Origin of the sequence: Halobellus sp. EA9 (genome assembly GCF_051195055.1) — an archaeon.
Taxonomy (GTDB): Archaea; Halobacteriota; Halobacteria; order Halobacteriales; family Haloferacaceae; genus Haloquadratum; species Haloquadratum rubicundus.
Genome location: NZ_JBNTJW010000003.1, coordinates 1 through 54298, shown reverse-complemented (window position 1 = coordinate 54298; position 54298 = coordinate 1). Strand labels below are relative to the sequence as shown.

The 54298-nt window shown below is 70.4% G+C and carries 54 protein-coding genes and 1 tRNA gene; 35 read left to right on the top strand and 20 right to left on the bottom strand.

Annotation, left to right across the window (positions count from 1 at the left end):
* Positions 1–4 precede the first annotated feature (4 nt).
* Positions 5–628, top strand: a complete 624-nt coding sequence (locus ACQUQ0_RS05020) for a TetR/AcrR family transcriptional regulator (protein ID WP_435183568.1) — start codon at positions 5–7, stop codon at positions 626–628.
* Between the two features lie 92 nt (positions 629–720).
* Here ACQUQ0_RS05020 and ACQUQ0_RS05015 read toward each other — a convergent pair whose 3' ends face one another.
* Entirely contained in the window at positions 721–1281 is a 561-nt protein-coding gene (locus ACQUQ0_RS05015) for an FAD-dependent oxidoreductase (protein WP_435183567.1), read from the bottom strand.
* A 54-nt stretch (positions 1282–1335) separates the two neighbouring features.
* Entirely contained in the window at positions 1336–2343 is a 1008-nt protein-coding gene (locus ACQUQ0_RS05010; RefSeq protein ID WP_435183566.1) for a BGTF surface domain-containing protein, read from the bottom strand.
* A gap of 186 nt (positions 2344–2529) precedes the next feature.
* On the opposite strand from ACQUQ0_RS05010, the gene ACQUQ0_RS05005 reads away from it, so the two are divergent.
* The 5 genes from ACQUQ0_RS05005 to ACQUQ0_RS04985 all read left to right on the top strand — a co-directional run bounded on the left by ACQUQ0_RS05005 (position 2530) and on the right by ACQUQ0_RS04985 (position 6623).
* A complete protein-coding gene (locus ACQUQ0_RS05005; RefSeq protein ID WP_435183564.1) occupies positions 2530–3912 on the top strand; it encodes a S8 family serine peptidase in 1383 nt (460 codons plus the stop codon).
* 91 nt (positions 3913–4003) lie between these two features.
* The gene (locus ACQUQ0_RS05000; protein WP_435183563.1) at positions 4004–4612 is read left to right on the top strand and encodes an ArsR/SmtB family transcription factor; all 609 of its coding nucleotides are present in this window, start codon (positions 4004–4006) and stop codon (positions 4610–4612) included.
* Positions 4613–4726: 114 nt separating this feature from the next.
* On the top strand, positions 4727–5404 hold the full coding sequence (locus tag ACQUQ0_RS04995) for an SCO family protein (protein WP_435183561.1): 678 nt from the start codon (positions 4727–4729) through the stop codon (positions 5402–5404).
* Positions 5401–5961, top strand: coding sequence for a TlpA family protein disulfide reductase (locus tag ACQUQ0_RS04990; RefSeq protein WP_435183560.1), 561 nt, complete (start codon positions 5401–5403; stop codon positions 5959–5961). Before ACQUQ0_RS04995 ends, ACQUQ0_RS04990 begins: the two co-directional genes overlap by 4 nt.
* 2 nt (positions 5962–5963) lie before the next feature.
* Positions 5964–6623, top strand: coding sequence for a cytochrome C biogenesis protein (locus ACQUQ0_RS04985; protein WP_435183559.1), 660 nt, complete (start codon positions 5964–5966; stop codon positions 6621–6623).
* 2 nt (positions 6624–6625) lie between these two features.
* On the opposite strand, the gene ACQUQ0_RS04980 is transcribed toward ACQUQ0_RS04985, so the two are convergent.
* The 3 genes from ACQUQ0_RS04980 to ACQUQ0_RS04970 all read right to left on the bottom strand — a co-directional run bounded on the left by ACQUQ0_RS04980 (position 6626) and on the right by ACQUQ0_RS04970 (position 8975).
* Positions 6626–7297, bottom strand: a complete 672-nt coding sequence (locus ACQUQ0_RS04980; protein WP_435183558.1) for an MBL fold metallo-hydrolase — start codon at positions 7295–7297, stop codon at positions 6626–6628.
* A 46-nt stretch (positions 7298–7343) separates the two neighbouring features.
* On the bottom strand, positions 7344–8090 hold the full coding sequence (locus ACQUQ0_RS04975) for a pirin family protein (protein WP_435183557.1): 747 nt from the start codon (positions 8088–8090) through the stop codon (positions 7344–7346).
* Positions 8091–8159: 69 nt separating this feature from the next.
* The gene (locus tag ACQUQ0_RS04970) at positions 8160–8975 is read right to left on the bottom strand and encodes a MarR family transcriptional regulator (RefSeq protein WP_435183555.1); all 816 of its coding nucleotides are present in this window, start codon (positions 8973–8975) and stop codon (positions 8160–8162) included.
* Between the two features lie 148 nt (positions 8976–9123).
* Here ACQUQ0_RS04970 and cbiT point away from each other — a divergent pair, with 148 nt between their 5' ends.
* The 10 genes from cbiT to ACQUQ0_RS04920 are packed head-to-tail and all read left to right on the top strand — an operon-like array spanning position 9124 to position 17065.
* Complete coding sequence (cbiT, locus tag ACQUQ0_RS04965; RefSeq protein WP_435183554.1) at positions 9124–9726, top strand: precorrin-6Y C5,15-methyltransferase (decarboxylating) subunit CbiT; 603 nt, start codon at positions 9124–9126, stop codon at positions 9724–9726.
* Complete coding sequence (locus ACQUQ0_RS04960) at positions 9723–10556, top strand: cobalt-factor II C(20)-methyltransferase (protein WP_435183553.1); 834 nt, start codon at positions 9723–9725, stop codon at positions 10554–10556. The genes cbiT and ACQUQ0_RS04960 overlap by 4 nt, the downstream gene beginning before the upstream one ends.
* The gene (locus ACQUQ0_RS04955) at positions 10553–11458 is read left to right on the top strand and encodes a cobalt-precorrin-4/precorrin-4 C(11)-methyltransferase (protein WP_435183552.1); all 906 of its coding nucleotides are present in this window, start codon (positions 10553–10555) and stop codon (positions 11456–11458) included. The genes ACQUQ0_RS04960 and ACQUQ0_RS04955 overlap by 4 nt, the downstream gene beginning before the upstream one ends.
* Before the next feature lie 13 nt (positions 11459–11471).
* Complete coding sequence (cbiG, locus tag ACQUQ0_RS04950; protein ID WP_435183550.1) at positions 11472–12479, top strand: cobalt-precorrin 5A hydrolase; 1008 nt, start codon at positions 11472–11474, stop codon at positions 12477–12479.
* 1 nt (position 12480) lies between these two features.
* Positions 12481–13434, top strand: coding sequence for a precorrin-3B C(17)-methyltransferase (locus tag ACQUQ0_RS04945; protein WP_435183549.1), 954 nt, complete (start codon positions 12481–12483; stop codon positions 13432–13434).
* Positions 13435–13439: 5 nt separating this feature from the next.
* Positions 13440–14474 carry a precorrin-3B C(17)-methyltransferase gene (cobJ, locus tag ACQUQ0_RS04940; protein ID WP_435183548.1) on the top strand — a complete coding sequence of 345 codons (1035 nt, stop codon included), beginning with the start codon at positions 13440–13442 and terminating at the stop codon, positions 14472–14474.
* Positions 14464–14760: a ferredoxin gene (locus ACQUQ0_RS04935; RefSeq protein WP_435183547.1), complete on the top strand. Its 297-nt coding sequence runs from the start codon at positions 14464–14466 to the stop codon at positions 14758–14760. The genes cobJ and ACQUQ0_RS04935 overlap by 11 nt, the downstream gene beginning before the upstream one ends.
* The gene (locus ACQUQ0_RS04930; RefSeq protein ID WP_435183546.1) at positions 14757–15467 is read left to right on the top strand and encodes a cobalamin biosynthesis protein; all 711 of its coding nucleotides are present in this window, start codon (positions 14757–14759) and stop codon (positions 15465–15467) included. Before ACQUQ0_RS04935 ends, ACQUQ0_RS04930 begins: the two co-directional genes overlap by 4 nt.
* Entirely contained in the window at positions 15464–16690 is a 1227-nt protein-coding gene (locus ACQUQ0_RS04925) for a CbiX/SirB N-terminal domain-containing protein (RefSeq protein ID WP_435183545.1), read from the top strand. Before ACQUQ0_RS04930 ends, ACQUQ0_RS04925 begins: the two co-directional genes overlap by 4 nt.
* Before the next feature lie 3 nt (positions 16691–16693).
* The gene (locus ACQUQ0_RS04920; RefSeq protein WP_372389928.1) at positions 16694–17065 is read left to right on the top strand and encodes a DUF3209 family protein; all 372 of its coding nucleotides are present in this window, start codon (positions 16694–16696) and stop codon (positions 17063–17065) included.
* Positions 17066–17112: 47 nt separating this feature from the next.
* On the opposite strand, the gene ACQUQ0_RS04915 is transcribed toward ACQUQ0_RS04920, so the two are convergent.
* From ACQUQ0_RS04915 to ACQUQ0_RS04900, 4 genes are read right to left on the bottom strand one after another with little or no spacing between them, the layout of a single operon-like run.
* Positions 17113–17514 (bottom strand): (2Fe-2S) ferredoxin domain-containing protein, encoded by a 402-nt coding sequence (locus ACQUQ0_RS04915; RefSeq protein WP_435183543.1) that lies wholly within the window; start codon positions 17512–17514, stop codon positions 17113–17115.
* Entirely contained in the window at positions 17514–18275 is a 762-nt protein-coding gene (locus tag ACQUQ0_RS04910; RefSeq protein ID WP_435183541.1) for a CbtA family protein, read from the bottom strand. Before ACQUQ0_RS04910 ends, ACQUQ0_RS04915 begins: the two co-directional genes overlap by 1 nt.
* A 9-nt stretch (positions 18276–18284) precedes the next feature.
* The gene (locus ACQUQ0_RS04905; protein WP_435183540.1) at positions 18285–18473 is read right to left on the bottom strand and encodes a CbtB domain-containing protein; all 189 of its coding nucleotides are present in this window, start codon (positions 18471–18473) and stop codon (positions 18285–18287) included.
* A gap of 58 nt (positions 18474–18531) precedes the next feature.
* Positions 18532–20769, bottom strand: a complete 2238-nt coding sequence (locus tag ACQUQ0_RS04900) for a VWA domain-containing protein (protein WP_435183539.1) — start codon at positions 20767–20769, stop codon at positions 18532–18534.
* A gap of 34 nt (positions 20770–20803) precedes the next feature.
* Here ACQUQ0_RS04900 and cobN point away from each other — a divergent pair, with 34 nt between their 5' ends.
* The 7 genes from cobN to ACQUQ0_RS04865 all read left to right on the top strand — a co-directional run bounded on the left by cobN (position 20804) and on the right by ACQUQ0_RS04865 (position 30057).
* Positions 20804–24712 carry a cobaltochelatase subunit CobN gene (gene cobN / locus ACQUQ0_RS04895; protein WP_435183537.1) on the top strand — a complete coding sequence of 1303 codons (3909 nt, stop codon included), beginning with the start codon at positions 20804–20806 and terminating at the stop codon, positions 24710–24712.
* Positions 24702–25394 carry a precorrin-8X methylmutase gene (locus ACQUQ0_RS04890; protein ID WP_435183536.1) on the top strand — a complete coding sequence of 231 codons (693 nt, stop codon included), beginning with the start codon at positions 24702–24704 and terminating at the stop codon, positions 25392–25394. Before cobN ends, ACQUQ0_RS04890 begins: the two co-directional genes overlap by 11 nt.
* Complete coding sequence (locus ACQUQ0_RS04885) at positions 25391–26167, top strand: cobalt-precorrin-7 (C(5))-methyltransferase (RefSeq protein WP_435183535.1); 777 nt, start codon at positions 25391–25393, stop codon at positions 26165–26167. Before ACQUQ0_RS04890 ends, ACQUQ0_RS04885 begins: the two co-directional genes overlap by 4 nt.
* A 173-nt stretch (positions 26168–26340) precedes the next feature.
* Positions 26341–27123, top strand: a complete 783-nt coding sequence (locus ACQUQ0_RS04880) for a CbiX/SirB N-terminal domain-containing protein (RefSeq protein ID WP_435183534.1) — start codon at positions 26341–26343, stop codon at positions 27121–27123.
* Between the two features lie 37 nt (positions 27124–27160).
* Positions 27161–28462, top strand: a complete 1302-nt coding sequence (locus tag ACQUQ0_RS04875) for a cobyrinic acid a,c-diamide synthase (RefSeq protein WP_435183533.1) — start codon at positions 27161–27163, stop codon at positions 28460–28462.
* 59 nt (positions 28463–28521) lie between these two features.
* A complete protein-coding gene (locus tag ACQUQ0_RS04870) occupies positions 28522–29370 on the top strand; it encodes a VOC family protein (protein ID WP_435183532.1) in 849 nt (282 codons plus the stop codon).
* A 48-nt stretch (positions 29371–29418) separates the two neighbouring features.
* A complete protein-coding gene (locus ACQUQ0_RS04865; RefSeq protein ID WP_435183531.1) occupies positions 29419–30057 on the top strand; it encodes an RNA 2'-phosphotransferase in 639 nt (212 codons plus the stop codon).
* Here ACQUQ0_RS04865 and ACQUQ0_RS04860 read toward each other — a convergent pair whose 3' ends face one another.
* A complete protein-coding gene (locus ACQUQ0_RS04860; protein ID WP_435183530.1) occupies positions 30058–32706 on the bottom strand; it encodes a heavy metal translocating P-type ATPase in 2649 nt (882 codons plus the stop codon).
* A gap of 294 nt (positions 32707–33000) precedes the next feature.
* On the opposite strand from ACQUQ0_RS04860, the gene ACQUQ0_RS04855 reads away from it, so the two are divergent.
* The 4 genes from ACQUQ0_RS04855 to ACQUQ0_RS04840 all read left to right on the top strand — a co-directional run bounded on the left by ACQUQ0_RS04855 (position 33001) and on the right by ACQUQ0_RS04840 (position 36849).
* On the top strand, positions 33001–34371 hold the full coding sequence (locus tag ACQUQ0_RS04855) for an aldehyde dehydrogenase family protein (RefSeq protein WP_435183528.1): 1371 nt from the start codon (positions 33001–33003) through the stop codon (positions 34369–34371).
* A gap of 108 nt (positions 34372–34479) precedes the next feature.
* A complete protein-coding gene (locus ACQUQ0_RS04850) occupies positions 34480–35385 on the top strand; it encodes an alpha/beta fold hydrolase (protein WP_435183526.1) in 906 nt (301 codons plus the stop codon).
* 364 nt (positions 35386–35749) lie between these two features.
* Positions 35750–35923, top strand: a complete 174-nt coding sequence (locus tag ACQUQ0_RS04845; RefSeq protein WP_435183525.1) for a hypothetical protein — start codon at positions 35750–35752, stop codon at positions 35921–35923.
* A gap of 281 nt (positions 35924–36204) precedes the next feature.
* A complete protein-coding gene (locus ACQUQ0_RS04840; protein WP_435183524.1) occupies positions 36205–36849 on the top strand; it encodes a helix-turn-helix domain-containing protein in 645 nt (214 codons plus the stop codon).
* A 30-nt stretch (positions 36850–36879) separates the two neighbouring features.
* Here the strand turns inward: ACQUQ0_RS04840 and ACQUQ0_RS04835 are convergent, their stop codons facing one another.
* Positions 36880–37713: a ZIP family metal transporter gene (locus tag ACQUQ0_RS04835; protein WP_435183828.1), complete on the bottom strand. Its 834-nt coding sequence runs from the start codon at positions 37711–37713 to the stop codon at positions 36880–36882.
* A gap of 119 nt (positions 37714–37832) precedes the next feature.
* Positions 37833–38567, bottom strand: a complete 735-nt coding sequence (locus ACQUQ0_RS04830) for an SDR family oxidoreductase (RefSeq protein ID WP_435183522.1) — start codon at positions 38565–38567, stop codon at positions 37833–37835.
* A gap of 102 nt (positions 38568–38669) precedes the next feature.
* Here ACQUQ0_RS04830 and ACQUQ0_RS04825 point away from each other — a divergent pair, with 102 nt between their 5' ends.
* The 3 genes from ACQUQ0_RS04825 to cruF are packed head-to-tail and all read left to right on the top strand — an operon-like array spanning position 38670 to position 41922.
* Entirely contained in the window at positions 38670–40172 is a 1503-nt protein-coding gene (locus ACQUQ0_RS04825; RefSeq protein WP_435183520.1) for a phytoene desaturase family protein, read from the top strand.
* Positions 40173–40178: 6 nt separating this feature from the next.
* Positions 40179–41027 (top strand): prenyltransferase, encoded by an 849-nt coding sequence (locus ACQUQ0_RS04820; RefSeq protein ID WP_435183519.1) that lies wholly within the window; start codon positions 40179–40181, stop codon positions 41025–41027.
* Positions 41020–41922, top strand: a complete 903-nt coding sequence (gene cruF / locus ACQUQ0_RS04815) for a bisanhydrobacterioruberin hydratase (protein WP_435183518.1) — start codon at positions 41020–41022, stop codon at positions 41920–41922. The genes ACQUQ0_RS04820 and cruF overlap by 8 nt, the downstream gene beginning before the upstream one ends.
* On the opposite strand, the gene ACQUQ0_RS04810 is transcribed toward cruF, so the two are convergent.
* From ACQUQ0_RS04810 to ACQUQ0_RS04800, 3 genes are all read right to left on the bottom strand, one after another.
* Positions 41906–42931, bottom strand: coding sequence for a phytoene/squalene synthase family protein (locus ACQUQ0_RS04810; RefSeq protein ID WP_435183517.1), 1026 nt, complete (start codon positions 42929–42931; stop codon positions 41906–41908). The genes cruF and ACQUQ0_RS04810 overlap by 17 nt on opposite strands.
* Positions 42932–43116: 185 nt before the next feature.
* Positions 43117–43248 carry an HVO_2523 family zinc finger protein gene (locus tag ACQUQ0_RS04805; RefSeq protein WP_372389898.1) on the bottom strand — a complete coding sequence of 44 codons (132 nt, stop codon included), beginning with the start codon at positions 43246–43248 and terminating at the stop codon, positions 43117–43119.
* Positions 43249–43331: 83 nt separating this feature from the next.
* The gene (locus tag ACQUQ0_RS04800) at positions 43332–46487 is read right to left on the bottom strand and encodes an adenosylcobalamin-dependent ribonucleoside-diphosphate reductase (RefSeq protein WP_435183516.1); all 3156 of its coding nucleotides are present in this window, start codon (positions 46485–46487) and stop codon (positions 43332–43334) included.
* A 509-nt stretch (positions 46488–46996) separates the two neighbouring features.
* Between ACQUQ0_RS04800 and ACQUQ0_RS04795 the strand changes: the two genes are divergently transcribed.
* Positions 46997–47221, top strand: coding sequence for a hypothetical protein (locus ACQUQ0_RS04795; RefSeq protein ID WP_372389896.1), 225 nt, complete (start codon positions 46997–46999; stop codon positions 47219–47221).
* Between the two features lie 18 nt (positions 47222–47239).
* Here ACQUQ0_RS04795 and trpG read toward each other — a convergent pair whose 3' ends face one another.
* The 4 genes from trpG to trpD are packed head-to-tail and all read right to left on the bottom strand — an operon-like array spanning position 47240 to position 51430.
* Entirely contained in the window at positions 47240–47932 is a 693-nt protein-coding gene (gene trpG / locus ACQUQ0_RS04790) for an anthranilate synthase component II (protein ID WP_435183514.1), read from the bottom strand.
* Positions 47929–49692, bottom strand: coding sequence for an anthranilate synthase component I (gene trpE / locus ACQUQ0_RS04785; RefSeq protein ID WP_435183512.1), 1764 nt, complete (start codon positions 49690–49692; stop codon positions 47929–47931). Before trpE ends, trpG begins: the two co-directional genes overlap by 4 nt.
* Positions 49689–50405 carry a phosphoribosylanthranilate isomerase gene (locus ACQUQ0_RS04780; protein ID WP_435183511.1) on the bottom strand — a complete coding sequence of 239 codons (717 nt, stop codon included), beginning with the start codon at positions 50403–50405 and terminating at the stop codon, positions 49689–49691. Before ACQUQ0_RS04780 ends, trpE begins: the two co-directional genes overlap by 4 nt.
* A 2-nt stretch (positions 50406–50407) precedes the next feature.
* Positions 50408–51430: an anthranilate phosphoribosyltransferase gene (trpD, locus tag ACQUQ0_RS04775; protein ID WP_435183509.1), complete on the bottom strand. Its 1023-nt coding sequence runs from the start codon at positions 51428–51430 to the stop codon at positions 50408–50410.
* Between the two features lie 251 nt (positions 51431–51681).
* On the opposite strand from trpD, the gene ACQUQ0_RS04770 reads away from it, so the two are divergent.
* A tRNA-Val gene (locus ACQUQ0_RS04770) sits at positions 51682–51756 on the top strand.
* Between the two features lie 186 nt (positions 51757–51942).
* On the opposite strand, the gene ACQUQ0_RS04765 is transcribed toward ACQUQ0_RS04770, so the two are convergent.
* The gene (locus tag ACQUQ0_RS04765) at positions 51943–52152 is read right to left on the bottom strand and encodes a hypothetical protein (RefSeq protein ID WP_435183507.1); all 210 of its coding nucleotides are present in this window, start codon (positions 52150–52152) and stop codon (positions 51943–51945) included.
* 152 nt (positions 52153–52304) lie between these two features.
* Between ACQUQ0_RS04765 and ACQUQ0_RS04760 the strand changes: the two genes are divergently transcribed.
* From ACQUQ0_RS04760 to fer, 3 genes are read left to right on the top strand one after another with little or no spacing between them, the layout of a single operon-like run.
* On the top strand, positions 52305–52748 hold the full coding sequence (locus tag ACQUQ0_RS04760; protein WP_435183505.1) for a hypothetical protein: 444 nt from the start codon (positions 52305–52307) through the stop codon (positions 52746–52748).
* Between the two features lies 1 nt (position 52749).
* On the top strand, positions 52750–53322 hold the full coding sequence (locus ACQUQ0_RS04755; protein ID WP_435183504.1) for a PGF-CTERM sorting domain-containing protein: 573 nt from the start codon (positions 52750–52752) through the stop codon (positions 53320–53322).
* Positions 53323–53361: 39 nt separating this feature from the next.
* Positions 53362–54105, top strand: a complete 744-nt coding sequence (gene fer, locus ACQUQ0_RS04750) for a ferredoxin Fer (protein ID WP_435183502.1) — start codon at positions 53362–53364, stop codon at positions 54103–54105.
* Positions 54106–54298: the final 193 nt, after the last annotated feature.

The following is a 54298-nucleotide window of genomic DNA, read 5'->3' as shown; positions in this document are numbered from 1 at the left end:
GCGTATGAGCGAATCTCGGGGGAACGACTCGACGGGGGACGTCAGCACCACGGACACGCGCGAGCAGATTATGGAGGCCACCTTCCGGGCCGTGAGCGAGCACGGCTACAAGGACCTCCGGATGCGGGACATCGGCGCGGAGATGGACCTCTCCCGGCAGGTGATCCACTACCACTACGACGGCAAGTACGATCTCCTCTCGTCGTTCCTCGAATACGTCATCGAACAGTACGAGGGCAGCGTCGAGGTCGAGCCCGACACCGACCCGAAAACCGAACTCGACGCGCGGATCGACCGGTGCCTCCTGGGGCCGGAGTTCGACGAGTTCTCCCACTGGGACCGGATGAAGGTGTACCACGAGCTGTTCGCCTACGCCCAGAACGACGAGGAACACCGCGAGATCTTCAACGATCACTACGACCACATCCGCGACAGCATCGTCACGGTGGTCGAAGCCGGCATCGAGTCGGGGGCGTTCCGCGACGTCGACGCCGACCTGATGGGCCAGCTCATCACCGACGTGATCCACGCCGCGCGCGAGCGGCGGCTGGCGCTCGGCCACGAAGACGCGCCGGCGGAGGCCCGCCGGGCTATCGACGAGTTCGTCTACGACTCGCTTCTCGCCTGATAGTCATTACTCTCACTGTTTACCGCCGAACGCGACGCCCGGTGACGGCGCTCGGCGGTAAGAGACGAAAGTAACCACTATGAGTCCCCCAGTTACAGTTCGGGGACGTCCGACGGCATATCGAAGTCGTGGTAGTACTCGCCCTTCTCCTTCGAGAGGATGTCGAGGACGGCGGCCGCGCCGTCGCCGGCCGCGATGGCCGCCTGCCACTTCTCGGCGCGGCCCATCGCGCCCGTCGCGTAGACGCCTTCGACGGAGGTCTCCATATCGAGGTTCACGTCGACGACGTCCTCGTCTGTGAAGTCGCAGCCGAGGTCCTCCGCGAGGTCGCGGTTGCCGCCCGTCGCGAGGACGACGTAGTCGGCCACGTACTCGTCGTCGTCGGTGGAGACGACGAACTCCTCATCTGCCTGCTCGACGCCTGTGACCTCGGCATCGCGGAGGGACGCGCCCCGGTCTTCGGCCTGTCCGCGGGCGACGACGAGGAACTCGTCGCCGCTGATGCTCCGGATGCCGGGATAGTTGAACAGGTGTGCTTTGTGCATCCACGACTCGTCGGTGTCGAACACGACGGTGTCGAGGTCGTTCTTCGCGGCGAACAGCGCCGCGCTCAGTCCGGCGGGTCCGCCGCCGACGATTGCTACGTCTACCATACCTCCCCGTTTTCCCGCCGGAGGGAAGTATCTTACCATCCGGTAAAAAGGGACTCACCCGCGTAGCAGCACCGCCGCCAGCGCCGCGCCGCCGACGAGGAAGGCCCCACTGACGAGGCCGCCGAGCGCGAGCGGGCCGAGTCCGTCGCCGTCGGGCGAGGCCACGTCGCTCCCGTCGACCTCCGCGGGCGCGCTCGTCGGTGTCCGCGACGACTGTTCCTGCACGACGAGGCTCCCCACGTCGACCGGATCGTCCCTCTCTGTGCCGGCGTACAGCGAGACGTCGTAGCTCGCGGAATCGAGCATCGCGTCCAGCGACGTCTCCGAGCGCACCGTGACGGCGTCGCCGCCGGAGACGCTGACCGTCTCGCCGCCGCGCCCCGCCAGCGACGTGTCGACGTAGAGGACCGCCTCGCCGTCGCCGTCCTCGTCGCGGACGACGGCTTCGAGCTCGTAGTTGACCTCGGTCTCGTTGCCGACGACGATCACGGCCGCGTTCGCGTCCCCGGCGAACGAGACCGGGATCGCCGCGACCCCGCCGCGGTTCACGAGGAAGATGTTCTCGCCGAACGCGACGGGCGAGTCGGACCCGTCGGTCCGGGTGGGCGTCGCCGTCTGCTCGGGGATCGGCGTCGGCGTCGCGTCGGGGGTGCTGTCGGCGCAGTCGCCCTCGCAGGCGACGATCTCGCCGTCGACGCTCGTCTCGGCCGAGCCGTCCTCAAAGCGCGCGGTGAGGGCGAAGGTGCCGCCCTCCCCGATGTCCGAGAAGTTGAACGCGACCGCCCAGGTGCCGTTGTCGGTCACGACCGCCGACTCGGACTTGAGGAACGCGGGCGAGGTGTCGCCGGTCGAGCGGACCCGCACGAGGATCTCGGTGCCGGTCGGCTCGTCCGCCGTCCCGCGGATCACCTGCGAGGGCCCGCTGGCGACCGTCACTCGGTCGCCCTCGTACTCGATCGTGACGCTGGGATCGGCGGCGACGGGGCTCGCAAAGACGGCGGTCGCGAGGACGCTCGTCAGCACGACCGCGGCCAAAAGCACGCGGGCGGTTCGACTACGCATCTGCCACCTCCCTGCGCCGCCGTCGTCGCTCCGGGCTATCCGTCGCGTCGGATCGCAACTCCGTGGAGGGCATACGGGTCGACAGACGACGCCCCGGGGTTAAGAACGACCGATTGTTTCGAGAGCCGTTTACGCTACTGCCCGGTCCGGGAGATTCAAGCGCCGCCGGCCGGAACCGTCGGCGACGTGACGGACGGACGCGACGACGAGGGGTTCCGAATCAGCCGACGCCGGGCGCTCGCGATCGGCGGCGCGGCGGCGCTCAGCCTCGCGAGCACCCGCCGGCTCCCTCGCTTCGACGCCGCCAGCGACCCGTCGTCCGACGGGGACGGACGAGGCGGGAGCGACGTCGCCGACGAGCCGATCGCACGCGTCCACGATGCGGGCGTCACGGGCGCGGGCGTCGACGTCGCCGTCCTCGATCCGACGGGCTTCGATCCGACGCACGAGGCGCTCGCGGACGCGGTCGCCGACATCCGGCAGTTCGGCCCCGAGCGGGCCGTCGTCGACCGGACGACCCACGGCACCGCGGCCGCCGCCGCCGTGGCGCGGCTCGCGCCCGACACCGCCCTCTCGCTCGCGTCCTTCCGCGAGCAGTCGGCCTTCGTCGACGCGGTCGAGTGGTGTCGCGAGCGCGGGACGGACGTGATTCTGGCGCCGGTCGCGGCCCACGGCGCGGTCGCGAGGCCGGGCACTGACGTCTACCGCGCGGTCCGGCGCGCGATCCGGGCGGGCTGTTCCGTCGTCGCACCCACCGGGAACGCGGCGCTCGGCCACTGGCGCGGCCCGCTCGCGGCGGTCGCCGCCGACGGCGACGCCGACCCGACGCGACTGGCGGTCCGCCCGCTCTCCGCTGACGGCGCCGGTTCGGGCTCCGTCCGCGGCCGGTTCGTCGCCTGGCTCGTCGCGGACGCGGAGGACCGGACTGACCTCACGCTCGCGCTGCTGCGCGCCGTCGACGACGGGGAGCGGTGGAACCTCGTCGCGGTCTCCCAGCCCGCGGCGTCGCGGGCGGGACAGCGCCTCGTCGCCGATCTCGATGCGGGGACGCACGCGCTCGTCGTGCGGTCGGCCGCGGCGGCTCGATCCGCTGGCGGCGGCGCCCGAACGGGGCGGATCGAGGTCACGACGCCGACGCACGCGCTCTCGCCCGCGCGGCCGCTCGGGAGCATCGCCGTCCCCGCGAGCGTCCCGGGGGTCGTCGGCGTCGGCGTCACGGACGGGAACTCGCCGGCCGCCGGCGCCGATTCGCCCACGGCGACGACCGCCGACGCCGTGGCCCCATACAGCGGCCGCGGACCGACCCCGGAGGGCGCGACCGGCGTCGACGTCGTCGCGCCGCCGCGCCCCTGGATCGCGGACGATAGCCCGGGGACGTCGGCCGCGGCCGCCCGCACGGCCGGGGTGGTCGCCCTGCTCCGCGGCGCGGCGCCGTCGCTCTCGCCCGCGGACGTCGTGACGGCGCTCCGCGCGTCCGCCGGCGACGTCGGCCGTCCCGGTACCGACCTCGCCTCGGGGTGGGGTCGGCTCGACGCCGTCGCCGCGGTCCAGCGCGCCCGTTCGCGGTAGCCTCGACGGCTCTCGAAGCCGCTCTCGGAGCGTTCAAACGCGCGTTTGAGCTACGCGGACCTTGATGTGCCCGGTGGCGCTATGGTCGCGTATGTCATCCCCGATCGCCAGGCTGGGGGACCGCACTCGGGCGCCGGACGCGTCCCCGGCGGTCGTCGACGTCGCGGACGACGACGCGGGCGAACTGGTCGACGCGCTGGGCTCGGAGACCGCCCGCGAACTGTACAGCGCATTGCACCGGGAACCCTCGCCGCCCTCGGAGCTGGCCCGCGACCTCGACACGTCGGTCCAGAACGTCCACTACCACCTCTCGAAGCTCCGGTCGGCCGGCGTCGTTGAGTCGGTCGGGACGCGCCTCTCCGAGAAGGGCAACGAGATGACCGTCTACGGGCCCGCGGCCGACCCGATCGTCCTGGTCGGCGACGCCTCGTCGGCCGAGCGGGGGGCGCTCCGGCGCTCGCTCGCGGACTGGGCGACGGGCGTCGCGGTCCTCGCGCTGACAAGCCTCGCGGTCCAGGTCGGCGCCGAGCGCTTCCTCGGCGGACCCGCGGCGTCGCTCTTCGAGCCGGCGAGTCTCGGCGCTGCGCCGTCGCACCCGCTCGTCCGCGGCGCGCTCCTCCTGGCCGAGCCGGGGCTCCTCTTCTTCCTCGGCGGGCTGGCGGTGTTCGTCGCCGCGGCGCTCCTCGACCGGCGGCCGTGAGGCGGTCGCAGCGTTCGGCGCGGCCGCCGAGCATCGGACTGGACGGCGATGCCCAGACTCTGAGAACCGATCCGTCCCCTTATGACCGCGAACGCCCTAGATCATCTGACCAAGATGCGACGACGGACCTTCCTCAGGGGCGCGGCCGGCGGGATCGGCGTTGCCGGCGCGGTCGGCACCGCCGGCTGTCTGGGCCTCGGCGACGCCAACCCCGACGTGGCGCTCCCCGAACCCGATCGCAAGTACACGAGCGACGAACTCCCGTACCCCGCGTGGGGCCAGCGCGTCCCCGACGTGACGCTCCGGGCGCCGGTCGACGGGATCGAGGTGTCGACCCGCGAGGTCGAGACGCCGTCGCTTCTCACCTTCTTCTACAGCCACTGCAACACGGTCTGTCCGGTCCTGATCCAGACGATGCGGAGCGTCCAGACCCACGCGATCGAGGAGGGCTACGCCGACGCGGTGACGTTCCTCCCGACGACGTTCGACCCCCAGCGCGACGACGCCGAGCGCCTCCGGGCCTACGGCGAGCAGATGAACGTCGCGATGGACGCGGGCAACTGGCACTTCCTCCGCCCGGAGTCCACATCGCGGGCCGAATCCGTCGTGGAAGGGGAGTTCGGCGTGACCTTCCAGCGGACGCACCCCGAGGAGATGGAGATGTATATGTTCGCCCACTCGGCCCTCACGTTCCTCGTCAACGCCGACGGCTACGTCGAGCGGGCCTACCGGACGAAACAGCCGAAGGCCGAAGCGATCATCGACGACCTCGCGACCGTCCGAAACAGATGAACCGCCGCCGAGTCCTGACCGCGCTCGCGGGCCTCGGACTCACGGGCGCCAGCGCGCTCGCGCTCACGGACCGGCTCCCCGGACTCGACGGGTCGGACTCGGCGCTTCCGCTCCGCGTCGAGACCATCGACGCCCGCGGCTCGACGGCGGGGCAGGTCCGGGTCCCTGCGCCCGATATGCCTACCGTCGTCGACCTGTTCGCGACCTGGTGTGCGCCCTGCAAGGAACAGATGGACGCGCTCTCGACCGTCCACGGGGAGTACGGCGACCGCGTCGCGTTCGTCTCGGTGACGAACGAGCGGATCGGCGGCACGCTCTCACGTGCCGACGTCCGGGAGTGGTGGCGGACCCACGACGGCGCCTGGACGGTCGGGCTCGATCCCGAATCGGATCTGATGTCCGCCCTCGGCGCCTCGGGCCTCCCGTTCCTGGCCGTCGCCGACGCCTCGGGCGAGATCCGCTGGACGCACGCCGGCGTGGCGTCGACGGCGACGCTCCGGCGGGAGGTCGAGCGCGCGCTCGAATCCGGTTCGGCGTCCGGGACGTCTCGGTCCTAACCGTGCTCTCCCCCGCCTTCTTCGGAACCGCGGCGTTCGCCGTCGGCGCCGGCGTCGCGACGTTCTTCGCGCCGTGTGCGTTTCCGCTGTTGCCGGGCTACGTCGGCTACTACCTCCAGCGGACGGAGAACGCCTCCGGGCTCCTTTCGGGCGTCGTCGCCGCGGCCGGCGCGGTGGCCTCTCTGGGCGTCGTCGCGGGGCTCGCGCTCGCGCTCGGCCGGCGGCTCACCTCGCTCCTGCCGGTCGTCGAGCCGGCGATCGGGCTCGCGCTCGTCGGCTTCGGCCTGCTGGTCCTCTCGGGGTGGACGGCGCCGACGCCGAAGCTTCCGGCGCGGCCCGAGTCGCTCGTCGGGTTCGGCGCCTTCGGCGCGGTGTACGCCGTCGCGGCCGCGGGCTGTGTCGTTCCGCTGTTCCTCGGCGTCGTCGCTCAGGCCTCGGCGCTGCCGGCGGGGCAGGCCGCGCTCGTCCTCGCGGGGTACGCGGTCGCGGTGGCGGCGCCGCTCGTCGGGGTGACGTTGCTGGCGGACGCCGGAGTGACGGCCTGGCGCGACGCGGGCCGCTACGCGGGACGGATGAAACAGGCCGCCGGCGCCCTGCTCGTCGTCGCCGGTCTCGGACAGCTCTACCTCTCAGTCGTCGTGCTGGACGTGCTCGGGCCCTGAAATCACGCCCGGGCGAGCGCCGCGAGCGCCTCCGAGCCGCCGGCCGTGAGCGGCGTCCCGTGGCCCATACACGCCACCTCGAAGGGCGGCGCCCGGGCGGCCAGGTCGTCGATGCTCTCCCGGACCCGCTCGGTGTCGTAGCTCATCGCCCAGCCGGAGGGCTCCAGCGCGCCGTCGGCGCCCGCGACGAGGTCGCCGAGGAGCGCCACGCTGAGGTCCGCGCTCACGTACGCGACGTGGCCCGGCGTGTGGCCGGGCGTGTGGTACGCCTTGAAGGAGCCGATTGTGTCGCCGTCGTCGATCGGCTCGACGTCGAGATTCGGGGCCGAGGTGAAGACGCCGACGAGCCGCTGGAAGGCGCCCTTGTGGTTCGAGATCGGCGGCGAGCGCGCGCCGGTCAGGACCTCGGCGTCGTCGGGGCCGGCGTAGACGGTCGCGTCCAGCTCCGGGGCGAGCGCGCCGAGCGTCCCGATGTGGTCGAGGTCGTAGTGGGTGAGGAGCACCCGCCCGACGTCGCCGGGCTCCATCCCGAGTTCGCCGAGTTCCGCGCGGAGCCGCGACTCGTCCAGGGGCGTCCCCGCGTCCACGAGCGTCGGCACGTCGTCGAAGACGAGGTAGGCGTTGACGCCCCGCAGCGAGAAGTGCCACACGCCCTCGGTCAGTTCCGTCGCCATACCCGCCGTTCGAGCGCGGGGGATATCAAGGCCGGTCTTGTGCTACTCAGAAGACGAACGGACCGCGCTGCTGGATCGGCTCGCCGTGCGGTCGGCCGGCGACGGCGACGACCCTGAGGCCCGAGTCGGTCGCGACCGCGACGTCGCGAGCCTCCGTGACGGGGAGGACGTCGCCCTCGCCGAAGGGCTCGCCCGCGACGGTGCCGTCGCCCTCGACGCCGTACAGGAACCCGGACCAGCCGTCCGGCACCGACCAGGTCCAGGCGTCGTCGACGACGGCGTCGAGGTACTCCATCTCGGTGCGGAGGTCGATCGGGGAGCCGTCGCCGACGACGGTAGTGACCGTCGCGCCCTCGGCCTCGCGGGTCGGGAGCTCGTCCGCGCTCGCTTCGGCGTAGTCGGCGTCGATCTCCTTGTCCTCCCGCGGGAGATTCACCCACAGCTGGAGGCCGTTGCAGGCGGCGCCGTCGGCGGGGAACTCCGAGTGGCGGATGCCGCCGCCGGTCGTGATCCGCATCGCGTCGCCCTCGTAGGCCGTGTGCGAGACGCCCAGGGAGTCCTCGTGGGCCATCCCCCCGTCGAGGAGGTACGAGACGATCTCGAACCCCTTGTGGGGGTGCATCGGAAAGCCCTCGTCGGGGTCGATGTAGAAGCGCTCGAAGAGCACGAACGGGTCCAGGTGGGCGGCGTAGTGGCTCGTCTGGAACGCGCGGGTGGAGGTCACGCCCGTTCCGTGCTGGACGCTCTCGCCGGCGAGGACCGATCGGTCCCCCTGGGCTTCGTCGGTCGGCATACCGCATCGAAGGGCGCAGACGGGCATAAAGCGCGTGCACGCGGCAGCGGCCGCGCCTCGGGCCCGCGGTCACTCCTCGACGATGTCGACGACCTCGTAGCTGACGTTCTGCTCGCGGAGCTTGTCGGTGTGGCTCGACAGCACGTCGGTGGCGGCCACGAGCAGCACGTCCAGGCCCCTGGCGGCGGCTTCCCCGACCGCGGCCGCGCTCCCGAAGCGGATGTCGGGATCGAGGTCGGCGGCGTCGGCGACGGCGACCGCTTCGGTCTCTGCGACCGCGACGAGGTCGTGCTCGTCGGCCAGCGCTCGGATCCGGTCTGTCGGGACGGCGGCGCTGCCGCCGTTCTGGACCTGCGGCACCGCGACGACGGTGACGGTCCCGAGGTCGTAGTCGACGACGCCCTGGACGTTCGTGATCCCGACGTCCCGGCCGGGGTCGGCGTCGGTGACCGCGACCGCCGTCGCAGAGCCCGTGTCGCCGGCCATCGCCCGGAGGACGCCGTCCCGCATCGTCAGCGAGACCGTCTCGCCCTCGCGGATTTCCGTCGTCGCGATCGCGGTCTCGATCTCGACCTGGCCGATCACGTCCTCGGAGACGTGCTCGATGAAGCGGCGCAGTTCGTCGGTCTGGGAGATCAGCCAGTCGACGCCCTCCTTGGTCACCTCGTAGCGGCCCCGGCCGTGTTTGTTGACGTAGCTCTGCTCGACGAGGTCCTGCAGGTAGTCGCTGACGGCCTGGGCCGTGATGCCGATGGCGTCGGCGATCTCCTGCTGATTGACCGCGGGCTGGCGCTCGGCGATCTGGACGAGGATCTGGTATCTGGTCGCGTTCCGCTTGCTCCGCAGAACGCCGAACTCCTCCGCGTCGTCCGCGTTCTCGGCCATCGTTCGTCCTCACGGCCGGGAACTAAAGTACTTTTGCCCTAATTCCGGTTCGATTGCGCGAGCGTCCCGATTCGCGCCGTTATGAACAATCTAGATTTTCCTAAAACAACCAAAATTGTTTTACGGTCCACGGAAGTTGTTTCCGTCGATGGCTCAGGTATCGCTCCCGCACGACGCGAAGGCCGGCCCGACGAAGCCCGAGGTCAGGGCCGTGCTCCTCGCCAAACTCGACCTCGACCCCCCCGACCACTTCGCGGAGGTCGGCTCCTGTACCGGCGCCGTGACCGCCGAAGCGGCCCGCCGGGCCGGCCGCGTGACCGCCTTGGAACGCAAGCCGGACCGGCTCGAAACAACCCGCAAGAACCTCGCGGCCAACGGCATCGACGTCGACGACGCCGGCGCCGCCGACGCCGACGTGACGCTCCGCGCGACCGAGGCGCCCGAGGGGCTCCCCGACGACGCGGACGCCCTCTTCCTCGGCGGCAGCCGGAACTACGAGGCGGTGCTGGACCGCGCCGTCGAGACCGGCGTCGACCGGATCGTGATGAACGTCTCGCGGCTCGAAGTGGCCGGCGCGGCCACGGAGGCGTTCCGCGAGCGCGACCTCCTAGAGGAGGTCGTCCAGTTCCAGGTGAGCCACGGCTACGAGCTTGCCGGCGCGACGAGCTTCGACTCGGAGAATCCGGTGTATATGCTCGTCGGGGGAGTCGACGCGGCACCCGACGCCGCGGCGGACGGAGGCCGCCGATGACGCTCTACGGCGTCGGGCTCGGCCCCGGCGACGCCGACCTGGTGACGATGCGCGGCAAGCGCGTGCTGGAGCGGGCCGACGTCGTCTACTCGCCCGGCCGGCTCTCCAGGAGCGTCGCGACAGAGCACGTCCCCGAGGAGCGAATCGGCGACCTCGACTTCCCGATGACGCGGGACGAGGACGAGCTCCGGCGCGCCTGGAAGGCGGCCGCCGCGGAGATCGCGCCGCGCGCCCGCGACGGCGACGCCGCGTTCGTCACCCTCGGCGATCCGAACGTCTACTCCACGTTCGGCCACCTGCGCCGGACGCTCGCGGCGTTCCACCCCGAGGTCGACCTCGAAGTCGTCCCCGGTGTCAGCGCCGTGACCGCCTTCGCGACCGCGCTCGGCGTGGAAGTCGCCGCCGGCGAGCGCCTCGCGCTCCGGGAGGCCGCCCGCGGCGCGGCGCCGGTCGGCCCGGACCGGCTGATCCTCTTCAAGGTCACCGACGCGCCCGCGACCCACGAGGGTCTCACCGAGGCCGGCTATGACGTCGTCTACGGCCGGCGGCTGTTTATGGAGCAGGGTGAGACGGTCGTCACCGACGACCCGAGCGAGATCGACGACCGCGACTACTACACGCTGGCCTACGCCGAAAAGCGGGGGGCGGGATCGACGCCCGCCACCGCCGCATTCGAGGCGGAGGACGCGTCCAACGCGGCCGAGTCCGACGCGGAGCCGACCGCCAAGACCGACGGCGGATCGGCCGCGAGCGGGCTCGGCGGGACGGAGCGCGCCGAGGGCGAAGCCGGCGGCGACGACCCGCGTACGGAAGACGGGGGGCGCCGATGACCGACACCGGGGCGGCTGACCCCCAGACCGCCATCGACGCCGAGACCGCGGCGGGCGCGCGGGAGCGCGATCCCCGCATCGAGGCCCGGAACGCCGGCGACGTCGGCGAGGGCATCCCCTTCATCGGCGCCGGACCGGGCGATCCCGGCCTCCTGACCGTCACCGGGCGGGAGCTCGTCGAGGACGCGGACCTCGTCGTCCACGCCGGCTCGCTCGTCAACAGCGACCTCCTGGAGGAGTACTGCGCCGACGCGGAGACGGTGTCGAGCATCGGCAAGGACTTGGAGGAGCTGGTCCCGCGGATGCGCGACGCCTACGAGGCGGGGAGGGAGGTCGTGCGCCTCCACAGCGGCGACCCCGCGATCTACGGCGCGGCCGTCGAGCAGATGGACGCGCTGGAACACGAGGGCGTCCCGACCTACATCGTCCCGGGTGTGACCTCGTCGTTCGCGGCCGCGGCCACGCTCCGCACCCAACTGACGCTGAACGGCGTCGCCAACCACGTCGCCTTCACGCGGCCGCAGGGCAAGACCCTCGACCCCGAGGACGACCACATCGCCGAGTTCGTCGAGATGGGCGACGTGACGACTTGCGTTTACCTCGGGACCCACGCCGTCGCGGAGACGATGGACCGCCTCCTCGAGGCCGGCCGCGACCCCGACACGCCCGTGACGGTCGTCTACCACGCGTCCTGGCCGGACGAGGACGTCATCGAAGGGACGATCGGGACGATCGGCGAGCGCGTCGAGGCGGCGGGCTACCGCGCCTCCGCGCTCGTCGTGATCGGCGACGCGGCGCGCAAGGAGGGCTACGAGCGCTCCTACCTCTACGGCGACTGGGCGAACCGCGGCGCAGGCGAGAGCGGGGAACGTGACACGGCCAACGGCGAGGCCGACGACTGAGGCTGATGAGAGTATGAGCACGGACGCGAACACGGACGGCACGGACGAGGCGAACAGCGCGACAGACACCGAGGGCTCGGACGGCCACTGCTCGACGCCCGACTCCGACGGCGAGGTCGCAGAAGAGATCGCGATCGTGAGTTTCGAGCGGAAGCTCGATACCGCCCGCGAGATCGTCGACGGCATCGGCGACGCGTACGAGACCGTCGACGTCATCGAGTACCACGGCGACGTGTTTGCCGAGCACTGGGGCGCGTACGACTGCTTCGTCGGGCTGATGGCCTCGGGCATCGCGATGCGGAAGACCGCGCCCCTGCTGGACGACAAGTGGGACGACCCCGCGATCGTCGTCGTCGACGAGGAGCTGACGTGGGCGATCCCGATCACCGGCGGCCACCACGGCGCCAATCAGGTCGCCCACGACCTCTCGCAACTGGGAGCCGTGCCCGCGATGACGACCGCGAGCGAGGCCGCGGGCAAGCAGGGCGTCGAGAGCAAGGCGAAGGCGCTGGACGCCCACGTGGTCAACGGCGACTCCACGGTCGCGACGAACCTCGCGGTCCTGAACGAGAACCTCGGCCCCGTGGCCCGCCTCGACGGCCCGCGCGCCGTCCTGGTCGACGACGACGTGACCGTCCTCAAGCGCAACGGCGACGCCGGCGTCGTCCTCGGCACCGGCACCGTGGCGGGCGTCGAGGAGGCCCAGGTGCTCGACGCCTGGGAGTCGGCGCTCGGCGACCTGGACCTCGACTTCGACGACGTCGACTTCGTCGCGACCGGAACCCGAAAAGAAGGGGAGGACGGGCTCTACGCGGCCGCACAGGAGATCGGGGCGGGCGTGGTCCTCTTCGAGAAGGAGACGCTCGACGACTTCGAGGGGCCGTCGCCGTCGCGCTCGAAGGAGCTTATCGGCTGGCCCGGCATCGCCGAGGCGTCGGCCATCGCCGGGGGCCGCGACCACGAACTCGCGCGGGAGAAAGAGCGCTTCGACGACGCCGTCACGGTGGCGGTGGGGCGGTAGGATGGCGGGCGCTCCCGATACTTCTGCCGACGCCTCCCGCGACGACGACCGCGGCACGCTCTACGTCGTCGGCATCGGCCCCGGCCTCCCACACGCGATGACCCAGCGCGCGACGGACGTGATCGCGACGGCGGACTGCGTGATCGCCTCGAACCTCTACCAGGAGTTCCTCCGGCGCGACGGGACCTTGCCCCCCGAGGCCGCCGAAGTCGAGGCGGCCGCCGACGGCGGATCGGCCGCGAGCGACGCGGCCTCTTCGGCGGGCGATCAGAGACCCGGCGAGGAGACGGGCACGATCCTCGAACGCCCGGACGGACGCCGGCAGACGCTCGTCCGGTCGACGATGGGCCGGCAGATCGAACTCGCAGGAGAGGCCTTCGAGCGCGTCCGCGCGGGCCAGAACGTCGCCCACGTCTCCGGCGGCGATCCGAACGTCTACGGCAAGAGCGATCTCCTCTTTACGATGGCCGACGCCGAGGGCGCCGACGACGTCCCGATCGAGGTCGTCCCCGGCGTGACGGCGGCGCTCGGCGGCGCGGCGAACCTCGGCGCGCCGCTGTCGAACGACTTCTGTACGGTCTCGCTGTCGGACAAGTGGCGCGGCTGGGACGAGATCGAAGAGAAGCTCCGCGCGGCGGCGATCAGCGGCTTCGTGATCGTCCTCTACAACTGCTGGCGCGACTACGAGCGCGCGATCGAAGTGGTGCGCGAGGAGCGCGCCGACGACGTCCCGGTCGGCATCTTCAACGACGCCGGCCGCGGCGACGCCGGGCGCAACCTCGACGACGAGACGCACACGATCACGACGCTGGGCGAAGCCACGGACCACGACGACGAGGTCGGCGGGATGGGGACGTCCATCCTGATCGGCAACCACGAGACCGCGGTCTGGAAGAACCGAGAACGAAAGTACCTCGTCACCCCGCGCGGCGGGCGTGACGTCGACGACTTCTGACACCGATGAGCACTGACGACACCACCGACACCGATTCGACCGAAGCGGCATCGAACGCGACACAAAAATCGAAATGCGGCGCCTCGGCCCCGGACGCGGAGACCGACGGCGGCGTCGCGAGCGCGGGCGACTCCTCGGGGTGCGGCGCCTCGTCGTCTCCGCCCTCGGCGACGTCCGATTCCGGCTCGTCCGACTCCGGCTGCGGCGCCTCGAAGCGCGAGAAAACTGAAGAGAAGGTCGAGGCGAGCGTCGACGACTTCGACGCCGAGCCGGGCCGCCTCGTCGCCGTCGGCCTCGGCCCCGGCGAGCCCGAGGGGATGACCCAGCGCGCCCGCGGAGCCCTCCTCGACGCCGAGCACGTCGTCGGCTACACGACCTACATCGAGCTCCTGCCCGAGGAGGTCAGAGAGTCGGCCGACGAACTCTACGACACGCCGATGTGCGGCGAAGTTTCGAGAACCGAGGAGGCGATCGACCGCGCGCTCGCCGGCAACGACGTCGCCATCGTCGGCAGCGGCGACCCCAACGTCTACGCGCTGGCGGGGCTCGCGCTCGAAATCCTGGAGTCGAAGGGCGCCACCGCCGATCTGGTCGATTTCGAGGTCGTCCCCGGAGTCCCGGCGGCGCAGTCCTGCGGCGCCCGGTTGGGCGCGCCGCTCGTGAACGACACGGTCAGCATCTCCCTCTCCGATCACCTGACGTCGATGCCGACGATCGAGTCCCGCCTGCACGCGGCCGCCAAGGAGGGCTTCACGATCGCGGTCTACAACCCCTGGAGCCGCAAGCGACGGGAGAACTTCGAGAAGTGCTGTGAGATCTTACTTGAGCACCGCGATCCCGACACGCCCGTCGGCGTCGTCCACGGCGCCGGCCGGGACGACGAGGAAGTCGAGATCGTCGACCTCGGCGACCTCGAAGGGCTGGGCGAGACCGACCTGATCGACATGACGACCACGATCCTCGTCGGCAACGAGGAGACCTACGTCTGGGACGACCGGATGGTGACGCCGCGGGGCTACGAGTCCAAGTATGACTACTAAGTACCGCATCCGGCTCGACCGCGAGGCCTGCGACGGCGTCTTCGCGTGTCTCGTCCGCGACGACCGCTTCGTCGAGGCCGACGATGGGCTGGCGGCGATCGAAGCGGGAGACGGAGCCCCCGCGGACCCGACCGACAGCGACGAACTCGTCGTCGACGCCGACGACGACCGCCTGGGGGACGCGGAGGCGGCCGCCCGTGCGTGTCCGCTCGACGCCATCGAGGTGACGCGGACGGCCGCCGAGACAGAGGAGGCGACGGCGCCGGCCCAGGGAGGCGAACGATGAGCGACGCCGCGACGCCGATGCCCGAGCCCGCGGCGGACCTGCTCGCCGCGACCCCCGAGACGGCGTACTTCTGGGGGCGGGTCGTCGGCGACGGCGACCTCTCGCGGGACTGCGTGACCGTCCGGGCCGCGGACGCGACCGCGGCCGACGCGCTCGCCGCCGTCGCGGGGACCGCGCGGACCGACCGCGACCACCAGGTCGCAGAGCGCGAGTCCGCCCACGACGCCTCGATCGTCCGGTTCGAAGACGAGTACGAACTCACGGTGTTCGGCGCGCCGGCCGAGCGCGCCGCCGCGGCGCTCGGGCTCCCGATCGACGACCAGCCCGGCGGCTACCGGCTCGACGCCTTCGCGGACCACCGGCCGCAGCTGATCCGGGGGATCCTCGAAGCCTGCGGGACCGTCTGCTTCCGGGAGTCGTCGGCGTCGGTCGGCGTCTCGTTCGTCCACGACGACGCGGCGTGCCTGGAGACGGTCCGCTCGCTCCTCGATGCCGCCGAGCCGCACGCCCCCACCGAGGACCTCTCGGAGACCTCCTCGGGCGGGTACTGGTTCGGCCTGGCCGACGCGGCCGACGTCGAGGAGGTCGCCCGCTGGCTCTACGCCGGAAGCGACGCCTCGGGGCTGTACTCGGACTCGCGGCGGGGGAAGCTCCGGCGGAGCGTCGAGCGCGCGACCGGCCGCGAGGTGGGGTCGCTCGCGGAATGACGACGAACGCCTCGGCCGCGTCGGCGGGGCTCGACGACGAGGCCGTGCTCCTGGCCGGCCACGGCTCCCGCCGCGAGAAGTCCAACGACCAGGTGCGGGAGCTCGCCGCCGACCTGGAGGACCGGCTCGGCGTCCCCGTCGACGCGGGCTTTCTCGAACTGGCGAAGCCGTCGCTGTCGGACGCGATCGACGGACTGGCCGCCAGCGTCTCCCGGATCTCGGTCGTCCACCTCTCGCTGTTCGCCGCGAGCCACGTGAAGAACGACGTGCCGCTGGCGGTCGAGCGCGCCCGCGCGGCCCACCCGTCGCTCACGATCCACAACGGCGCGCACCTGGGGATCCACCCCGCGCTCGTCGACCTCCTCGACGACCGCGCGGCCGACGTGGAGGCGACGCTCGGGCTCGACCGCGAGACCGACGACGTCGCGGTCGTGGTCTGCGCCCGCGGCTCCAGCGACCCCGACGCGAACGCCGACGCGCACAAGCTCGCGCGCCTGCTCTACGAGGGCCGGGCGTTCGACCGCGTCGAGACCGCGTTCGTCGGGGTCACGGAGCCGGAGCTGACGGACGCGCTCCACACGCTCGCGAAGGACCGCCCCGACGGCGTCGTCGTGCTCCCGTATATGCTCGGCGACGGCGTACTCACGGGTCGCGTCCGCGAGTGGACCGCCGACTTCGACGCGGAGTACCCGTACGTGGACGCCGCAGCGGGCGACCCGCTGGGGATCGACCCCCGACTCTTGGACGTGCTCGGCGACCGCTGGCAGGAGGCCCGCACGGAGTCGGTGGAGATGTCGTGTGACACCTGCAAGTACAAGGTCGAACTCGACGGCTACGAGGCGGACGTCGGCGGCGCGCGGGCGACGCTGCGGGCGCTGACCCACCAGGCCTCCCACGCCGACCGCGACGACGTCGACGACGACCCGCACGTCCACGACGCGCCGGCCCACCACGTCGCGGTCTGCACGAACCAGACCTGCGCCGCCGACGGCGCGCCGGAGGTCCTCGAACGCCTCCGGCAGGCCGCCCGCGATTCCGACGCCTGCGACGCGCGGATCACGCGCTCGTCGTGCCTGGGTCGCTGCGGCGACGGCCCGATGGTCGCCGTCTACCCCGACGGCGTCTGGTACGGCGGCGTCGACGCCGCGGACGCCGAACGCATCGTCTCGTCCCACCTCGATCGGGACCGCATCGTCTCGGACCTCGTCGATCAGACGCTATAAGCAATGAGCTGCCACGAAATCGAAGCGCTACGACTCGGACTGATGAACGTGCTCGGCACCGCCGACCGCAGCGTGCGCGAGCACGCCGAACAGGAACTGGACGGTCACCTGGAGGGCCCGATCGAGGCCCTGGCGAACGCGGAGACGCTCTCGGAGCTCCAGCGACACCTCGACGCCGCGCTCGTCGACCTGGAGGCCGAGATCGCCGAGAGCGACGCGGACGACCCCGAATACGACTACCTCCGCGGTCGGCTCGTCGCCGTCCGCGACGCCGAACGCGCGCTCTCGCGCCTCACGGATCAGGGCGAGAGCGTCCTCGACGGGCTGGGCGACGCCCACGACGTGCTCCACGAGACGTTCCCGGTCGAGGAGTAAGACGAGAAGCAGACGGCCGCGCTTTTCATAGTGATTACTCTCGTCTCTTACCGCCGAGCGCCGCCATCGGGGGTGACGTTCGGCGGGAAACAGTGAGAGCAATCACTCCCGTCCGCCCCGGCGAGTCCCAACCGCGTCGCGTCGGGACCGAACTCCGAGGCGAGGAGGTCGGGTACGTCCGCCGGCCGGACGTCCGAGTACCAGTGTCCCCGCGGGTGGATCGCGACCGCCGTCCCCTCGGCGCTGCAGAGCCCGAGACAGCTCGTCCGGGCGACCTGGACGCGGGACCAGAAGACGTCGCGGTCGCGGAGCCACTCGGCGACCGCCTCGTAGACCGCCGGCCCGTGGGCGTCCGCACAGGCCGCGTACTCGCTTTCTCGTTCGTGCGTGCAGACCAGCACGTGGTCGGACACGCCGCGCTCGCGGACCTCGGCGGTGCGATCGCGCATCAGTCCGCGAGGGAGTCGACGCCGACGGTTCCGGAACCGCTCCCGGCGCCCGTTCGCCGGAGTCGCGCGTGCGTCCCCGCGAGCAGGAGCCAGAGCAGCGCCTGCCCGAGGACGATCAGCCCCGTGAAGCCCGCGGCCAGCTCGGGCGGCAGCGCGCTCTCGGCGGCCGCAGAGGACGCCCCCGGCGCCAGCACCGCGGGCACCGCGAGGAGCCCGAACGGAAGCAGCGCGCCGGCGACCGCGACGGACCGGCTCCGCTCGGCCCGGAGTCGATCGGAGGCGACGGCCGAGAGCAGGCAGACGGCCGCGCCCAGTACCATCATCCCGGCGTAGAGCAGCGTCCGGGTGTCCGCGGGGAGCGCCTCGGCGACGCCCGGCGGTCGGGGCGGCAGCACCAGCCACGGCGCGCCCGAGACGGTGACGAAGCCCGCGGCCGCCAGGAGGTAGCTCTGCGTCGCGCCCCGGCCCGGGAGGATCGGTTCGAGGAAGTAGAACCCGGCGCCGAAGACGACGCCGCCGAGGAGGATCCCCCAGAGGACGCCCGAGACGACGCTCACGGCGTTCGTCACCGTCGCAGAGACGACGCTCGAATCCTGGCTCGCGTGGGCGTGGCCGTCGAGCGCGTGGTACCCGCCGTGGCCGAATCCCTCGGCGACGCCGACGAGGGGATTGGCGACGAGCGCGAGCAGGACTCCGAAGGCGACGCCCGCGACCGCCCCGGCGAGCACGCCGCGTCTCAGATACTCGGTGAGCGTCTCCATTCTCCGGCCTCAGTGGCAGGTGATGCCCGCGGCGTGGCGGAAGTTGTGCATCGAGTCGTGGAGCATCGGCTCCTGCACGAAGAGGAGCGCGAACCCCAGCGCCGCTGCGAGCGCGAGCCCGACGGCGACCTTCGTGGGAGAGAGTTCGACCTGTGCCTGTTCGATCCGACCGTGAACGGTGTCGTTGGCTGTCGCCATTCTAAACCACAGTTTCAAAAAATCAAGTGAGATTGTAAAACTTCCGGACCGGCGAAACTCAGCTTTCGTCGGCCGCGCCCGCGGCGGCGTCGACCCGCTCGGCCGACAGCGCCGACAGCGGGACGCGCTCGCCGTCCGTCTCCGTCGCGACGAGGTCGGTCAGCCCCCGCTCGCCTCTCTCGCCCTCGCCGGCGTCGACAACGAGGACGCGGGGGTCGCGCTCGGCCAGTCGGCGGGCCGCCGCGCGCGTCTCCTTCACGGGGCTCCCGTCGGCGACGTTGGCGCGGCCGTCGGTGACGACGACGACCACGCCGGCCGCGGGATCGGCCCGGTCGAGCACGTCGCTGGCGGATCGGAGCCCCGCCGGAAGCGGCGTCCGGTCGCCGGTCGGGAGGTCCTTCAGGTGCCGCGCCGCCAGCGTGACGCTGTCGGTCGGCGGGAGAAGCACCTCCGCGTCGTCGCCGGCGAAGGCGACGAAGGCGACCTCGTCGCGCTCCCGGTAGGCGTCCTTCAGGAGCTCCAGCACGGTCCCCTTCGCGGCGCGCATCGCCGGGCGCATCGACGCGCTCGCGTCCACGGCGAAGACCACGAGCGTCGAGGCGTCGGTCTGCCGGACCGACTGCCGGAGGTCCCTGGACTCGACGCTCGTGGCGCCGCGCGCACCGGCCGCGCGGACCGAGGCCGCGGCGTCGACGTCCTCGCTGGACTCCGCTCGCCGCGTCCGAACGCGCGGGCCCTCCGTCGCGTCTTCGGAGCGGGATCGGGCGCGACCGCCGCCCCGACTCCCCTCGACCTCCCCAAGGGCGTCCGGCGCTGTCAGGTCCGGCGCGTCCGCGCTCCCGACCTCGGCTTGCGGCGCCCGCGACGCGCCGGGGAGGAGGGGAGTTCGCTCCTCGGCGTCGCTCTCCCGGTCTCGGTCGCCCGCACCCTCGGACGCCCCGTTTTCCGCTATGTCGTCCGGGGCGGAATCTGCCGCCCGGCCCTCCGCAGACGGCGGTGGATCCCGTTCGGAATCCGGCTCCCGGCGGTCCGGTTCTCCGTCTCCGGACGGTTCGCTCGTTCCGGATGTGTTTCCCCCTCTCTTTCCGGATTCGCTGTCGCCGGCGTCGTCGTCCGGATCAGCGTCCTCGCGGCGCTCGGTCCCGTCGCTCCGATCTCCGGCCGCAGACGACGCCTCGGACTGGGACCCGGATTCGCTCTCGTCGTCGCCGGCCGAGCCGTCCGACTCGTCGCCGCTACCCTCGTTCTCGCCGTCCGGCGAGTCGCCGAACTGCTCGTCGAGCAGGTCGTCCGGATCGGGCGCGTCCTCGAAGGGCCGCGACCGGAGCCGGTGCGGTAGCGCGAGCTCGGCGGCCCGGCGGACGTCCGGTTCGATGACTCTCATCCTCCCGTCCAGCGCCGCGATTGTCCGCGCGGCGCGCGCCGTGGCGATGTCGCCGCGGTGGCCGTCGAGTCCGGCGTCCCGGCACAGTTCTGCGATCTCCCGGGCGAACTCGGTCGGCAGCGTCACGTCGTCGAGGCGGTCGCTCGCCGTCCGGAGGCGGTCCCGCAACGCCGCGACATCTGTCTGTGTATCGTCGTCGCCCCCGCTGTCATCTCTGCCAAGCGCCCGCTCGACGATGGCGACCCGGTCGTCGAGGTCCTCGCAGCCCGTGACCGTCGCGCAGAGCCCGAACCGGTCCCGGAGTTGCGGCCGGAGGTCGCCCTCCTCGGGGTTCATCGTCCCGACGAGCGTGAAGTCGGCGGGGTGGCGCACGCTCACGCCGTCGCGCTCGACGCCATTGACACCGCTGGCGGCCGCGTCGAGGACGACGTCGACGAGGTGGTCGTCGAGGAGGTTCACCTCGTCGACGTAGAGGAACCCCCGATTGGCGCGGGCGAGCAGTCCGGGGTCGAACTCGTGGTCGCCGCCGAGCGCGTCCGCGACCGAGAGCGTGCCGACCACGCGGTCCCGCGTCGCCCCGAGCGGAAGCGTCACCAGCGGAACAGAGCGCGTCGCCGTCGGCGGATCCGTGCGCTCGCGGCAGTCGGCGCACTGGCGGCTCGGATCGTCGGGGGGACACCCGTAGGGACAGTCCGCGACCGCGCGCTGTTCCGGCAGCAGGTCTTTCAGAGCCCGGACCGCCGTGGACTTGGCCGTGCCCTTCTCCCCCCGGATCAGGAGGCCGTCGAGGTCGCCGTTCGCCGCGACCGCGAGCAGCGCCTGCTTGAGGTCCTCCTGGCCGACGATCTCGGGAAACGAGAGCCCCTCCCTCCCCCCGTGCGAAGGATTTTTGCCGCCAGCTAAATCAACCATACTTGAGTTAGAGAAATAGAGGTTTAACAACGTTATGCCACCAGCCGAACCCACAATCGGACTGTATCTCGCGACCGAGAACGAACTCGGCGCCGTCCAGCGCGCCGCCGAACGGACGGACGTCGAGTGGATCGTCCGCTCGGAGAGCGACCTCGACGACGGGACCGACGTCGACGCCTTCCTCGACGAGATCGAAGACGCGACGGCCGCGGTCTTCTGGCTGCACGGCGCCGAGGAGAGTATGCCGGGCTACGACCGCGCGGTGTCGCGTCTCGACGACGCGGGCGTCCCGCTCGTCGTGAAGTCGACGGGCGACGCCTACGCCGTCGAGGACACGTCGGTCCCCGCGTCGGACCGCGAGCGCGTCTACGAGTACCTGGAGCGCGGCGGTACCAGCAATATGGCCAACTGCGGGCGGTTCCTCGTCGACCGGTACGGCGCGGCGGACCGCGACCACGACGATCCGGTGACGCTCCCGACCGAGGGCGTCTATCATCCCGATCACCCCGGCGCGTCCTACGAGGAACTCCGCGCCACCCACGACCCGGACACGCCGACCGTGGCGGTCTGGTTCTACGAGTCCCACTGGACCCACGAGAACACCCGCTACGTCGACGCGCAAGTCAGGGCCATCGAGGCCCAGGGCGCCGACGCGCTCCCGATCTTCTGCAACCCCGCGACCGACACCGACGAGCAGTGGGACGCGGAACGGGTGACCGAGGAGTGGCTCCTCGACGACCCCGGGGAGCCGGTCGTCGACGCCGTCCTCTCGTCGTTTATGTTCTCGCTGTCGATGGACGAGCGCGGCCGCGACGCCGACGACGAGGTGAGCGCCGAGGACGTCTTCCTCGACCGCCTCGGCGTGCCGGTGCTCCAGACCGTGACGACGATGCGCTCGCGGCCCCGCTACGAGTCCAGCGACACCGGCGTGATGGGCTTCGAGCTGGCGCTTTCTGTCGCCCTCCCGGAGTTCGACGGCAACGTCATCACCCACCCGATCAGCGGCAAGGAGCGCACCGACGACGCGGCCGGGATCGGCACCGCGCCCAAGCAGCACTTCCCGATCGACGACCGCGTGGACCACGCCGCGCGCCTCGCGGTCAACTGGGCGCGCCTGCGACACGTCCCGAACGACGAGAAGAACGTCGCCGTCGTCCTGCACAATTACCCGCCGAGCGACGACGGGATCGGGACGGCGTTCGGCCTCGACAGCCCCGAGAGCGCGGTCAATCTCCTGGAGGAACTCGACGCGCGGGGGTACGACCTCGGCGGCGGCGGGAGGGAGGTGTCGTTCCCCGACAGCGGCCAGGCGCTCGTCGAGCGGCTCACGGAACAGCTCACCCTCGACGACCGCTGGGTCGCGCCCGAGGACGTCCGCGACCTGAGCGTCGACGTCGTCTCTCCAGAACGGTATGCCGAGTGGTTCGAATCGACGGACGAGCGCTTCCGGGAACACGTCGTCGACGAGTGGGGCGACCCCCCCGACCGGCCGTTCGCGATCCCCGGCACGGAGTTCGGGAACGTCCTCGTGACGGTCCAGCCCCCGCGCGGATTCGGGATCGATCCCTCGAAGGTCTACCACGACTCCGACCTCCAGCCGCCGCACGACTACGTCGCCTTCTACAAGTGGCTTCGGAACGCCTACGAGGCGGACGCCGTCGTCCACCTCGGCACCCACGGCAGCCTGGAGTGGCTCCCCGGCAAGACCGTCGGCCTCGATGGAGAAAGCGCGCCGGATGGGCTGATCGGCGACCTCCCGAACGTCTACCCCTACATCGTCAACAACCCCGGCGAGGGGACGCAGGCCAAGCGCCGCTCCTACGCGGCGATCGTCGACTACCTCACGCCGGTGATGCGCAACGCCGGCACCTACGACGAGCTCGCGGAACTGGAGGAGCTGGCCGACCAGTACCGCGAGGCCGGGATGGAGGACGCCCGCGCCGACGACGGCGAGCACCTCGAAGCGCTGCTCCGCGAGACGGTGGACGACCTCGACCTCGCGGTCGAACTCGGGATCGCCGGCGAGATCGACGAGAAAGCCGACGTCCGCGGGCCCGACGAGGCCGGCGCGACGCTCGCGGAGGGCGAAACCGCCGGCGACGCGGTCGACGTCGACGAGCTCGTCGAGCGGGTCCACGCGTACCTCACCGACGTGAAGACGACCCAGATCCGGATGGGCCTGCACACGATGGGCGAGCCGCCCGCGGGCGACCGCCTGACCGAGTATCTGGTCGCGCTCACCCGCCTTGAGAACCCCGGCGGGCCGAGCCTGCGGGAGGCCGTCGCGGGCGTCCTCGGCGTCGACTATCAGCGAATGCTGGACGAGCCGGAAGCCTACGACGAGGACCTGGGAATGACGCTGTCGGCGGCAGCGGACGCGGTCTACGAGACGAGCCTGGACCTCGTCGAGGCGCTCGCCGAACACGGCTTCGACCTCCCCGAATCGGAGGCCGAGGCGGGGCCGGACGACGAGGTGAATATGAACCTCCTCGTGGTCGACATCGACCCGCTTGGCGACGCCCGCGCGGCGTCGGGCGCCCACGACGACCTCCGGGCGGCCCTCGCGTTCATCTGCGAGGAGGTGGCCCCGCGCGTCGCCGAGGCCGAGGCCGAGATCCCGCGGACGGCGGAGGCGCTGGCGGGCGAGTACGTCCCGCCCGGCGGGAGCGGCGCGCCCACCCGCGGGGGCGTCGACCTGCTCCCGACGGCTCGGAACTTCTACACGCTCGACCCGCGGAAGGTCCCGGCCAAGAGCGCCTGGCGGGTCGGCCGCGAGGTCGCCGAAGGGACCGCCGAGCGCCACGCCGACGAGCACGGCGAGTACCCCGAGGAGGTCGGCGTCGTCGCCTGGGGCACGCCCACGGTCCGGACGCGCGGCGAGACGATCGCGCAGGTGCTCGCGCTGATGGGCGTCGAGCCCGTCTGGACCGACGCCGGCCGGATCGACGACGTCGAGCCGATCCCGCTCGACGACCTCGGCCGCCCGCGGATCGACGTCACGACGCGCGTCTCGGGGCTCTTCCGCGACGCGTTCCCGCAGGCCGCGGGCGTCATCCACGACGCCGTCGACGCGGTGGTCGACCTCGACGAGCCGCACAAGAGGAATTACGTGAAGAAGCACGTCGAAGAGGAGACCGAGGAACTCGACGCGGCGGGCGTCGAGGACCCCGAGTCCGCGGCGAAACACCGCGTATTCACGACACGCCCCGGCGGGTACGGTGCGGGCACGAACAAGGCGGTCGACGAGGGCAACTGGGACGACCGCTCCGACTTGGCGGAGGTATACGTCCAATGGGGCGGCTACGCCCTCGGCAAGCGCGGCTCGGTCTCGGAGGCGCACGACGCCTTCGAGCGGCGACTCGGCGGCGTGGAAGCCACGGTGAAGATCGAGGACACGGCCGAGCAGGACGAGTTCGACTCCTCGGACTGGTACGCGTTCCACGGGGGCTTCATCACCGCCGTCTCCGAGGTCTCCGGATCGGAGCCCGCCTCCTACGTCGGCGACTCCAGCGACCCCGACAACGTCTCCGTGTACACGAACGAGGAGAAGGTGCGCAAGGCGATGCGCGCCCGCGTGCTCAACCCCGACTGGCTCGACAGTATGGAAGAACACGACTACAAGGGCGCCGGCGACCTCTCCACGACGGTCGACGTCGTGCTCGGCTGGGACGCGACCACCGGCGTCGTGAGCGACGCGCTCTGGGCGGACGTCGCAGAGAAGTACGCCTTCGACGAGGAGAGACGAGCGTGGATGCGCGATGTCAACCCCTGGGCCCTGGAGAGCATCACCGACACCCTCCTGGAGGCGATCGACAGGGGTCTGTGGGATGCCGACGAGACGACGACCGACCGGCTCCGAGATATCAATCTCCGGGTCGACGGCGACCTCGAAGCCCGCGCGAGCGGCGCGGACGCCCCGGAGGTGCCGAGCGATGACGACTGATGGGGAGTTCGAGTCGTACGCCGACCTCGGCGCGACCACCGAGAACGCGATGGAGATCGCCGAGACGAGTATGGACCGCGTCCGGGAGCTCGTCCCGGACGAGACGCTCGCCGACCGGATCAGACAGAAGAGCGTCCACGCCACCGGCGATCCCGAGTTCCAGCACCTCGTGCGCTTCACCGGCGATTCGGACTCCGAGCCCGTCGTCGCCGGCGCGCGCGCCGTTCTGGACGAGCGCCCAATCGTGACCGACATCACGATGGTGGAGGCCGGAATCACGGGCCGCGGCCACGACTGCCCGGTGCGAAAGGCCATCGGCAACGGCGCCGACCTCGCCGAGCGGACCGGAATGACGCGGACGGCCGCGTCGGTGCTGGAACTTGATCGCCAGGGGGTCTACGACGGCGCCGTCGCGGTCGTCGGCAACGCTCCGACCGCCGCGCTCGCGCTCGCGGACTGCATCGAGGACGGGACGCGCCCGGCGGTCGTCGTCGCGACGCCCGTGGGATTCGTGAAGGCCGCAGAGAGCCGCGAGCGCCTCCGCGAGGTCGCGGCCGCACACGACGTCCCGGCGATCACGAGCGTCGGGCGCCGCGGCGGGAGCGGCCTCGCCGCGGGGCTGACGAACGAACTCGTCCACGTCGCCAGCGACGCCCGCGGCGGGGAGATCGACCTCCCGTGAGCGACGACTACGACCTGGGGGGCGGCCCTGATCCGGCGTCCCTGGCGGCCTCCGCGCCCGAAGTCGGTGTCGGCGCCGGAGCCGACGCGGACCGGGAGCCGGTCTTCGCGGTCGGGATCGGGCCCGGAAACCCCGAGTACCTGACGCCGCGCGGCGAGCGGGCGATCCAGGAGGCGGACGTCGTCGTGGGCTTCGAGACCGTCGTCGACTTCGTCGCGGAGGCGGTCGGCGCCGACACGGAGGTCCTGACCTGCGGCTACCGCGACGAGGCCGAGGCGCTCGCGGCGTTCGCCGACCGCGTCGCCGACGGGGCGTCGGGCACCGCGGTCCTGATGGGCGATCCGAACCACTCCGGCTACCAGTTCGTCGGCAGGGTCCAGGCCGCCGTCGACGCGCCGGTCCGAGTGATTCCGGGCGTCTCGTCGCTCCAGATCGCCGCGAGCCGGGCTCGCACGCCGATGGAGGCGTCGACGTTCGTGACGCTCCACAAGAGCGGCCCGATCGAGGCCGACCTCCGGCGGCTCCGCGCGGACGCGGGCGAGCGCCACCTGCTCGTGCTTCCCCGTCCCTTCGACTGGATGCCCGAGGACGTCGCCGCCGACCTCCTCGATGCCGGCGCGGCCCCGTCGCTCGACGCCCTCGTCTTCGAGCGACTGACCCACGACGACGAGTCGGTGACGCGGACCACGCTGGGCGATCTCGCGGCCGCTGACGGCGGAGGCGGCGACTCCCGCTTTTCGGACCTCTCGGTGCTCGTCGTCCGCGCGCCGTGACTCAAAGTGGTCACGCTCACGGTTTACCGCCGAGCGCCGTCGACGGGGGTGGCGCTCGGCGGTGAGAGACGAGAGTGATCACCGTCACCGCAACTTATTTGCGGGATGCTCCCGACCACTAAAGCAACCCAATTTGGGATAGTTAAATTGAAATTGTATTACCGGAGACCACAATGACGACCGAAACAGTCCTGCTCATCGGCCGCGAGGCGCGGAACGCCCGCGAGGTCCTCGACGCGCACGCCGCGCGACTCGGCCGCCGCGCCGACGTCGACGAGGTGGCGGTGGCGACCTACGAGTCCGAGCCGGTCCGCGAGCTCCGCGACGCCTTCGAGCGCGTCGGCGGCGACGTCGTCTACGCGGTCCCGATGTGTACGGCACACACCCACGACACCCTCACCGAGATCCCGGCGGCGCTCTCGTACGTCCCGGGCGACGTGCGCTACTGCGAGCCGCTCGGCGGCAGCCCCGCCGTCACCGAGGTGATCGCAGAGCGCGGCGGCGAACGCGTCCCGGCGGCGGCGGACGTCTCGCTCGTCCTCGTCGGCTTCGGCAGCAGCTCGAAGCCGTATCACCGACAGACCGCGGACTACCACGCCGCCCGGCTCCGCGAGCGCTCGGGCTACGGCGAGGTCCTGACGTGTTACCTCCTCCAGAATCCGGCCGTCGAGTGCGTCCGCTACAACGCGACGATGGACCGCGCGGTCGCGGTGCCGCTGTTCCTTTCCCGGACCGAAGCGACGGAGCGGCGGATCCCCGAGGAGCTCGAACTCGGCCGCGGCGGAATCGAGTACGCCGACCCGTTCGGCACCCACCCGCGGATCACCGACGCGCTCCACGCCGAGGTCGAAAAGCAGCGCGCGCTGGCGGCCGGCGGCGACGGCGAGGAGACGTTCGAGGCGCAGCTCGCGCGGACCAACCGCCCCGTCGCGACGGACGGGGAGGGCCGGCCGTGACGGAGCACCGGCGCACCGCCGGAGTCGCGACCGGCGTATGAGAGGCGTCGTCGTCGGCGGGACGCGCTCCGGCGTCGGCAAGACGGTCGCCGCCCTCGCGGTCCTCCGCGCGCTCGACGCCGCCGGCTACGACGTCCAGCCCGCGAAGGCGGGCCCCGACTTCATCGACCCGAGCCACCACGCGCGGGTGGCCGGTCGCCCCTCGCGCACGCTCGACCTGTGGCTCCAGGGCGAGGCGGGGCTCCGGCGGAACTACCACCGCGGCGAGGGGGACGTCTGCGTCGTGGAGGGCGTGATGGGGCTGTACGACGGCGACGGATCGAGCACCGCGGCGGTCGCGGAGGCGCTCGACCTGCCGGTCGTGCTCGTCGCCGACGCGAAGGCGGGGATGGAGAGCGTCGCCGCGACCGCGGTGGGCTTCCGGGAGTTCGCCGCCCACGCCGACCGCGACGTCGACGTCGCGGGCGTCATCGCCCAGCGCGCCCACGGCGGCCGGCACGAGCAGGGCATCCGCGACGCCCTGCCCGAGGGCTTGCAGTACTTCGGCCGGATTCCGCCCCGAGAGGACCTAGAGATCCCCGATCGACACCTCGGGCTCCGGATGGGCGACGAGTCGCCGCTCTCTACCGAAGCGCTCGACGCGGCCGCGGACGGGATCCGCGTCGATCGCCTGCTCGACATCGCGCGGTCGCCGCCGCGTCCGGCGAACGTCGAATCGGCGGGCGAGCGGACCGACGCCCGCGTCGCGGTCGCCCGCGACGACGCCTTCCGGTTCTGCTACCCGGCGACGCTCGAACGCCTCCGCGAGCACGCCGACGTCGCGACCTTCCAGCCGACCGCCGGCGACGCGCTCCCGGCCTGCGACGGCGTCTACCTCCCCGGCGGCTACCCGGAACTCCACGCCGCGGTGCTGTCGGAGAGCCCCGCACTGACGCAGATCGCCGACGCGGCGGCCGACGGGCGCCCGATCTACGGCGAGTGCGGCGGGCTAATGGCGCTCGCGGAGTCGCTGACCACCGTCGAGGGCGAGACCCATCGGATGGGCGGCGTCCTCCCCGCGGACGTCCGGATGCGCGAGCGGTACCAGGCGCTCGATCACGTCGAACTCCGCGCCCGCGACGGCGCGCTCACGGCGGCCGCGGGCGAGACGCTCCGCGGCCACGAGTTCCATTACTCCGAGGCCGACTCCGCGGAGGATGCCCGCTTCGCCTTCGACGTCGAGCGCGGCGACGGCATCGACGGCGACCACGACGGGCTCTGCGAGTACGAGACGCTCGGGACCTACTGCCACGTCCACCCCGAGAGCGGCGCGTTCGACGCGTTTCTGGACGCGCTCTGAGATCGCTCTCACCTCGTCGGAGACGAAGATCCTTCACGCCCGACTGCGTACGTCTCGCAATGACAGCAGACGCTCCCGACACCCCGTTGCCCGACGAGACCCGACTCGGCCGCGTCGCGCTCCGCGTCGCAGACCTCGACGAGGTGACCGCGTTCTACCGGACGGTCGTCGGTCTCGACGTACTGTTGCGCTCGGACGGCGCTGCAACGCTCGGCGTCGGCGACGATCCCATCCTCCGCCTCGTCGCTGACGAGACGGCCGCGCCCCGCGACCGCTCGCAGGCGGGGCTCTTCCACAGCGCGTTCCGCGTCCCCTCGCGGACGGCGCTCGGCGCCGCCCTCGAACGCGTCCGCGAGCGTTGGACCCTTTCGGGCGCCTCGGACCACCACGTCAGCGAGGCGCTCTACCTCTCGGATCCCGAGGACAACGGCGTCGAGATCTACCGCGACCGCCCGCGCGAGGCGTGGCCGCGGAGCGCCGACAGCACGGCCGAGATGGGCACTTACCCGCTGGACCTGGAGTCGCTCGCCGAGGCCTCGGACGGGGCCGCCGACGCGCCGGCGGGGACGGACCTCGGCCACGTCCACCTGGAGGCGACGTCGCTGCCGGACGCGCGGTCGTTCTACGTCGACGCGCTCGGGTTCGGCGTGCAGGTCGAAGACCGCGGGGCGCTCTTCCTCGCCGCGGGCGACTACCACCACCACGTCGGCGTCAACACCTGGAACCGACGGACGTCTCCGGCCGGCGGGCGGGGCCTCTCGTGGTTCGAGGTCGTCGTGCCCGACGGCGAAACCCTGGTCGCGGTCCGAGACCGACTCGCGGACGCCGGCGTCGAGTCCCGCGAGACCGACCGCGGGATCGAACTCCGCGACCCGGACGACGTCGCCGTTCGGCTGCGCGCCGAGTGACGACGAGCCGAACCGCACTTGGCGGTCACCCGGCTATCTGGTCCTGAGATGCACGGCGTCCACGAGTGTCCCGACCACGGCTTCGTCGCCGCCGACTCGTGTCCGGACTGCGGCGTCGACGCCGATCCCGTACTGTCCGGCGATCGGCGCGAGCGGCTCTCGCGCTTTCTCAGCTACGCGCTCCGCCACGGCCCCGGCGACGCGGGGATCGAACTGACCGACGCGGGCTGGGCGCCGTTCGCCGAGGTCGTCGCCGCGGCGACCGAACAGCACGACTGGGCCGGCGAGACGGCCGTCAGGGGCGTCGTCGCTGTCGATCCGAAGGAGCGGTTCGAACACGACGGCGATCGGATCCGCGCGACCTACGGCCACTCGGTCGACGTCGACCTGGAATCGACCGATCGACCCGTGCCGGACACGCTGTACCACGGCACCGACCCGGACAGCGTGGCGAAGATCCGCCGCGAGGGACTGCGGCCGATGAGCCGGCAGTTGGTCCACCTCTCCGACGGCGAGGCCGAGGCGCTCGCGGTCGGCAGTCGACACGCCGCGGAGCCGGTCCTCCTCGTCGTCGACGCGGCCGCGATGCTCGACGCGGGCCACGACATCACGAAGCGGGGTCGGGGGGTGTACACGACAGCGCGGGTGCCGCCGCGCTTTCTCACTCTCGCGGGCGGGCCCGAGTGATCACTCGTCGGGGCTGACCCGCGAGAGCCGCATCGCGTTCCCGGTGACGCCGAGGGTCATCCCCGCGTCGCCGGCGAGGACGGCCAGCCAGATCGGGACGTAGCCGAACGGGACGCCGACCGCGAGGAGCGCCTTGATCCCCAGGCTCGCCCAGATGTTCTGCCGGATGACGCCGTTGGCGTCGGCCGCGAGCTCGTAGAGGTAGGGAAGCTTCGAGAGGTCGTCGGCCATCAGCGCCACGTCGGCGGTCTCCAGGGCGGTGTCGGTGCCGGCCGCGCCCATCGCGACGCCCACGGTGGCGGTCGCGAGTGCGGGCGCGTCGTTGATGCCGTCGCCGACCATCGCGACGCCGCCGGGCGCGCCGTCGCGCTCGTGTTCCGCGACGAGCGACTCGATGGCCGCGACCTTCTCCTCGGGGAGCAGTTCCGCGCGGTACTCGTCGACGCCGACCCGCTCGGCGATGGCGCGGGCGGTCCGCTCGTTGTCGCCGGTGAGCATCACGGTCTTCGAGACGCCGAGGTCGCGCAGCCGGGCGACCGCGCGCTCGGCCTCCGGGCGGACCTCGTCGGCGACCGCGATGACGCCCTCCAGTTCGCCGCCTTCGGTCCCCGATTCGGCGTCGGACCCGGACTCGGGCTTGCCGACCAGGATCACGGTCTTGCCCTGTGACTGGAGTTCGGGGACCGTCGTCTCCAGGAGGTCGAGGCAGTCGCTGCGTTCACACAGTTGCTTCGCCGTCCGGGTGACGACGCCGCCGTCGGTGGTCGCGTGGACGTGCGAGAGGTCGAATCCGAGCTCCTCGAAGAGGCCGGGCTTGCCCGCGACGTGCGGCGTGCCGCCGAGGTCCGCGCGGACGCCCTTCCCGGTGAGCGCCTCGAAGGACTCGATCTCGGCCGTGTCGTCGCCGTCGACGCCGGCCTCGCCCGCCGCCGCGACGATGGCCTCGCCGACGGGGTGTTCGCTCCGGGCCTCCAGCCCGCGGGCGCAGCGGAGGACGTCGGCCTCGCTGTTGCCGTTCAGCGGGACCACGTCGGTCACGGTCAGCTCGCCGGTGGTGAGCGTGCCAGTCTTGTCGAAGGCGACGGCGTCGACCGCGCCCATCGCTTCGAGGTGGGTGCCGCCCTTGATCAGGACGCCGTTCTTCGCCGCGCTCGTGATGCCCGAGACGACGGAGACGGGCGTCGAGATGACGAACGCGCAGGGGCACGCCAGCACGAGGAGCGTCAGCCCGTAGACGACCGCGGTCGGCCACGTCACGCCGAGGACGAACGGCGTGCCGAGGGTCGTGAGAATCGCGAAGGCGACGACGACCGGCGTGTAGTACGACGAAAACCGCTCGACGAACTGCTCGCGCTCGGTCTTCTTCGACTCGGCCTCGGCGACCATCTCGACGATCCGCGAGAGGGTGTCCTCGCCCGCGGTCGAGGTCACCTCGACTTCGAGGTAGCCGCCCTCGTTGATCGTCCCCGCGAAGACCTCGTCGCCGACGGTCTTGTCCACCGGGACGCTCTCGCCGGTGATCGGCGCCTGATTCACCGCGCTCTCGCCCTCGACGACCGCGCCGTCCATCGGGATCTTCTCGCCCGGGCGGACGACCACGACGTCGCCGCGCTCGACGTCCTCGACGGGGAGAGTGACTTCTTCGCCGCCGCGCTTCACCGTCGCCTCGTCGGGCGAGAGATCCATCAACTCCGAGAGGGAGTCGCGGGCGCGGTCCATCGCGTAGGACTCCAGCAGTTCGGCGACGTTGAAGAGGAACGCCAGCGTCGCGGCCTCGAAGTACAGCGCCTCCCCGAACGCGAGGCTGGCGAGTAAGGCGCCGACGATGGCCGCAGACATCAGGAAGTCGATGTCGAGGTTGCGGTTCCGCGCCGAGTAGTAGCCGTCGCGGAGGATCACCTGGCCGCCGCTCGCGACGGCGACGAGGAAGAGCACGTCCGCCAGGAGGAGTTCGGCGCCGAGGACGCTCGCGACGCGGACGTTGGCGCCGGCGAGGAAGAACTCGAAGAGCAGGCCCAGGGTCAGAAAGCCGCCGCTGATCCAGGTCTTGATCCCGCGGGTGCTGGTCCAGACCGATCCGGCGTCCGATTCGGCGTCGGCGTCGTCGCCGTGCTCGTTTCCGCCCGCGTCATCTGCCTCGTTCGTCACCTCGTAGCCGGCGGACTCGATCGCCGCCACGAGGTCCTCGCGCGACGCCTCCGGGCCGTAGTCGACGCGGACGCGTCCCGTGGTTGGGCTGGTCTCGAAGCGCCGGATTCCCGCCGCGCGGTCGAGCGCGCTCTCGACCTTGCCGGCGCAGGAGGCGCAGTCCATCCCCGGGACCGACAGCGTCGCCGAGCGGACGTCGACGTCGGCGACGCCGTAGCCCGCCCGTTCGATGCGGTCCCCGATGGCGGCGACGTCCGTCTCGGCCGCGTCGTAGGCGACCGTGAGCGTCCCGCTCGCGACCCGCGGGTCGACGTCGTCGACGCCCGCGGCCCCGTCGAGCGCCGACTCGACCTTCCCCGCGCAGGACGGACAGTCCATCTCGGGGACCTCGAACGTCGCCGTGGCGCGTTCGCCGGACGCGTCCGGACGCCCCCGATTTCCCTCGGTGCCGGGCGCTTCGCGGTCGTCTGCGGCCTCGTTTTCTCTTGCCGATTCCGTCATTATGTGAATCGAGTGGCTCCAGTCTTATTAATATCGCTGCTATAGATCCGCCGTGAAATCGTAATCTATAATAAAAAATTTCGTTTGAGTTAATAATTCTGCTCGGACGGCCCCGCCCGATGCAGTAACTTTGGTCGGAGTAATTAAATAAAACCGACATAGACGGAGTTCTGGTTTTTCCAATCGACAATATCGGCGAATACGACGAATATACCGCTCTCGATCGCCGTCTGAGTCGAGTCGGTATTGTCCGCGAGGTGAACACCTAAGAACGATAATCATATTCTTTCGTTAATGACGACACCCCCAGCCGAAAGCGAGTGGTCCCGACAGTACATCGACGGCGAGTGGGTGTCCGCGTCGTCGGGGGAGACGCTCGCGGTGACGGATCCCTCCACGTGCGAGACGCTCTTCGAGGTGCCCGCCGCGACCGAGGCGGACGTCGACGCGGCCTACGAGGCCGCGGCCCGCGCCCAGGCGGAGTGGGCCGACGCGGCGCCCGGACGGCGACAGGAAGCGGTACTGGAGGCGATGGACAACCTTGAAGAGCGCTTCGACGAGACGGTCCAACTCCTGCTCTCCGAGGGCGGTTCCTCGATGGCGAAGGCGAACATCGAGACAGAGAACACGGTCGCCCAGATGGCCGAGGCGGCGACGTTCCCCTCGCGGATGAAGGGCGAACACGCCGGCTCGAACATCCCCGGCAAGGAGAACGTCGTCGAGCGGCGGCCCGAGGGGATCGTCTCTGTCATCACGCCGTGGAACTTCCCGCTCGTCCTCAAGCTCTCCTCGGAGACGCCCGACACGGGCGGCCTCCTCATCGCTGAGCTGTTCGAGGACGTCGGCCTCCCCGACGCCGACGTCGTCGCGTTCACCGGCTCGACCCCCGTCGGACGGGAGGTCGCGTCGATGGCCGCCCGCAACCTCGCGGCGCCCGCGATGGAGCTCGGCGGCAACAACGCCCACATCGTCACCGCCGACGCCAACGTCGAGGACGCGGCCGAGGCCGGCGCGTTCGGGTCGTTCATCCACTCGGGACAGATCTGCATCTCGATCAACCGCCACCTCGTCCACGAGGACGTTTACGACCAGTACGTCGAGATCCTCGCGGGCTACGCCGAGGGGATCCCGACCGAGAGCGTCCACGACCCCGAGAACGTCGTCGGCCCGATCATCAACGAGTCACAGCGCGACCAGATCCTCGACTACATCCAGGACACCGTCGACGCGGGCGCGGCGCTCGTGACCGGCAACGAGGTCCACGAACTCGACGGCGTCGAGGACTCGCTGGTCCTCGAACCGACCGTCCTCGCGGCCGTCACGAACGATATGCCGACCGCCTGCAACGAGCACTTCGGACCCGTCGCGCCGGTCATCAAGGCCAGCGATATCGACGAGGCAGTCGAGATCGCCAACACCACCGACTACGGGCTCTCCGGGAGCGTCTACGCCGGCGACACCGGCCGCGGCCGCGAGATCGCAAAGCGCGTTGAGACGGGGATGATCCACGTCAACGACCAGCCGATCAACGTGGAGCCGCATATGCCGTTCGGCGGCGTCGGCGCCTCCGGCATCGGCGCGTTCAACGCCGAGGAAGTCATCCACGAGTTCACCCGTCCGAAGTGGGTGAGCGTCCAGCACGAACAGCGCGACTACGGGTTCTGAATCGGCTCACGGCTCCCGCTCGACGCGAGGCCTGGCTTAAGTTATAAACTACCGTACTCATCCGGCAGTATTCACACCGGGGTACCGCACGTATTCGCCACCAGGACGATGACGACTACGCGCTCACCGACGAACGAGATCGACGGCGACGCAGCCCTCCGAGTCGCCCGGGTCGGCGATCGAGCGGTCGCGTACGCCGAATACGGCGACCCGGACGGCACACCGCTCCTGTTCCTCCACGGGACGCCAGGCTCCCGTCTGCTGGGGCGGCTGCTTAATAAAGCCGCGCGAGAGCACGAGGTCCGAGTGCTCGCACCCGACCGCCCGGGATACGGGGCGTCGGACCCGTGGCCCGACAGGACCGTCGGGGAGACGGTGGACGCGCTCGTCGCGGTCCTCGACGACGCCGACGTCGCTTCTGCCGGCCTCGTCGCGTTCTCCGGGGGCGCGCCCTACGCCCTCGCGGCGGCGACCCGACACCCCGAGCGATTCGATCGGCTCGACGTCGTCTCCGGCGCCGTGCCGCCGACGTTCTCCGACGAGACGCCGCCGGTCCAGCGGCTTCTCCACCGGATGGCGCGGTCGACGCCCGCGCTCCTCCAAGCTCTTCTCCGCGGTCAGGCGTGGCTCTCCGCCCGGCTGGATCCCGCGGCCGTCGTCGCCCAGTACACCACCGACGGCGCCGACGACGTCCCCGAGGACGCGGCGGCGATCGTCAAGGCCGACTTCCTGGAAGCCATCGGCGGCGACGCGGCGGCCGCCGCCGTCGAGTTCCGCCACGCCGCTCGGTGGGATCCTGCGACGGACGGACCGCCGATAGCCGTCCGGTTCCGCCACGGGAGCCGTGACGCGAACGTGCCGATCGACGGCGCCCGTCGCTTCGCCGATCAGTTCCCGGGGGCGGCGTTCGACGAGTACGAGGGCGCCGACCACCTCGGCGCGCTCCTGCGCGCCGTGCCGGACGTGGTGAATATGCAGCGGGACGAGCAGGAGCTGGCGGCGTCCCTGGCCTGATAGTGATTACTCTCGTCTCTTACCGCCGAGCGCCGTCACCGGGCGTCGCGTCCGGCGGTAAACAGTGAGCAGGGTGTCATAGAAGACGTTCCACACCAAAACAGGAATCGCTCAGTTCAGGAAAACGCTGTGTCACACCGAGCCGGAATCTACCCAGCTTCTGTCAAGAATCAGCTGCTGAATATAGAGGGTATAGTCAGCAGCGTGAAACGTGGGGAACCGCAGCGACTGAACGGCCTCTATGCTGAAGCAGCGCATCGCTGTATTTGCCTATATGTCATTCAAACCGTTGCTACCACCACTAACAGTCCCTTACAGAGTCCATTGGAGCAACAGCTAAGATGACCTCACACTGATGATGCATATGAACGGAACGATTCGGCGGCGAGTGAATGCCCGTTGGAAGAACGTCGTGATCTTCATCGCAGCCATGATTGTGGGGATAATGGCGTATACGGGGGACCTCGTCTACACACCTGTCGTACTCGTCCTGTTGCTGATTGCGGTGGGAATCGGTCGGTACGGCTCCGAGCAGTAATCCGGAGAGCCTCGTAGCGACCTATCAGAGACACGCGCTGTCTATTCAGCACGACGCTGTGAACCTTGGCGAGATCTGACAGACTCCCCGGCGATACATTCGCACGCTTCTTTTCACGGTTGATTCGGCTGTGAAATCGTGAAACAAACACCGTGGTAATTCTTCTATGACGCCCTCAGTGAGAGTAATCACTATGAGTCGTCGCGGCGGCGAGATCAGCAGACCGCGAACCGAACACGATGATTGATGATCCGACCGGGCGAACGTCGCCTCAGCGCTGAATGAAGCAGGTCCAGTTCTCGATCGAGTACCCGGACCGTCTCCGGCATCCCCTCCACCGGGCGGTCGTCGACGACGGCTCGGTCTCGCGTGCGGAGTTGCTGATGTGGAGTCCGACCGCGGACGCGACGACGCTGCTGTGGTTCGACGCGGATCCCGACGCCGTCCGCGCGGTGCTCTCGGCGATCGAGTCGCTCGCCGAGCGCTCGCTCGTCCGCGACGGCGGGGGTACCTACGCCTTCCTCAGCCAGGCGGCCTACGAGTTCCCCGATCCGGTCCTGGAGGTCGTCGCGGACGCGGCCGTGATCTTCGTCCCGCCGGTCGTCTTCTCGTCTTCGGGGCCGGTGAACTTCGAGGCCGTCGGCGAGGCGCCGGCGCTCTCGGACCTCCGGGAGTCGCTGTCGGCGCTCGGAGCGATCGAGATCGAGCGCGTTCGCCCGTTCGCGAGGTCCTCGTCGCCCTCGCGGCTCACAGAGCGGCAGGCCGCGGCGCTCGACGCCGCGGTTTCGGTCGGCTACTACGAGGTCCCGCGGACCGGGAGCATTGAGGACGTCGCCGCCGCGCTCGACTGCGCGACGAGCACCGCGGGCGAACTGGTCCGGAAGGCCGAGTCGGCGGTGCTCCGCGAGTACGCCGAGCGGGAGTGAGTCGGAAAAACGGGTGGTGTGGCGCGTCGCTCAGGCGATGACGAGCCACGCCGCGAGGACGACGAGGCCGCCGATCGACGTCGAGACGACGGCGTGGACCCGGAGGCGGTCCAGCACCGCGTGGGCGTCGCCCGAGACAGACAGCATACTGTGGATCTCGCTGCCGATCTCACACCAGGGCAGGAAGTCCATCGCGACGTGGAGGAAGACGCCGGCCGCGAAGCCGAAGACGAGGCCGCGGACCGGGCCCGACGCGGGCAGCGCGATCATCGAGGTGGCGATGCCGGCGATTCCGACGCCCGTCGCGGGCAGGAGGAGGATCGACGCGTTCCGGCCGGCGTTCGCGAGCCGCCGGGCGGCTGCGTAGCCCGCGGGTCCCTTGTGGGAGACGATCGCCAGGCCGAGCAGCGCCCCGAGTTCGGGCATGTTCCCGTAGATGATGCCGATGATCGCGCCCGCGGAGAAGGCGTGGGCGGTCAGTTCCGCGACCGTCCGGTCGATCGGGAGGTCCATATGGGCGAGCCGATGCCCGACCGTGTGGGAGGCAAAGCCCGCGAGCAGGCCGAACGCGACGCCGAAGCCGCCCCACTGCGGGTGCTGGCCGATCGCCTGCGGGACCAGGAAGACGGCCGCGCTCGTCACCATCGCGCCCGCGGCGAGCCCGTAGCCCCACACCAGCGCGCCGCCGCTCTCGGCTCTCGTCCGCGCTCCGAGCGGCGCCGCCAGCGCCATCGCCAGGAACGCGACCCACGAGATCCCGACCAGCTTCCCGTGGTTCTCGATGCCCGTCGCGACCGCGAGGACCGAAAGCCCCACCAACACAAGCGTCGCGAGGAGCCCGACCGTCGAGATCCGATCGCGGATATGAAGGCCGCCGTCCGAATTAATAACGCTCACGTTCATAATACGAACGCTCGTTTTAATAAGCGTGTCGGAGCGAAGCGTCGCGGCGGATCATCCGGGATTTGCGTCGGAAAGCCGCCTCACCGCGATCGCGTCGCGCGCTTCCAGGTCCGGAGGTCGACGCGTTCGCCGTCGATCTCCTCGGCGTCGGCCTCGCCGGCGGCCCACACGAACATCGGCGCGACGTCTTCGGGCGCGCGCCCGCCGGGGCCGCTGAGATCGGTCTCGACGATCCCGGGATCGACGACCGCCGCGGTCTGGTCGGCGTCGGCAGCGACCTGCCGGACTATGGCTTCGGCGGCCGCCTTCGAGACCGCGTACGCGCCCATCCCCGGTTTGGCGTCGACGGCGACGGATCCGGACGGCACGAGCAAGCGCCCGTCGGCCGGCATCCGCGCGAGTCCCTCCTTCGCGGCCGCGAAGACCCCGCGGAGGTTCGTCTGGAGCGTGTCGTCGAAGCGGTCGTAGGACTCCTCGTGGATCGGCATCTCGCCGGGATCGCCGTGGTTGACGCCCGCGTTCGCCACCACGACGTCGACTCCGTCTCCGGGGCCGATCCCGTCGGCGACGTCCATCGCCCGCTCGACGTCGGTGGCGACCCGCACGTCGGCGCGGACGCCCTCGATCGGCGCCTCGCGGTCGGCGTCGGCGGCCTCCCGCGTCGCCCGCGCGTCGGCGACGGCCTCGTCGAGTGCGTCGACGTCCCGCGCACAGCCGACGACTGCGGCGCCCTCCCCGGCGAACGCTTCCAGGAGCGCCCGGCCGATGCCTCGACTCGCGCCCGTCACGACGACCGTCGCGTCGGTGAGCGTCATACCGAATCCTGGGCCCGCTCGTAGGTAAAGATTCTCGCCGTCGGGAGCCTCGGCGACCCGCTCGGTCAGTCGATTTATGGTTTCGACGCCCCACGTCCCGTTATGGACACTCCCCCGGACCTCGACGCGCTCGCCGGCGCCGACGTCGTCGTGATCGGCGGCGGCTTCGGCGGCCTCTCGACGGCGTGCTACCTCGCGGACGCGGGCGCGGAGGTCACCCTCCTAGAGAAGAACGACCAACTGGGCGGCCGCGCCAGCCGGCTGGAGGTCGAGGGCTTCCGGTTCGATATGGGCCCCTCGTGGTACCTGATGCCCGACGTCTTCGAGCGGTTCTTCTCGCACTTCGGCCGCGAGCCGTCGGACTACTACGACCTCACCCGCCTGGATCCGCACTACCGGATCTTCTTTAAGGACGGCGACCGCGTGGACATGGTCCCGGACCTCGAACGGAACCGACAGGTGTTCGAGTCCTACGAGCCCGGCGCGGGCGAGCGCTTCGACGAGTACCTGGAGAAGTCGAAGACGAACTACGAGGTGGGAATGGAACACTTCGTCTACGAGGACCGGAGCTCGCTTTCGGACTTCATAGACTGGGACGTCGCAAAGCAGGCCCGCGGGCTCTCGCTCGTCGGCTCGATGCAGGACCACGTGGAAGAGTACTTCGAACATCCGAAGCTCCAGCAGATAATGCAGTACACGCTGGTGTTCCTCGGCGGCGCCCCGAACAACACCCCGGCGCTCTACAATCTGATGAGCCACGTCGACTTCAACATGGGCGTGTACTACCCCGAGAACGGCCTCGGCGGCGTCGTCGACGGCATCGCGGAGATGGGGAGGGAACTCGGCGTGGACTACCGCCTCGACAGCCCGGTCGCGGAGATCAAAGGCCGCGAGGGCGCCTTCGCCGTCCGCACCGAGTCCGGCGCGGAGTGGTTCCCCGACTACGTCGTCAGCGACGCCGACTACCGACACACGGAGATGGAACTCCTCGACGAGGGGAAGCGCCAGTACGACGAGGACTACTGGGACTCGCGGACCTACGCGCCCTCGGCCTTCCTCCTCTATCTGGGCGTCGAGGGCGACGTCGACCCGCTCGAACACCACACGCTCGTCCTGCCGACCGACTGGAACGAGCACTTCGAGCAGATCTTCGAAGACCCGGCGTGGCCCGACGACCCGGCGTACTACCTCTGTGTCCCCTCCGAGACCGACGACGACGTCGCGCCCGAGGGCCACTCGAACCTCTTCGCGCTCGTGCCCATCGCGGCCGGGCTGGAGGACACCCCGGAGATGCGACAGGAGTACCGCGACCTCGTCTTGGACGACATCGCCGAGCACACCGGCGTCGACCTCCGGGACCGGATCGTCGTCGAGGAGTCCTTCTGCGTATCCGACTTCGCCGAGCGCTACAACGCCACGAAGGGGACCGCACTGGGGCTCGCCCACACGCTCAGACAGACCGCGCTGTTCCGGCCGCCCCACAGATCGGAGGCCGTCGAGGGCCTCTACTTCACGGGCGCGTTCACGACGCCCGGCATCGGCGTGCCGATGTGTCTCATCAGCGGCGAACTGACGGCGGAAGCGATGGCCGAGCGGGCGGGCTGAACTGATATGTCCGGGGGCACCGTCGGCCGAGTGCGCTATCTGCTGACGCTGTCGCGGCCGCGCTTTTGGCTCTACCTCGCGGGCCCGGTCGTCGTCGGCGTCGCGTTTGGCGTCGACTCGACGGGCAGGCTGTTCACGCCGCTCACCGTGGGGCTGTTCGCGTACTTCCTCCTGCCGGCGAACGTCTTCCTCTACGGCGTCAACGACGTCTTCGACGCCGACGTCGACACGGAGAACCCCAAGAAGTCGGACCGAGAGGCGCGCTGGCGGGGTGATACGGTCGTCGCCGCGGTCGTCGTCGCCTCGACGCTCCTGGGCGCGGCCACGTTCGCCGCCACGCCCACGCTCGCGTGGCCGTACCTCGCGGGCTTCTTCCTGCTCGGCTTCCAGTACTCGGCGCCGCCGCTGCGCTTCAAGACGACGCCCTTCCTCGACTCGCTGTCGAACGGGCTCTACGTCCTGCCGGGCGCGGCCGCCTACGCCGCCGTCGCGGGCTCGCATCCGCCGCTGGCGGCGGTCGCCGCCGCGTGGCTCTGGACGATGGGGATGCACACCTTCTCGGCGATCCCCGACATCGAACCCGACCGCGAGGCCGGGATCAGGACGACGGCGACGTTCCTCGGCGAGCGCCGGACGCTCGCGTACTGCCTCGCGTGCTGGCTCGCTGCGGCGGCCGTCTTCGGACTGGTCGACGGTCGCATCGGCCTCCTCCTCGCGGCGTACCCGGTGTTGGTCTTCGCGATCTACCTCTCCGACGTCGACGTCGACCGGGCGTACTGGTGGTATCCTGTCGTCAACACCGCCGTCGGGACGCTTCTCACCCTCGGCGCGCTCTGGAGGCTCGTCAATGCCTGACCCGCCGGAGTCGCGGGAGGCGGTCGACTCCTCGCGCCTGGGCTCGCTCCGCGCCGGTCTCCCTCGCTCCCGTGCGGAGTGGGAGCGCCGGCTGGAACGGCTCGTCCGCGAGAACCGCTTCACCATCTCGGTGTTCTTCCCGCTCAACGGGATCGTGCTCCTCTTGGCCAGCGCCGAGGGCGTCCTGCCCGAGCCGCTGGCGTTCCACGGCCTGCTGATCCTCCTGGGGACGGCGGTGATGCGCTCGCCGCTCGCCGTCGGCGTCCTCCCGATCACCGACCGGCGAGCGGCGGCCGGCGTCGGCGCCTTGACGCTCTACGCGTACGGGATCGAGTACCTGGGCGTTCACACCGGGATTCCCTACGGGGACTTCTTCTACGGGGTCGACCTCGGGCCGATCGTCGCGGGCGTCCCGCTGGGGCTCCCGGTCTTCTTCATCCCCCTGGTGATGAACTCCTACCTCCTCTGTCTGCTCCTGCTCGGCGAGCGCGCCGCGCGGACGGGCGTCCGGGTGGCCGCGGTCATCGCCGCGGTGCTGGCGATGGACGTCGTCCTCGATCCCGGCGCGGTCGCGCTCGGCTTCTGGGTCTACCCGAACGGCGGCGCGTTCTACGGCGTGCCGCTCTCGAACTACGCCGGGTGGGTCCTCTCGGCGACGGTCGCGACCCTCGCGCTCGACTGGGGCTACGACCGGCGCGCGCTCTTGGATCGGCTGGCGGACTGTGAGTTCCTGCTGGACGACCTGGTCTCCTTCGTCATCCTCTGGGGCGGGATCAACGCGTGGTTCGGCAACTGGATTCCGGTCGCGGGGGCCGCGCTGTTCGGGCTCGGTCTCCTCCGGACGGACCGGTTCGATGTGCCGCTGTCGGGCGGGCTCGCTACTCTCCGCCGGTGAAGCCCCGGAGCCAGCCGGAGACGCGGCCGCCCCGCCGCGACGCTCCCGAGGGGTGGCTCGGCGACGGCCCGGAGTGGCCGGGATCCCGCGCCGCGTCGCCGTCCTCGGGGTAGGGGACGACGCTGACCCGCCGGAACACCGCGACGGGGTCGCGCTCGATCGCCCAGAAGAGGCGCGTCTTCGCCAGGAGGTAGAGCTTCCGCGCCGTCGACAGCGACGGCGTCGTCGAGAGGACGTCGCAGTCGCGCTTGCGGATCTCGCGGTGGTGGTCGGCGTAGAGGACCGCCGCGAGCAACACCGCGAACTGGCAGTCCTCGGGGAGGTAGTCGATGCCGGCGACGCCCTCTCGGTACAGCGCCTCCGCGCGCTCCAGTTCGTCTTCCATCGCCGCTCGGAAGTTCTCGTCGTACTCGAAGTTCAGGAGCTGTTCCTCGGTGACGCCGTGCTTCTGGAGGGTCTCTTTCGGGAGGTAGATCCGGTCGCGCTCGACGATGTCCTCGCGGACGTCCCGGAGGAAGTTCGAGAGCTGGAACGCCTCGCCGAGCGCCGTCGCGTGCGGCAGCGCCGCGTCGGCCTGCGGCGTCTCCATAATCTCGGTCATCATCCGGCCGACCGCGGCCGCCGAGCCGTCCATATACGCCTCCAGTTCCTCGTAGGTCTCGTAGCGGTCGGTGTCGATGTCCGCGAGCATCGCGTCGATGAAGCTGTCGACGTCGGACGCGGGGATGTCGTGCCGCTCGCGGAGTTCGGCGAACGCCGTCAGCACCGGGTCGTCGGATTCCTCCTCGCCGAGGGCCTGGCGACGGAGCGCCTCCAGTCGCCGGCGCTGTTCCGCCGGCGCGGGGGTCTCCTCGGCGTCGACGACCTCGTCGGCGACCCGGAAGAAGGCATAGAGGACGTACGTCGCGTGCCGGACCCGCTCGGGCAGGACGCGCGTCGCCAGGTGGAACGTCTTCCCGGTGCGCCGCTGGATCGCCTTACTCTGTCGGATCTGTTCTTCTCTCACCATCGTTAGGTGCTACGGTTCGGGGTGTCTCGTCGCGATTCCGTCCGGCCACACATCTGTTGTTTTTGCTACGGACTGAATTCATATAACGCTTCGTGCCGATTTGACACCGATCCGACCGCAGTCCGAACGGTCGGCCACCAGACTCATATACTATGAACCGGCGGTTCGCGCTTTCCAGTATCAGATCACCAAAATGTGTCGCTGCAGTCGTAGACCACCCCGTGCTCGGGGCAGACGTACTTGCAGTGGCGCCGGGCCATCGACCGCCCGCAGAGCGGACAGGGCCGGCCGGGCGGCGTCTCGGTCGCGTCGCTCACGTTCGTTCGGGCGGTCGCAGTCGACAAGAAGGTTCGCATCCGGCGACGAAGATCGGAAGTCGATCGCTACGCCGGCGAGCGCCTCAGCACTCGGACCAGCCGCAGGCCTCGCAGGTCTTGCACCCCTCGGAGAAGTACAGCGACATACTGCCGCACTCGGGGCACTCGGGGCTCTCGCCCGCCGCCAGCAGGTCGTCGGTCGCGTCGTCCGCGCCGGCGGCCGCGTCGTTGGTCCGGTCGGCGGACTCGCCGACGTCCACGTCGCCGACGTCGACCGTCGCGCCGCCGTCGGTCTGCCGGCCGGGCGTGCTGGCATCCGTGTCGCCGTCTTCCGACAGCTCGGTCAGGTTCTGCTGCTGCGGGTAGCCCTTGTCGATCTCGCCGTCGAGGTAGCGCCGCATCGCCGTGCCGATCGCGTCCGGGATGGAGTTGATCTGCTCGCCCTTGTCCCAGGCGACCTTCGGGCTGCGGATGCCCTGGAGCTCGCTGGCGATCTCGGTGGGATCGACGCCCGAGCGCAGCGCCGTCGAAATCGTCTTCGCGAGCGCCTCGGTGAAGGAGGCGGTGAAGCCGCCGGAGTTGCCGATGTTCGCGAACAGCTCGAACGGCTTTCCATCCTGGTCCTCGTTGATGTTGACATAGAGTTTGCCGTAGCCCGTGTCGATGCGCTGGGTGACGCCGTGGAGGACGTCCGGCCGCGGGCGCTTCTTGCCGAGGTCGGTCTCGCCGTCCGCGGCCGAAAGCAGCCGCTCGACCTCGCTGTCGATGGCCGCCTGTACCTCGTCGCTCTCGAGGAAGCCCTCGACGCCGCCGAAGACCTCTTGGATCTGCTCGACGAGCGCCTCCGCGGCCTCGCTCTCGTCGGCGAAGTCGGTGTTCTGCGCGCGCGTCGTCAGCACCTGCTTCGAGCGCGTGCCGTCGCGGTAGACGGTGACGCCCTTCCCGCCGTTGCGGTAGATGTAGCGGTAGACCTCGTCCATGTCCTCCTTTGAGGCCGAGTTCGGGAAGTTACAGGTCTTCGAGATGGCGGAGTCGACGCCCTCCTGGGTGGCGCACTGCACCGCGGCGTGCTGCTTCCCGGAGAGGTCGCCGGTGACGACGAACAGCTCCGAGATCGCATCGGGAACCGTCGACAGCGACGAGACGCCGTCGAACTCGTTTGCGGCCATCTGCTCTTGGGCCTCTTCCTTCACCGTGTCGACGTCGATGTCGTTGGCCTCCAGGACTCGCAGGAAGTAGTCGTCGAACTCGACGAGCATCTCGTCGCCCTGGACGTCGTCGGAGACGTTCTTGTAGTAGGCGACGTTGTAGATCGGCTCGATCCCGCCCGTCGTGTTGCCGACCATCGAGGTCGTGCCCGTCGGCGCGACCGTCGTGGTGTTGTGGTTCCGGATCGGGTAGCCCTCGGCCCAGTCGTCGGCGTCCTCGCCGGTGTGGTGCTCGAACCACTCGCGGTACTCCGTGGGGTTCGCGTACTTGGAGTCGTCCCAGTCGTTGAACGAGCCGCGGGTCTCCGCGAGCTCGTGGCTCGTCCGCTTGGACTCGTGGTTGATGTGCGTCATCAGCTGGCGGGCGACCTCGTTGCCCGCCTCGGTGCCGTACTGGATGCCGAGCTGGATGTACAGCTGTGCCAGCCCCATCACGCCGAGGCCGATCTTCCGCATGTCCCGGACCTTCTGTTCGATCTCCGGCACCGGGAAGTCCGACATCGTGACGACGTTTTCGAGGAACCGCGTTCCCCGGTCGATCCGGTAGTCGAACTCCTCCCAGTCGATCGCCTCCGCGAGGAAGGCGTCGACGGCGTCGTCGAAGGAGTCGTACTCGTCGCCGTGGGCGTCGTACCAGACGCGCCAGTCGGGCGCGTCGAAGTCGACGAGCGTCGAGAGGTTGATGTGGCCGAGGTTACAGGCCTCGTACTCCTCCAACGGCTGCTCGCCGCAGGGGTTTGTTGCCAAAATGGTATGTTCAGGATTCTTATCAGTGTCGAAGGAGTGCTGCTTGTTGACGCGTTCGAGATAGATCACGCCGGGCTCGCCGTTCTCGTGGGCGCCCTCGACGATGTGGTCCCACAGGTCCTGTGCGGGGACCGAAAGTTCCTCGCCGACCTCGACGTGCTCGCCGAGGCCGAACATCTCGTAGAGCTCTTTCGTCTCGGGCGTGGCGACGTGCGGCTCTTCGGTTCGCGGATTGGTGAAGGTGAACTCCTCGCCCGCGAACAGCGCGTCCATGAAGTCGTCGGTGATCCCGACCGAGATGTTGAAGTTCGAGAGGTGGCCCTCGACCGCGTTCCGGAGGTGCTTGGGGACGCGCCCCTCGTCGTCGATAAGTTCGCGGGCCTCCTCCAGGGCGTCCTTGAAGGAGTTGTGGGTGTAGTCGTCGGGGTCGTTCAGCCGCAGGGTGTGGGCCAGGGAGACGTCCTTGTTCTTGGCGTGGATGAACTGGATGACGTCCGGGTGGCTGACGCGCATTACGCCCATCTGTGCGCCGCGTCGCGCGCCCCCCTGCGCGATGGTCTCACACAGCTGGTCGTAGGTCCGCATGAAGGTGATGGGGCCCGAGGCGATGCCGCCGGTCGAGCCGACGGGGTCGCCGTAGGGGCGGAGCCGCCAGAAGGCATAGCCCATCCCGCCGCCGCTCTGGAAGACCTGGGCGGCCTCCTTGGCGGTCTGGTGGATGTCGTCGATGTCGTCGTCGGGCGAGTCGACGAAACACGCCGACAACTGTTGAAGCTCGTCGCCCGCGTTCATCAGCGTCGGGGAGTTCGGCATGAAAGACAGCGAGTCCATCAGCGACTCGAACTCCTCGCGGGTCGCTTCGACCTGCGTGCGGATCTCGTCGGGCAGTTCGGGGACGACGGTGTCGTAGGCGAACTTGTTGACGTTGTAGACCGAAAGCGCCGTCTCGGCGTCGGCATCGGCGGTGACGCCCTTGCCGAACACCTCCGCTGCGAGCTCGTCCCGACGCGGGTGGTCGGGCTTCAGCTGCTCGGGCGTGACGGTGACCTCGACGCCTCGGTTTTCGGCCTCGAAGACGGCCTCCGCGAGCGCGACGTTCTTCGCGACGCGGGGGAAGAGGTCCTCCTGGGACTCGATGGGTTCGCCGTCGGCGTCCTTGCGGAGGTACCGCGCCGGCAGAATGTTGTGGTACGCGTTCGCGGTGAGTCGCTCTTCGAGCGTCTCCCCGTCGGTCCGCTTGACGGGCAGTTCCAGGTCGTCGACTCTCTCGGGCTGATTGCTCATTTACTGTTCCTCCCGCCCTGTGGAAGTCCACCGGGCGATTTCGACTCGTGCGACTGGCTCAGTTCCGGTCATTTGTGACGATGGCTTGTGAGTGCGGCAGGTCGGTTTAAGGCTTCGGTATCAGCAGACGGCCGAATACCTATGACATCCGATACCTTACTCCCCCCTGCCGGTGGCACGCCTCCGACGTGGCGGGCGTCCGTTCGACCCAGCGAGTTATCAAGGTTGGTAGACCGGAGTGAAAGTGAAATATCTGGAGTATACCCCGTCGCTGTCTCTCGATATCCAACCGAACAGATGGGGTGTCCGACGGCGGCGGATCGACCCAGTTCGGCGGCGGTTTCGCCGGGCCGCGCGTCGACTCCGGCGCGTTCCGATCCGCTAGAGGCCCCTAATAGTCATATTACATACCTATGCCGGCGGGACGGCGTCGCTCTTCGGTGGCCTCCGTCGGCGACGTCCCCGAATTACCCCACAGACTTATTCCCTCTACCGGGGATGAAGCGGGTATGTCCGCACTCGCATCGGTCGTGCCGTCGCTCGCGCTCCTTCAGCTCGGGGGACTGCTCTCCCAGCCGCTCGGGCAGGCGCTCGCGGTGATCGTCGGCGTCGGAATCGTCGTCCTCGTGGGACGGATCGCGCTGAAGATCGCCTGGCGGCTCGTCACCATCGCCGCGCTCGTCGTCGGCGGACTGCTGGTGCTTTCGTTCTTCGGCATCAATCTCCTGGGCTGACCGACTGGAGGAGGGAATTCAGACCCGCGCGCGCTCGTCGATCGATCGCGAGAGCACGCACTCTTCGAGGAAGTTCCGCACGATGTCGTGACCGACGCCCGTGAGCACCGACTCGGGGTGGAACTGCACCGCCTCGATCGGGTACTCGCGGTGGCGCACGCCCATCACGAGGTCGGTCGCCTCCGGCGCGTCGCCCGCTCTCTCCGCTTCTCCCTCGCCCGCGTCGCCGCCCCCGATCGCGTGGCTCGTCGTCGCCGACACCTCGAAGTCGTCCGGGACGGCCGTCGCCACGAGCGAGTGGTAGCGGCCGCCCTGGAAGCCCTGGTCCAGGCCGGCGAAGACGCCGCGGCCGTCGTGTTCGACGGGGAACGCCTTCCCGTGGACGGGCTCGGGCGCGTGGCCGATCTCGCCGCCGTAGGCGTAGACGGCCGCTTCGAGGCCGAGACAGACGCCGAGCGTGGGGATGCGGTGTGAGAGCGACGTCAGGACCTCGTTCGTGACGCCGACGTCGCGGTCGTTCTTCGGGTGGCCGGGGCCGGGGCTGATCACGATCGCGTGGGGGTCGATCTCGCGGAGTTCCGCTATCGACGCGGTGTTCTTGCGGACGATTACGTCGACGCGCTCGCCGTCGACCCGCTGTTCGGAGAAGTACTCCACGAGGTTGTAGGTGAACGAATCGAAGTTGTCGACCACGAGCAGGCGGAGCGTCATCGGGCTACCTCCTCTATGTCCTCGGCGTCCTCGACGCTCTCGGCGCCGTCGGAGGCCCCGCCCTCGGAGCCGCGGTCGCGTTCGATCCGCTCGACGGCGGTGAGCACGCCGTCCATCTTCTGTTCGGTCTCCTCGTACTCGGCTTCGGGGTCGCTGTCGGCGACGATGCCCGCGCCCGCCCGCACGGAGACGACGTCATCGACCCCGTCGGCGCCCGCCTCGACCGTCGCCGTCCGGATCACGATCGCGAAGTCGGCGTCGCCGGACCACGAGTAGTAGCCGACGCCGCCGCCGTAGACGCCCCTGGGCGAGCGTTCGAGGTCGTCGACGATCTCCATCGCGCGGACCTTCGGCGCGCCTGTCAGCGTCCCCGCCGGGAACGTCGCCCGCGTGGCGTCGAAGGCGTCGGCGCCCCGGGGGTACTCGCCGTTCCCGCTGTCGGGGCCCGCCAGCGTCCCCGTCACGGTCGATTCGATGTGCTGGACGTGGCTGTACTTCAGGACGTTCATGAACTCCTCGACGCGGACGCTGCCCGGCGCTGCGACCCGGCGGACGTCGTTGCGCGCGAGGTCGACGAGCATCGTGTGCTCGGCGCGCTCCTTGCCGTCGGCGAGCATCTCGCCGGCCAGCCGGCGGTCCTCGACGGGGCTCGTGCCGCGCCGACACGTCCCCGCGATCGGGTTGGAGACGACGCGCTCGCCCTGCACGGACACCAGCGTCTCGGGGCTCGCGCCGACGATGTGGCGGTCGTCGTGCCGCAGGACGTACATGTACGGCGAGGGGTTGACCTCCCGCAGCGCCTCGTAGAGCCCGAGCGGGTCGATCCGCCCGTACAGCTCCCGCACGCGGGAGATGACGCCCTGGTAGATGTCGCCGTCGAGGACGTGCTCTTTCGTCTTCCGGACCGCGGCCTCGTACTCCGCTTTCGGCCCCGCGGACTCGCCCGTCCGGACGAAGCCGCCGGTCTCTGGCGCCTCGGCGTCGGCGAGCGTCTCGGCGACGCGATCGGCCTCCTCCCGGAGCTCGTCGTAGACCGCGCTCGGGTCGTCGTCGGGCGTCACGACGGGCGTGAGCACGAGCGAGACCGACGACTCGGCGTGGTCGAAGGAGAGCGTCTTCGTCGTGAGGACGAACTGCGCGTCAGGCGTGTCGGTCTCGGGGCGCTCGATTCCGACCTCCGCGAGCCAGAGGTCGTAGACGGCCTCGTAGGCGAGGAAGCCCACGAGCCCGCCGCGGAGCCGCTGGCGGTCGTCGTCCGGGAAGCCGACGCGGGGGAGGTCCGGGAAGGCCGCCCGGAGGCGGTCGAGGACGTCCGGGTCGCTCCGAGTGTCGGCGCCGGCGTCTTCGTCCCCGTCGTTGCCGTCGCCGATCTCCGCCTCGACGTACTCGGCCGCGCGACCCCCGAGGCGTTCGACGTCGGTCCCGTCGGGATCGACCGTGATCACGGCGTCGGGATCGTAGCCGACGAACGAGTAGCGCGCGTGGCGGTCCGCGGTCGCGTGGTCGGGCGCGAACGCGCCCGCGGGGTCGCTGGAGGGCGTCTTCTCGGCGCTCTCCAGGAGGAAGCCGTAGTCGCTCCGATCGGCGAGCGCGGCGTACGCCGACAGCGGCTCCGTCTCCGGGAGGTCCGCGGTCACGTGGGCGACCACGGGCCCCTCGGCCTCTGCGGTGGCGCGCTCGACCTCGCGGACGAACGACTCGCGGGACTGCGACAGCGCGGGCGCGCTGACGCTATCGGCGTCGTCGCCGCGGTCGCTCACGACGACACCTCCTCGACCGTCCGGTCGTCGTCCGTCCGATTCCCCCCGGACGCCTCCGCGTCGTCGCCGGCAATCCGCTCGCCCGCCGCGGCCGCGTTGGCGACGAACGCCCGGACCGCGTCGTGGTCCTTCTGCCCGCCGCGTGCCTCGACGCCGCTCGCGACGTCGACGGCGAACGGCCGGACGGTCTCGACGGCCTCGGCGACGTTCTCCGGCCCGAGGCCGCCGGCGAGGATCACCGGCGCGTCGAGCGTCGCGGTCACTTCGGCCGTCGCCGCCCAGTCGTGGGTCTCGCCGGTGCCGCCGGCGCCCGAGTCGTCGACCGAGTCGACGAGCACGGCGTCGACCGCGGGCGCGACGTCGCGAGCGCGCTCCGGGTCCTCGGCGTCGACGACCGCGACGAGCTTGGCGGCGACGGAGTCGCGGATCTCCCGGAACGCCCCGGGCGCGAAGTCGCCGTGCAGTTGGAGGACGTCCGACCCGACGCGGTCGGCGACGTCGACGGCCTCGGCGGGCGTGTCGGGCATCGTCACGAGCGTCGTCGTGAGGAAGGGCGGCGCGGCCGCGACGAGCCGGGCGGCGTCCCCGACGGCGACCTCGCGGGGCGTTTCGACCGGGACGTCGGCGATGACGCCGACCGCGTCCGCGCCCGCCCGTTCGACGGCGCGGAGGTCGGCTTCGTTCGTGACGCCGCAGACCTTCGTTCGCACCATCGTCAGCGCTCCGCCGCGGCGTCGACGGGCTCGCAGAGGGCCTCGAAGGTCGACGTCGCGTCGCCCTCGTCGATGGCCTTCGCCGCCGTCTCGACGCCGTCCTCGATGCTGTCGGCCAGCCCCGCGACGTAGATCGCCGCGCCCGCGTTCGCGAGGATGATGTCCCGCTTCGGGCCGGTGACCGTCCCGGTGACGATCCCCCGGAGGTCCTCGGCGTTCTCCTCGGGCGTGCCGCCCGCGACGGCGTCGATCGGCGCCGCGTCGAGTCCGATCTCCTCGGGCGTAAGGGTGTACTCCTCGATGTCGTCGCCGTCGACCTCCGCGACCCGCGTCTCGTCGTGGAGCGCGATCTCGTCCATTCCGGAGCCGTGGACGACGAGCGCGCGGTCGACCGCGAGGTGTGAGAGCGAGCGCGCGAGCACCGGCACGAGGTCGGGGTCGTAGACGCCGACGACCTGCGCGTCCGCGCCGGCGGGGTTGGTGAGCGGCCCGAGGACGTTGAAGATGGTCCGCATTCCGAGTTCCTTCCGCGGGCCGATCACGGCCTTCATCGCGGGGTGGAACACCGGCGCGAGCATGAAGCCGATCCCTTCGCGCTCGATCGCCTCCTCGACGGCCGGGGGCTCGGCCTCGACGTCCGCGCCCGCGACCTCCAGGACGTCGGCGCTCCCCGACGACGAGGAGACCGAGTAGTTGCCGTGTTTCGCGACCGCGGCGCCCGCGCCCGCGGCGACGATGGCGCTCGTCGTCGAGACGTTGATGGTGTTGTAGTCGTCGCCGCCGGTCCCACAGGTGTCGACGAGCGGGTCCCGATCGGGATCGATCGTCCGGGCGGCGTCGCGCATCCCCTGCGCGAAGCCGGCGATCTCCGTCTCGGTCTCGCCCTTCGCGCGAAGCGCCGCCAGCAGCGCCCCGATCTGGGCTTCGGTCGCGTCCTCGAAGACCAGACCGGCCGCCTCGCGGGCCTCTGCCTGTGTCAGATCCGTTCCCTCCGTCGCGCGTTCGATGTAATCTTGGAGTGTCATCGTGATCACCGATGTACGTCTTCGTGTTACAGTGAACAAATCCGTTCACCAGTATAAGGCTATCGGAGCGGTCACTCCGGCCGATCGCCGCCATCGGCCGAACGACCGGCCCGTGTCGGGTCTGGGACGCTGGGCCGCCGTCGGACCTCAAACCGGACGACGGCGTCCGATCCGCGAAACGAAACCTTCAATTACGTACACCGGGAATCGGGAGATGCGCTTGGAAGAGTGCGAGCGAGCACGCGCCGGGCGGGTTGGTGGTCTAGTCTGGTTATGACACCTCCTTGACATGGAGGAGGCCGGCAGTTCAAATCTGCCCCAACCCACTCCCTTCTGCACCGAATCGCGCCGCGAAGCGACGCCGATACCCTATCGCTGAATAGCACTACTACTCCCGCGCGAAGCCGTTGCCCTCCGTACCGGGCTGATTCGGACTGCGCGAGGCAAAAGACCTTCACCAATCGGCGGGCCCTTGGTTCGTATGTCCGATTGGTCCCGGCGGCGGTTCCACGTTAGAGGTAGCCCAGTTCTTCCAGCCGCTCGCGGAGTTCCCCGTCGAACTCCTCGTCGGTCAGCAGATCGATGGCACTCTCCTGGCGCCGCTCGACGACGTCGAGCAGCTGCAGCGCGGTTCGGAGCTTGTAGTGGACCTCGGCGTCTTCGGTCTCTTCGATCGCGCTCTCGAGGAGCGTCGCGATAGTGTCGGTCGTCGCCTTCGGCATATCGAGCTAGTTCGGACATCGAGTGAAAACCGTAGCGATCGACGTCCGGCGGGATCCTCCGATGGCTTTCCCGCGATTTATCGGGAACGGGCCGTCTGCATATCAATCGAGTACCGTTAATATTCATACCGCGGAGGACCTCTTTCCGAACTGTGACGTGCCGCGCTCGCGACCCGTTGCCGCCCCTGCTCGCAGTCGGCCTGGTCCTCCTGGCCGGGTGTACAGGCTGGGGCTCGCCGATCTCGGACCCGACGGCGACGACGCGAGCGTCCCCGACGCAGTCGCCGACGGCGACCACCACCGCGGCGATTCTCTCCCTCCCTCCGGACCTCGACCGGCGGCTCTACGACCTCACGACCGCCGAGAACCGCACCGCCTACGCCGACCAGCACGGGCTCGTCTACGAGGACGGGTCGGTGCAGGTGGTGATCGAACTGGCCGGCGGCCGGACGCTCCCCGACGGCTACGCGGTGACCGTCGAACTCCGGAGCGGCAGGCTCGTCCAGGGCTACGTCGCCGTCGACGACCTCGTCGGGCTGGCACGGCACGAGAACGTTACCGCGGTCCGGCCGCCGTCGCGGCCGCAACCCACCTGAAATGCGGACCGCGATCGTCCTCGTGACCGTCGCCGCGCTCCTCACGGCCGGCGCCGCCCCGGCGTTCGCGAGCGGACTCGGCGGGCCGGACGGTGCCTCGTCTGCGGTCGGCGCCGCGGACCGGCACCCCGTCTCGTCATCCACCGAGCCGCCGACCCGAGCGGAGACGACCGCGACTCCCACGTCCACGTCCACGTCCACGTCAACCCCGACACCCGCACAAAACGGCTCGAATACGACCGACGCGGCGGGCCCGCCGCCCGAAGCCAAGATCGCGGCCGGACTGCTCGACGGCGGTGACGGCCGGGGCGGGAGCGACGGCCGCGCGGCGCCGGACGGACTGACCACGTCGGGCGTCGTCGGGTCGACCTCGGGAACGACAGCCGCCGACTCCCCCGGGTCCGACGGGAGCGACGGCGATTCGATCGCGGGCACCGCCACGCCGTCGTCGTCGACGACGGAAGCGACCGTCTCGATGCCTGGAACGAGCGGCGGGTCGACGCCGGGGTTCGGCATCGTCGTGGCCGTCGCGGCGGTCCTCCTGGCGGCGGCGACGGTCACGCGACGACGGTGAGAGGGGAGGACTTAACCACGCCATCTCCCAATAGCCTCCGTGGAGTCGCCGTACGACGTACTCGGGATCGACGCCGACGCCGACGCCGACGAGGACGACGTCGTCCGGGCCTACCGGGAGCGGGTGAAGGAGGCCCACCCGGACCACGGCGGGTCGCTGGCGGAGTTCAAGCGCGTCCGACGGGCCTACGAGCACATCTCGGCCGGACGCGATCCCTCGACCTTCGAGAGCGACGCGACCGGAGACGGGGTAGGTCGCTCGGCGGACGGCCGGGAGAGCGGACGCGGCCGAGGCCACGGGCGGTCGGATGCGGCGAACGAAGGGGCCGAAGACGAGGGCGAGGGAGACGAGGAGACGCTCGGCCCGACCGTCGAGTACCTCGACTACGAGGTCGCTCAGGCGCGGGGCTGGGAACTGACCGACGAGGACCTCTTCGAGAAGGCCGAGGCCGCGGACCTCCCGGTCGACAGCCACGGGATCCTCGTCGTCGAGGAGCGCGAGACGCTGCTCGAAGCCGCAGAGCGCTACGGCTTCGCGTGGCCCTACGCCTGCCGCGGCGGCGCCTGTGCGAACTGCGCCGTCGCCGTCGTCGAGGGCGAGGTGGAGATGCCCGTGAGCACGGTCCTCACAGACGAGATGAAAGAGCGCGGCGTCCGCCTGTCCTGTATCGGCGCGCCCGTCACCGACGATCTGAAGGTCGTGTTCAACATCGAACACCTGCCCGGACTGGCCGAACTCCGCCTCCCGGCCGAGCAGTTCGAGAGCGCCAGAGCCGACGACTGATAGTGATTACTCTCACTGTTTACCGCCGAACGCAGTCGCCAGGGGCGGCGTTCGGCGGTAAGAGACGAGAGTAGTCACTATGACGCCTCTTTTGTCTGGAAAGTAACACTCACGGCCATCCGTGTTCGGTTAAGCGGAGAAACCGACAGACAGCGCTCTGTTGACGAAGTTATCGTGGTAGACCGCGTGGGGA

Excerpts from the sequence above, each read along its gene's own strand:
- ACQUQ0_RS05020 (WP_435183568.1), top strand. The coding sequence starts at position 5 with ATGAGCGAATCTCGGGGGAACGACTCGACGGGGGACGTCAGCACCACG.
- ACQUQ0_RS05015 (WP_435183567.1), bottom strand. The coding sequence starts at position 1,281 with ATGGTAGACGTAGCAATCGTCGGCGGCGGACCCGCCGGACTGAGCGCG.
- ACQUQ0_RS05010 (WP_435183566.1), bottom strand. The coding sequence starts at position 2,343 with ATGCGTAGTCGAACCGCCCGCGTGCTTTTGGCCGCGGTCGTGCTGACG.
- ACQUQ0_RS05000 (WP_435183563.1), top strand. The coding sequence starts at position 4,004 with ATGTCATCCCCGATCGCCAGGCTGGGGGACCGCACTCGGGCGCCGGAC.
- ACQUQ0_RS04995 (WP_435183561.1), top strand. The coding sequence starts at position 4,727 with ATGCGACGACGGACCTTCCTCAGGGGCGCGGCCGGCGGGATCGGCGTT.
- ACQUQ0_RS04990 (WP_435183560.1), top strand. The coding sequence starts at position 5,401 with ATGAACCGCCGCCGAGTCCTGACCGCGCTCGCGGGCCTCGGACTCACG.
- ACQUQ0_RS04980 (WP_435183558.1), bottom strand. The coding sequence starts at position 7,297 with ATGGCGACGGAACTGACCGAGGGCGTGTGGCACTTCTCGCTGCGGGGC.
- ACQUQ0_RS04975 (WP_435183557.1), bottom strand. The coding sequence starts at position 8,090 with ATGCCGACCGACGAAGCCCAGGGGGACCGATCGGTCCTCGCCGGCGAG.
- ACQUQ0_RS04970 (WP_435183555.1), bottom strand. The coding sequence starts at position 8,975 with ATGGCCGAGAACGCGGACGACGCGGAGGAGTTCGGCGTTCTGCGGAGC.
- cbiT (WP_435183554.1), top strand. The coding sequence starts at position 9,124 with ATGGCTCAGGTATCGCTCCCGCACGACGCGAAGGCCGGCCCGACGAAG.
- ACQUQ0_RS04960 (WP_435183553.1), top strand. The coding sequence starts at position 9,723 with ATGACGCTCTACGGCGTCGGGCTCGGCCCCGGCGACGCCGACCTGGTG.
- ACQUQ0_RS04955 (WP_435183552.1), top strand. The coding sequence starts at position 10,553 with ATGACCGACACCGGGGCGGCTGACCCCCAGACCGCCATCGACGCCGAG.
- cbiG (WP_435183550.1), top strand. The coding sequence starts at position 11,472 with ATGAGCACGGACGCGAACACGGACGGCACGGACGAGGCGAACAGCGCG.
- ACQUQ0_RS04945 (WP_435183549.1), top strand. The coding sequence starts at position 12,481 with ATGGCGGGCGCTCCCGATACTTCTGCCGACGCCTCCCGCGACGACGAC.
- cobJ (WP_435183548.1), top strand. The coding sequence starts at position 13,440 with ATGAGCACTGACGACACCACCGACACCGATTCGACCGAAGCGGCATCG.
- ACQUQ0_RS04935 (WP_435183547.1), top strand. The coding sequence starts at position 14,464 with ATGACTACTAAGTACCGCATCCGGCTCGACCGCGAGGCCTGCGACGGC.
- ACQUQ0_RS04930 (WP_435183546.1), top strand. The coding sequence starts at position 14,757 with ATGAGCGACGCCGCGACGCCGATGCCCGAGCCCGCGGCGGACCTGCTC.
- ACQUQ0_RS04925 (WP_435183545.1), top strand. The coding sequence starts at position 15,464 with ATGACGACGAACGCCTCGGCCGCGTCGGCGGGGCTCGACGACGAGGCC.
- ACQUQ0_RS04920 (WP_372389928.1), top strand. The coding sequence starts at position 16,694 with ATGAGCTGCCACGAAATCGAAGCGCTACGACTCGGACTGATGAACGTG.
- ACQUQ0_RS04915 (WP_435183543.1), bottom strand. The coding sequence starts at position 17,514 with ATGCGCGATCGCACCGCCGAGGTCCGCGAGCGCGGCGTGTCCGACCAC.
- ACQUQ0_RS04910 (WP_435183541.1), bottom strand. The coding sequence starts at position 18,275 with ATGGAGACGCTCACCGAGTATCTGAGACGCGGCGTGCTCGCCGGGGCG.
- ACQUQ0_RS04905 (WP_435183540.1), bottom strand. The coding sequence starts at position 18,473 with ATGGCGACAGCCAACGACACCGTTCACGGTCGGATCGAACAGGCACAG.
- ACQUQ0_RS04900 (WP_435183539.1), bottom strand. The coding sequence starts at position 20,769 with ATGGTTGATTTAGCTGGCGGCAAAAATCCTTCGCACGGGGGGAGGGAG.
- cobN (WP_435183537.1), top strand. The coding sequence starts at position 20,804 with ATGCCACCAGCCGAACCCACAATCGGACTGTATCTCGCGACCGAGAAC.
- ACQUQ0_RS04890 (WP_435183536.1), top strand. The coding sequence starts at position 24,702 with ATGACGACTGATGGGGAGTTCGAGTCGTACGCCGACCTCGGCGCGACC.
- ACQUQ0_RS04880 (WP_435183534.1), top strand. The coding sequence starts at position 26,341 with ATGACGACCGAAACAGTCCTGCTCATCGGCCGCGAGGCGCGGAACGCC.
- ACQUQ0_RS04875 (WP_435183533.1), top strand. The coding sequence starts at position 27,161 with ATGAGAGGCGTCGTCGTCGGCGGGACGCGCTCCGGCGTCGGCAAGACG.
- ACQUQ0_RS04870 (WP_435183532.1), top strand. The coding sequence starts at position 28,522 with ATGACAGCAGACGCTCCCGACACCCCGTTGCCCGACGAGACCCGACTC.
- ACQUQ0_RS04865 (WP_435183531.1), top strand. The coding sequence starts at position 29,419 with ATGCACGGCGTCCACGAGTGTCCCGACCACGGCTTCGTCGCCGCCGAC.
- ACQUQ0_RS04860 (WP_435183530.1), bottom strand. The coding sequence starts at position 32,706 with ATGACGGAATCGGCAAGAGAAAACGAGGCCGCAGACGACCGCGAAGCG.
- ACQUQ0_RS04855 (WP_435183528.1), top strand. The coding sequence starts at position 33,001 with ATGACGACACCCCCAGCCGAAAGCGAGTGGTCCCGACAGTACATCGAC.
- ACQUQ0_RS04850 (WP_435183526.1), top strand. The coding sequence starts at position 34,480 with ATGACGACTACGCGCTCACCGACGAACGAGATCGACGGCGACGCAGCC.
- ACQUQ0_RS04845 (WP_435183525.1), top strand. The coding sequence starts at position 35,750 with ATGAACGGAACGATTCGGCGGCGAGTGAATGCCCGTTGGAAGAACGTC.
- ACQUQ0_RS04840 (WP_435183524.1), top strand. The coding sequence starts at position 36,205 with ATGAAGCAGGTCCAGTTCTCGATCGAGTACCCGGACCGTCTCCGGCAT.
- ACQUQ0_RS04830 (WP_435183522.1), bottom strand. The coding sequence starts at position 38,567 with ATGACGCTCACCGACGCGACGGTCGTCGTGACGGGCGCGAGTCGAGGC.
- ACQUQ0_RS04825 (WP_435183520.1), top strand. The coding sequence starts at position 38,670 with ATGGACACTCCCCCGGACCTCGACGCGCTCGCCGGCGCCGACGTCGTC.
- ACQUQ0_RS04820 (WP_435183519.1), top strand. The coding sequence starts at position 40,179 with ATGTCCGGGGGCACCGTCGGCCGAGTGCGCTATCTGCTGACGCTGTCG.
- cruF (WP_435183518.1), top strand. The coding sequence starts at position 41,020 with ATGCCTGACCCGCCGGAGTCGCGGGAGGCGGTCGACTCCTCGCGCCTG.
- ACQUQ0_RS04810 (WP_435183517.1), bottom strand. The coding sequence starts at position 42,931 with ATGGTGAGAGAAGAACAGATCCGACAGAGTAAGGCGATCCAGCGGCGC.
- ACQUQ0_RS04800 (WP_435183516.1), bottom strand. The coding sequence starts at position 46,487 with ATGAGCAATCAGCCCGAGAGAGTCGACGACCTGGAACTGCCCGTCAAG.
- ACQUQ0_RS04795 (WP_372389896.1), top strand. The coding sequence starts at position 46,997 with ATGTCCGCACTCGCATCGGTCGTGCCGTCGCTCGCGCTCCTTCAGCTC.
- trpG (WP_435183514.1), bottom strand. The coding sequence starts at position 47,932 with ATGACGCTCCGCCTGCTCGTGGTCGACAACTTCGATTCGTTCACCTAC.
- ACQUQ0_RS04780 (WP_435183511.1), bottom strand. The coding sequence starts at position 50,405 with ATGGTGCGAACGAAGGTCTGCGGCGTCACGAACGAAGCCGACCTCCGC.
- trpD (WP_435183509.1), bottom strand. The coding sequence starts at position 51,430 with ATGACACTCCAAGATTACATCGAACGCGCGACGGAGGGAACGGATCTG.
- ACQUQ0_RS04765 (WP_435183507.1), bottom strand. The coding sequence starts at position 52,152 with ATGCCGAAGGCGACGACCGACACTATCGCGACGCTCCTCGAGAGCGCG.
- ACQUQ0_RS04755 (WP_435183504.1), top strand. The coding sequence starts at position 52,750 with ATGCGGACCGCGATCGTCCTCGTGACCGTCGCCGCGCTCCTCACGGCC.